The organism is Microcoleus sp. AT3-D2, from assembly GCF_036705715.1.
Taxonomy (GTDB): domain Bacteria; phylum Cyanobacteriota; class Cyanobacteriia; order Cyanobacteriales; family Microcoleaceae; genus Microcoleus.
Map to the genome: position 1 here is coordinate 1 of NZ_JAUBVE010000036.1, position 57671 is coordinate 57671.

Sequence of the window (57671 nt, forward strand, 5' to 3'; positions counted from 1 at the left end):
TTTTAAAAGTTTTTTTAGTTATTTAGTAATGCACAAATTTAGGTGTTTGTCAAATTAATTTAGATGCGTTTACCCTGACAATACTCCCTGGGTTTCCCTAGCAGAAATTGAAAGCCTAAGTCCCGAAACAGCTAAAGTTATTCAGAAGGTTTGCAAGCAGAAAAAACTCTCTTGTCCGCGTTTAGGAATTATCGACGACCAAAACCCTACTGCTTTTACTTACGGTTCATTTCCCAACAGCGCTCGCTTAGTCGTCAGTCAAGGTCTTTTCACCTATTTAGACGACGAAGAAATTGCCACTGTTTACGCCCACGAACTCGGTCACATCGTCCACTGGGACTTTGCAGTAATGACTTTAGCTTCAACTTTGGTGCAGATTACTTATTTAATTTACACAACAGCTCAAAGAATGGGCCGAAGTGGTGGCGACAAAGCTAAAGATGCGGCCGGTACTGTAGCTGGTGTTGCTTATTTGTTTTACATCGCAGGCACTTATTTATTGCTGTATTTGTCGCGGACGCGAGAATATTTTGCCGACCATTTTGCTGCCGAAACTACTGGCAACCCCAATGCTTTGTCTCGCGCTTTGGTAAAAATTGCTTACGGTATTTTGGAAGAAGGACAAAGGGCAACAGAACCCAGCCGCTTATTAGAAGGAACTCGCGCTTTAGGCATTTACGATGCCAAAGCTGCCACATCTACTGGCACTGCTTACAGGATTTCTTCGGAACCAGAAAAGATTGGGCGAGTGTTTTTGTGGGATATGTTTAATCCGTGGGGTTGGTGGATGGAACTGAACTCTACTCACCCGCTGACTGGTAAACGAGTTCGCGCTTTGAGCACTTATGCCGAACAATTAGGCTTGGATGTTGAGTTTGACATGGGCCGCATTGTCGGCGAAGGCAACGATTTGAGCAAGCGGAAATTGTACGGCAATTTTGTGTTCGATTTACTGCTGTACAGTGCAGAAACTCTGGGCTTAGCGGTGGGTTTTGCGATCGGCATTTCCCTGTATGCTGTAAACCCGATGATGATGGTTGCTTGTCCTTTAATCGGTTTGGGCGTGGGAATTTTGCTCAAGACTTTGGTAATGTTCCCCAATTACGAAGAAGCAGAACACTTAGATGTTTTAACCTTAATGTCTGACCCTCATGCAAGTCCTTTGCGGGGTCAACCGGCGCAACTACATGGCGAATTAATTGGTCGCGGCGATGCGGGTTATGCGTTTGGTTCTGATTTGAAATTGCAAGACAGAACGGGAATGATTTATCTGCGCTATGCTTCTCGTTTTGGGCCAATTGGTAATTTTCTGTTTGGCATGAAACGGGTTGAAAGTTTGATTGGGATGGATGTTAGGACTTTAGGTTGGTTCCGCCGGGGCGTTGCACCTTGGATGGATTTGATTCAGCTTGAAAGCGATAGCGGTACGGTGGTTAGTAGCTATCACCGCTTCTGGTCTTTTGTAATGAGTATCGGTGCCATCGTTATTGGTATTGCGGCGCTATTTGTTTCATTTCCAGCTTGAAAGTTGAACGGAATAAAGTCTTTACTATAGCAATCCTAAATCATTTGTGAATTTCTTACTCCCTCCCCTTCGTAAGGGGAGGGTTGGGGTGGGGTAAAAAATTTACGACTCCTGCAAGGATTGCTATATAAAGAGGTTCATAGTGAAGACTTTATTTGTCTTAAGTCAGTTAAAAACTAAAGCATTCGTGCCAACTTAAGCAATTGAGGGATTAACATCTTCCTGATTAGAATCCCTGAGAGTTAAACTAGGGGCTTAACTGATGACTGAGGATTATTAGGTGGTTTAGCTGATTTGAATTCCGGTGTGGAGGACAATTGCTTCAGATCGATGAATACCGAAAATTGGCTGGTATCCAACAACCCCGAATTAGGCTGTTTTTTATTCTGCCATTTTTGACCGATCGCACAAAGTTTGCACATGATTTTAGCTCTTTTTGAGGATATAATAGTCGTTCTGGAAATCATGGGCTAGTTGCTTGATTTCAACGCTGCTAAACCCAGCTTCACTCAACAGTTGCAGCGCTTTTTCTTGACCCCACATCGCTCCCAGTCCCATGCCACCATAGGCTAAAGAAACTGTCATACAGTGCATACAAGAAATTGTGTAGAGCAACGGCGCAATGGGATGCTCTAGATTACCGCCTACATCCGTTGTGGCGCGGATATCTTGCATTAAGTAAACACCATCGGGACGCAACGCTTTGTAGATGTTTTGCAGTACAATATCGGGTCTGGCTTGATCGTGAATTGCATCAAATGTGGTGATCCAATGGTAGCGATCGCACTCATCGAATGTGGCGGCATCCTTCACCTCAAACTGGATATTATTCAACTTCCGCAGTTGGGCTTCCGTGTTGGCATTGGCGATGGCTTCTCCCGAAAAATCGTAGCCTGTGAATCGGCTATTCGGAAAGGCGACCGCCAGCTTGTTGAGTGCTCGCCCGCTTCCACAGCCGACATCTAGCACCTCAATACCCCGCTGCAACGCTTCGGTAAGTCCGGGAATTAGTGGCAGAATATGGTCAAATAGAGCAGATACCACGGTTTGACCGCTATCTTCTGCCATCACGGCATGAAAACGTTTGAACTCTGAGTAGGGTACACCGCCGCCTTTGTAGAAACAATCAATAATCCGGTCTTCCACCGATGCCAACACCGGAATGAATTGAGCAAAAGGAGCAATGTTGTTAGAAGCCGCAGCCCGTGTCAGGAATGCTGCATTTTCTGTCGGCAAAGTGTAGGTTTTGTCGATCGAATTATAATCCACTAAGCGACCCGTTACCATTGCACCGAGCCATTCCCTCACGTAACGTTCGTTCAATCCGGCAGCATCGGCAATTTGTTGACTGGTAGAGGGTGGCAATTCTGCCATTGTGTCAAACAGTTCGGTGCGATGCCCGATCGAAATCATGACTGAGAGTGCGCCGCTGTTAAGAATGTCCAGCATCCGTTCGGCGAATGCTTCTGCTTTGGTTTGATCGAATGTTTGTGTCATCATAATTTAATGGTGGTGGTATTCAAAAGTCATCAGTCATCAGTCATTAGTCATTAGTCATTGGTGATTGGTTATTAGAACAAACAAATAACAAATAACCAACAGTCAACAGGCAACCGTCAACCGTCAACAGTCAACCGTCAACAATCATTCCGGTGTTACCGGAATAGATTTCACGCATCTGTTCTTGCACCCAAAATTCAAACAATTCGCGGAGCAAACGTTGACGCATTGCTAAATCAAACTGAGCCGGAATCAATGTTTCTAATCTAACAATCGCCAGCCATTCTTCTACAGGGATAGGATGCCAAAGCTGACCGGGCCGGCTTATCGCCAACAGATGCGCCAAATTGGGGTGGATTGTGCCGAGTTCCGCCGGGCCAAGAATCCCATTGACTTGAGCTTCTGGGCCTTGGGAATACTCGCGCGCCAGTTCGGCAAAGGATTGCTCTTTTTCTTGAATCCGAAAATACAGTTCTCGCGCAATTGCTGCCTCTTTAACCCGAATCAAAGAATAGATGGCTCGATCTAGCGATCGCTTGCTTTGCAGAAAATATGACTCTAGTTTGTGATGCCAAGTTTGGTATTTGAATTTCTCAATTTTGAGCAGCCGCGGAATGAAAACCGTCTCTAAAAATTCCAGACTCATCCCGTGCTTTTTTAGCCAAAGCTGCTGTGTGGTTTCGTCGATCAGTTGATTTTCTTCGTAGAACTGCTGGCTGGCATTCACGATTTCTTCAGCGGTGCAATCGATGGGGGCGATCGCTTCATCAATGATGCTCTCGCGGTATAATTGGGGCAGCATTTGGTAGCTGGCAAGTCGAGGAACTATCTCCTCCCCAGAGATGGTGCGATTGCGGATTTGTAATAAAACTGCGGTCATAGCTGTCTGGCTTCAATTAAAGCCATTTGAACGAACAATTGATAGGGTAAGGTGCACGGTGTGCACCCTACAGATAGAGTTTTTACATCCAGGACTTTCTAGTTGGGAATCGGAGTCAAAGTAACAGAGTAATTAGTGTTACCTGTGAATTGAGAGGCTTGAAGATAGTAGTTAGTTGCAGGAGCCAAGTTTTGGACAAATCCTTCGGAAATAGTGCCTCGCTTAACCACACTTCCAATTACCTCACCTGCATCGACGGCGCGATTGTTGTTTTTGTCTTGAATCAATCGGAGATCGGCATCAGCGCTGAGATTATTGAGACCAAAGTGATAAAATCCCTGGGTATTGACAGCGAGATGGATAGTATCGGTGGTGTCGGTGTTACCCACAGAACCTTGACGAGTTCTTGGTTTGTCGTTGGAAAAGACGGCACCGAAATCATCTTCTACGGCGAGGACTTTGCTGGGTGTTCCGATCGCGTCAGCCGATACTCTCAAATTGTAGGGAGTATCGTTGAACGCACGGTTCCGATTGACTTGCACCACGTAATTGCCTGCATCAACGTCAGCAAATGCTGAGGACAAGTTGATTACTTCATCCAAACGCAATCGATCGGAAATAGCAATTTGCTTATCGTTACCATCAACTAAGCCATTGCCATTGAAATCGCGAAATAGTTGAACATTCAGATCGTCGGTCATACCAACCAGCCCAAGGTTGATATTTTTATCGCTATCCAGACGGAAACTGTAGGTGTCTTTGCTGTTGAGATTACTGATAGTGCGGCGCGGAACTACTACGGCACTATTAGATGGCAAGGTACCAAGGTCAAATTCAGCCATTTTATTTCGCCTTAAATTGTAAAGGGATGAGTTAATTTGCTGGTTGTTTGATTAACTTGATATCAATCTAACGAGGCGATCGTTCCGAAAGCGTTCCGAAACCGTTCTCGAAGCGTTCCCAAAGCATCCAAGCCCGATCGTCCGCGCGAATTCAAGGTTTGAGAACTTCCGCACACCAAACGCGATCGAAGGGAATTCCAGCTTTACCGTGGGCTTCTTGAATCACCTCGGCATCGGGTGCATTCAGTTCACTAACCACGCGAGTTTTATCCAGCGACGCATAGGAACGCACCCATTCAATACCCCGTTCCTGATACCGCGGTAAAATTGATCGCTGGGCTTCGTTCCACTCTTCATCGGTAAAGCCATTCGGATAGCTTCCCTCCAACACCTTGAGAATTGGTTCGTTCCATACAGGTGGCACACCTTCAGGTTCAATAACTTGGGCTGTCCAAACCTTGCTAAACCCAACATCGGCTTGGCGATAAGCTTGTCGCACAGACTCTGCATCTGGTGCCTCAAAGGTGCAAATCATGCGATGGCGATCGGCTGATAGTAAAGAGTAGCGCCACTTGGCATTTCTTACCTCAAGACAATCCAAAACTCGCGTATCAGCTAACATTTCTGCGGTTATTGGTTTATCGGTCGTTGTTTCAACAATTACAATAGACATAATTACCTCACAAAATGTAAAATGCGATCGCTGTTAGATACCCGACTTTTTTAATCAGTCAAGGATCTGGGTATTCTATTTTAATTCAAGCACCTCGCGGATATAAGCTGGAGCAGGATGGCGTCCTGTAATCCCTTCGTGGTCGTAAAAGTTTTCGCTGACAAACTTCGGGTCTAGAATTGCCTGGGCTAAGTCCTTAGAGAACAGGATGCACTCTGTATGCAGCCCAGCCCCGTTGCAATAGTTGCCAGATAGATAAAAAGTGCTAGGTCGGGAAACATCGTACAACTCACCCTTGTCTTGTGGCGGGTTCCAGTTACCAATCTGCTTGAGTTGGATGTAGCGTTGCGCCTCTAGTGCTTCCGGTGTAAACTTGCAGTGTAAGAACGTCGCCCGCGCCACTTCGCCGTTAGTTTGGGACAGTATGTGGTCTCGAAACTCTTTGCTGCTCATATTTAGCGGGTTCACAGTAACGTAAAAATCTTCTTTGGGATTTTCTTCACTGGACTGTGGTTGATGTTTGTTAGCCGAATAGGTCATATGATAAGGCTTGAACATACCATCAAATTTGCCCCCATCTGGCCGTGGCACTCGATCCGAGTTCAAAGCATAGTTGTAATCATATATACGCACGTTGTAGGCGCAGATGAAATCCGATATGGGCGGAACCTGGCTGGGGTCATCGTTTGCATAAACTACGCAAGGTACATAGCGAAATTCTTTGGTTCTTTGCAGGAGTTTGTTTGAGGTGAAGGTTAGTGAGTCTGTAATGCGTTCTACCTGATAAGCTGGAGTGCAAAATACTACTTTATCGTAATAGCTAGACTCTCCATAATTGTAGTAGACATAGGCTCCTTGCCCGTGGCTGCATACTTTGATACCATCAATGCCTAACTGTACATTTACTTTACAGTCTTTGGTGAGCTTTTCTTTGAGAAATTCCAGCCAATTCTGACAGCCTTGGTTGAAAAACTTGCGTTCATTGTCTTTGCCTGGGCGATCGTCCGGCAAACCCAAACCCTCCTGAAGTACGTAGTAGTGCGACACCAACCACATCGGCATATCCAGTACCGGAGGTCGCCCCATCGGACTTTCTTCATAGGTAAAGAACATGGCGTTGATACGGGGCAGCAAAGCTAGCTCAACGAACTGCTTGTATTTGATATCTGTAAAATATTTATGGATAAACTGCTCAACAGTGATTTTAAATGCGGAGGGCTTGTTTTCGTTTTCTTTGTACCATTCCTTCAGGAAAATCACAAAATTCTCAAACCCCTGTTTGATTTTTTTTAGCGTTTCATCGTCTAGATTATGGCCGTAAATATCGCCATTATTATAAACTTTGAAGCCATAAGTTTCTTCTGGGGTTGCACCGTAATAGAAAAAGGATGCTTCATTCACCAGTGTCCCTACATACTGATCTTGGGGTAGCTCAATTTCTTCCCAAAGCTCCAGCATGGCTTTATAGGTGTTGATATTAAAGTCATTAACTCCCATGTCTACCCATGTATTGGGGCGACCAAGTGGTGAAAGATCGAGTTTTTGAGTTAGGGCGTTTCCCCCAACGCGATCGGCTTGTTCGTAAACAACAATCTCTATGTTTCCCTTACTATATTTGTGCAGGTAATAAGCAAGGGAAAGACCAGATACACCTGCACCAACGATCGCAATTTTCATACTGAACTTCTAGATGGATGATTTTTAATTTACCATTAAAAGTTCAATTTTTTCTAATTTCTGCCGAATATCCTGCACGGGATCGGCGGTGAGAAAAGTTTGTTTGATTTGTTCGGATTGCAATCGCGATCGTGTATGTTCAATGAGTTGCAAAGCTTGGCGATAAGCTGTCACTGCTTTCTCAGTTTGTCCGCATTGAGAGTGTAAATCTCCCATAGCTGTATAAGTTTTCCAGAGTTGGGGAGGATTGCCGAGTTCTTCGGCAAGCGCGATCGCTTTTTCTAAGCATTCCTGCGATCGTTCAATATTACCTTGAGCGAGGAAGGCTTGACCCATTAACCGCCACCCTTTGACGATATTTTTGCGGGTTTTTGTCGGTTCGGCTAGCTGTAGGCACTCCTGGGCTAACCTCAGCGCTGATTCTGCATCTCCCTGTATCAATCGCAATTCGCCCAAGCTGTGACAGCAGTGCTGCAAGTAGCGCCACTTCATCCATTCTTCGCCCCACTTCCCGGATTGTTGGGAATCGCGATAAACCATCAGTAACAAAGATTCGGCTGTAATTAAATCTTCTTTCAGCAGATAGCAATCCCCCAAATTTATCGCGGCATTGCGAATAATTTCTGGGTCGCCTATTTTCCAAGCAGACTGCAATCCATCTTGATTGTATGGGATAGCTGTTTCTATGTTGTAAAGTTCGCTGTACAGCCAACCTAAAGTATTGAGGATGCGACTTTTCCAAACTTTGTCACCGAGGCGATCGCTTAATTTTAATGCCGTTTCCAAGTCAGAAAACGATCCTTCATATTCACCCTTACCGCAGCGAGTAATTCCTCTTTCCCACAAGTTCATCATCCAGACAAGGAGGATATTGTCATCTCTGCCAATTGCGACTCCGCGATCGCCTAATTGGTGTGCGGGTTCGTATTCTCCTTTCCAGTTATAAACTAGACCCAGCATAAAAGTATTCAGACCTTCCTGAATTTTATCACCAGTCTCCTGACTCCAATTTATTCCTTGAGAAAAACAACCAAAAGATTCATCTAGCTTTGCCGTCACGCCATAAATGTAGCCCATGACAAATTGGCTGGCGGCTAGCATACTTTTGTAGTCGATTTCTAATGCCAAGTTATAAGCTTGTTGGGCATATTCGAGGGCTGGCTCGAAGTCATGGGCCCAGAACAAACCATACCCGATGTTGTAAAGCGCTTCTGCTTCCTTCTGTCTGTCACCTCGACGGCGACAGACTTCCAACATATTTTGATACGCAGCAATTGAAGGCTGGAATTCACTCAGGAGAAAATGAACTTGTCCCACTCCTGCATAAATCGAAATTAAAGTATTGTCATCTACAGAATTTCCCAGTTGTTCGCAAACCGTTAAGGCTCGCTTGTAATGAGATAGCGCTTCGGGATTAACATAAGCTTGCTGTGCTTTTTGTCCGGCTTTAACCAAATAATCCAGTGCTTTGTCCCAGATTTCTGCCTGCTCGTAATGATAGGCGAGAATCTCATAATATTCTGGCATATCGTTACCATAATGTTGCTCGTACCAATCAGCCACTCGTTGATGTAACGATCGCCGTTGGGAAAACAACATCAGGTTGTAAGATACTTCTTGAGTGATGATATGTTTGAAAATGTAAGCTAATTCTGGCTCTGGTGTCATCAGCGGTGTCAGATCGAAGACTGCCAGTTGTGTGAGATACTCTGTTAATTGTTTTTTATCTGCTTCGATGGGGTGAACTTCTTGCAATATTTGTAAGCCAAATGTGCGCCCGATCGCACTCGCTACTTTTAAGGTAAGCTGCATGGAAGGAGAAAGGCGATCAATGCGACTGGTAATCACCCCCTGAACCGTATTTGGCAAGTTCAAACTGTCTAAATCAGAGACTCCGGGTGGGAGGCTACACTTACCGTCTCGAATCACAATTAAACCGGCATCGCGCAGCGCATAAGCGATTTCTTCGCTGAAAAAAGGATTTCCCTGGGCTTTTTGAGCAATTAAATTGGTGACTGATGGCGGTAGGGTGTTTACTCCCAAACGCTGACACACGAGTTGCAATGTATCTGACTCATCTAGTACCTGCAATTTTAAATGCTGGGTGTGCGGAGATTGGAGTAATTGCAGGTAGTCATCGGGTGGTTTTTCTGTCAGAGGGCGCGTGGATATCGTTAATAGTAAGTGTTGAATTTGTTGGCTGACTTGCAATGCGAGTGTCCAAGAAGCAGAATCCAGCCAGTGTGCGTCCTCTAATACCAATAGTTTGGGCGATTTACGAGCAGCAATTTGTAAAACTTCAACTAAAAAATTGTGCGTTTTATCTGCCCGTTCTTTGCCGCAGAGAGATGCGGTCATCTCAGTTTCTGGGAAATCGAAAGGTAGCACGATATTAAGCAATGGTGCCAACTCTAAAATCTCCGGTTTTTCTGCCAAAATTCCTAAAACTTTTTGGTGGTGATTGCTTGAGTATTTTTGGTTAGCTGTTTCCTGTTCTCGATCGCTTGTTGGTTGTTGAATTTCTAGATGGTTTTTGTCTTCTAAGTCTAAATTGAACACCTGACTGAAGACTTTGCGCCAAACATAGTAAGGGGTAGATTTTTCAATTGCATCCGCATTTCCGAATAAAATCCCTAGTTCCTGCCCCCGCGCTGCTGCGATAAAATCTTCTACTAACCGAGATTTACCGATACCCGGTTCGCCGGAGATAATTAAAACTCCACTAATATTGTTTTCTAAAAAAGCTTGTAGTTGAAATGCCAGTTGCGATCGCTCTTTAGCGCGACCGACCATCTGACTCTGGTATTCTAAAGTTGTATGACTGGATTTAGCTGCGATCGACTGACCCGTGGGACGATAAATTTTAATTGGCTGGGCTTTGCCTTTAACTCGAATTGGTTCTAAAGATTCAAACTGCCAACTCTTTTGGGCTTCCCGATAAGTCATCTCATCGCATAAAATCTCGTTAGTTGCAGCTTGCATCAATCGTGCCGAGAGGTTCACCACATCTCCCAATACAGTATATTCCCGTCGGCATTCGTTACCCACAGTCCCGCAGTAAACTCGACCTGTGGTGACACCAATCTTGGAATCAAAACCCAGACTCCGCAATCTCACTTGTATCGCTTGTGCTGCCTGGACACCTCGTACAGCATCATTTTCATGAGAGATTGGCGGCAAACCAAAAGCTGCGATCGCTACCAAACCCTTATCATCCATCATCACTTTTCGCAGAGTCCCTTCATACTGAAACAAGACACTCTGGATAGTCTGGGTACAGGACTGAATCTGTTTTAAAGCTGCTGGAGTCAAGTCTTTTACTGGCGGTAGTCCGATAAACAATACCGTCACTCGTCGGAGTTCCGACAGCCACTGGCTTTGTCCGGCATCCAGTCGCGCTAGAATATCTGGGGATATATATCCCCGCAAAGCTTGTACCATTTCTGGCATTAAGATTGGGGAATTGGGATTGGAGAATTGGGATTGGAAAACTGGAAATTGGGAAGAGGAATTGTCCGGTTTTCCTGGTGTTACTAAATTCTCTTCCTCTACTCCGAAATCACTCCCAAATTGTGCTTCTGCCTCCTTTTTCAAATCATTCAATCTCACAACTCCCGACTCTAGGAGAGTCCCTTCGTAGTAATGTTGAATCAGCGTCCAACCTTCAGGAGAAATACAGGCTTCGCCAGATTTTGCTTGGACTTCAGCTAGCGCCATTTGACCCAGAGGTTGACCAGCGACTAAATATTCCCAAGATCCGTTTACCCCACCAACGTGCAGACTCATTAAATCTCCTGCAGCAACACCGATATGCAGGGTAAGACTAACGTCTCCAGCAACGTAATGGCTGAGTTTTTTGAGAATTGCCAAGCTACACTCAGCAGCGCGGTAAGTTGCTGTCACCAGTGACTCGTCCGTGGCGGGCCAAATCGCCAACATGGCATCTCCAGCAAACTGAATGATATCGCCACCGCGATCGGTAATCAGTTCAATCAGTTGTCCAAAATAGGCGTTCAGATGCTTGGTTAGTTCTTCTGCACCATCAGGCCCGCTTTGCGCTAGGCGTTCGGTGAGGGCTGTGAATCCAGAAATATCGGTAAACAAAACTGCCGCTTTTAAGTGTTCTTGCAGCGGTGTTGGTAAGATTTCTGAGTGGACTGCGATGCGTTGCAGTAGACTCTTGGGCGCATAGCTGGCCAAAATTTCTTGGAGTCCAAGCATATAGAGTGTTTTAACTGATGTTCTAGTTTTGAATTGCTTTTAGATGTACCCTTAATATCTATTTTCACCGTCTATGGTGATTGTAGCAGACCTGAATCTTACTAGAATCCATTACAGATAGTCCCGTACATTGTCCGAAACAATTGTGAGTGTATAGAAAAATTTGCTAGGCAAGATTTTGAGTTGAGTGACCTCAATAAAGATGCTGGCGGGCGATCGTAAATTTTGAAAATGTCCACAGTCAACAGTCCACAGTCAACAATCATTGGGGTGCAACCGGAATTGATATCACATCGCATCGATCGCCCGATCGACCTCGGTGCAAGCGCGGAAACTCAGCGCGGTGCGATCGATGCGATCGCGCAGCGATTCAAACCGCGCGATCGCCCCTTCTCGATCGCTCAAAGCTAAAGCACCCTCAATCAAAATCGCCCAAGCCAGAGCAATCTCGCTGGGATGATCGACCGTTTGAGCAGCTTCTAAAGCAGCTTCGGCGCGGGCTGTTGCCAAAACAGGTCGATCGCACTCTAAATCCACTTGAGCCGCCCCAATCAGCACATAAGACAGCATCCGTTTGGCATCTACCTGTTGCAAAGTCGCGATCGCGCGATCCAAAGCAGCATCGGCTCCAGTTTGCTGAAGCTGATAGTTTGCTAAAACTAAAAGTGCCTGGGCGATCGCACTTTCACTACCTTCGCCTTGGATTTTGGCTGCGACGATCGCCATTTCCTGACAATAAGGCAATGCCGCCGGATCGCCCGCTTCCAGTTCCGTCATCGCCAAATAGCTGAGGTTATAACACTCGCACCAGCGATCCTGCTGGGCCGCGGCCAATCGCCACGCCTGTTGCAACAGAGTGCGCGCTTGGGCATAGTTCCCGTGATGGCGGTGTACGGCACCCAGCCCTTGGGGAATTCCGATGTTTGTAGCGCCAACTCTCCCCGCCAGGGACTGTGCCTCCAGCAACAAAGCTTCTGCCCGCGTCATCCTCACAACTCGGCAGCAAATCACCGCCATAAAGCGCGATCGCTTGCTCCCATGCTGTTCTGGCACCGTTAACATCTGCGGCTCGTTCCGCTGCTTCTGCTGTGGCGAATGCCCGTTCAAACTCAGCCACATCCAGCACGAAAGGCGCATGGGGATTCCATTGCAGGGTTTTGGCATCGGTCAGGAGGTAGCGATCGGCATCGGGGAGTCCATGACGCAGGTGATGCAATTCCCGGCGCAAGTTGGTGCGAGCTTGGGTCTCCGTTGAATCTGCCCAGAATTGAAAGGCAAGCCGCTGACGGGTTTGTGGCATATCGCGATGCAGTACCAGGTAAGCAAACAAAGCTTGCGGGCGCTCTGTGGTGACACCGACAACGGGCTTGTCTGCACAGGAAAGGCAGAATCCGCCTAGTAGTTTGATATCTAAGGTGGAAAGCATATAGCTAGATATTATTTGTGATTTTAATCCATTCTCCGGTGTGTTAACTTCAGGAATGTCAGCAGGTGCGATCGCAAATTTAAAAGACATTACTATACTATGTTATCCGTGCGGCAATCTGTTTGAACTAGGCCCACTTTTGTCTTTTTAATATAAATGTAATATAGATGCGGTATGATCGCTTTCACTCCCAATCTCACTCAATGCAATTAACAAGGCCAACATGATCGCCAAAATTGCTACCCTCAGCCTCTTGTTTATAGTTTTGACTCTAGCATTCAGCAACACGCTCTTCAAAAATCATCTGTTAAAACCTTTCAAGGACAGCAATTTGTCCAACCAATTAACATCTGATTTGACAATCTTGACCGCCCAAACGGAAAACAGGGACAAAAATACCATGCAAAGTATTCTTGATGACAGCGCCAAAATAGAAAAACTAGCTAGCGATTTCCAATTTATAGAAGGCCCGATTTGGCATCCAGACGGCTTTTTGCTGTTCAGCGATATTCCCGCCAATATTATCTATAAATTCGCCTCAAATCAGCAAGTTGAGGTATTTCGCCGCCCTTCGGGAAAAGCCAACGGGAATACTTTAGACAAAGAAAATCGGTTACTTACTGCCGAACACGAAAATCGCCGCGTATCCCGCACAGAAAAGGACGGCAAAGTTATCACCTTGGCGGATAGATACGAGGGCAAGCGGCTCAACAGCCCGAACGATTTGGTGGTTAAATCCGACGGTAGTATTTATTTTACCGATCCGTCCTACGGCGTTAGTAAAGAGCAGGAAGAATTGGGTTTTTACGGTGTTTACAGGCTGGCACCCGACGGAAAATTAACTCTGCTGGTTAAGGATTTGGTGCTGCCCAATGGCATCGCCTTTTCACCAGACGAGCAAAAACTTTATGTCAACAATTCGGAAGCGGGATACATTGCCGTTTTCGATGTAAAACCAGACGGAACTGTTACCAAACATCGGCTTTTTGCGGAGTTAAAAGATGCCAGTCAAAGCGGAGTACCCGACGGTTTAAAAGTTGATGTAGAGGGGAATGTTTACAGCACCGGGCCGGGGGGAGTGTGGATTTTCTCGCCGGATGGTAAGCTTTTGGGCAAGATTTCTGTACCTGAGACGGCGACTAATTTGGCTTGGGGAGAAAGCGATCGCAAAACGCTTTATATTACGGGAAGTACAAGTCTTTATCGAATTCGCCTTAAAATTGCGGGCGTGCGGCCTGGAAAATAATCTAAAATAGGGCGCTGTTGAAAATAAAGCGGTTTGTCGTGAGCACTAAAGTCTTCACGACAAACACTTTTTATTTGGGGTAATTGACCGGGCATGATATAATCCTAGTTTTGAGAATCAGTCCTTCCCAATTCTTTAATCTAAAATCTAAAATCTCCAATGGTATTAATAGCTCCGTTGCACAAATTTCTGACTGCTACAGTCGATCGCAAATCTCGATCGCACACAATATTTTGGTTGACTCTCAGCCTGACATTTGCCACAGTTTATGCTATTTTAGGACTCAAGCAAGTCTTTAGCGCCGAGTATATGGTGCAAGACGATGCGAGGCAGCACGTTTTCTGGATGATGCGGTTTGTCGATCGACAATTATTCCCCAACGATTTCATTGCTAACTACTATCAATCTGTCGCCCCCGCAGGATACAGCACGCTCTACAAATTAGCAGCAACAATTGGCATTCACCCGCTATTTTTTCACAAAATATTGCCACTATTTCTCGGCTTAATCTCCACTTATTTCTGTTTTGGGCTTTGCCTAGAAATGCTGCCAGTGCCGCTAACTGGATTTATCGCATCTTTGCTGTTAAATCAGCATATGTGGATGACTGACGATTTGGCTTCCACAACGCCCAGAGCTTTTATCTACCCGATATTTCTCGGTTTTTTATATTATTTATCCCGGAATTCGTTGCTGCCGTGTTTGGGGGCGATCGCCCTGATCGGACTATTCTATCCTCCTTACGCCTTGGTTGCTGCTGGAATTTTAGTTTTGCGGCTGCTATGCTGGAAAAATGGCGGTTTGCGCTTGTCGGGCGATCGAACTAATTACCTATTTTGCAGTACAGGTTTGGGAGTAATCTTTTTAGTAATGCTGCCCTATGCCTTAGATAACTCTGAATTTGGCCCAACTTACACCGCAGCAGAAGCCAAGCAAATGCGCGAATTTGCAGCAGGCGGCAGAAATGCTTTTTTTCGTCCAAACCCGGTAGATTATTGGTTGACAGGGCGGGGCAGCGGGATGTTTCCCAAGTCGCTGTTTACGCCTGTAACTCACTGTGTCGGGCTGTTATTTCCGCTGCTGCTGTTTTTGCGATCGGCTTTTCCCTTAGCAAATCAGATTCAACGCCAAATCTGGCTTTTGCTTCAGCTATTTTTAGCATCCTCGGCGATGTTTTTTGCGGCTCACGCAACCATTTTTAAGCTATATCAACCCGGTCGCTATACAGCCTACAGCTTGCGATTTATTGTTGTTTTAATAACTGCGATCGCCCTCACTTTAATTATTGATGGAGTCGGTCATTGGGCATCAAAAACCGCAACAACATTTGATGTAAAAAATCTAGTAGCACTAATTACGACAGCGACAATCGCTATCGCCGTTGTTCTTTATCCATGCTTGGTAGAAAAATTCCCCACAGTCGGGTATGTAGAGGGTAAAATGCCGGGTTTGTACAATTTTTTTGAGCAACAACCTAAAGATATCTTGATTGCTTCGATCGCCACCGATACGGATCATTTGCCAACATTTAGCCAGCGTTCTGTTTTGGTGGCAAAGGAATATGCAGTGCCTTATCAGAAAGGCTACTACAGCAGATATCGGCAGCGACTTAACGATTTAATTCGCGCTCAATACACTCCAGATCGAGCTGTATTGCAAAGTTTCATTAATAGCTATGGAGTTGATTTTTGGATGCTCGATCGCAATGCTTTGACTCTTCAGTATATAAAGGATGATGGCTGGCTAAATCAATTTGATTCTACACCGGAGGCGAGCCTTTCTCTGGAACAAGGGAAAATTCCCGCCTTAGCTTCAGCAATGACAAGTTGTGCTGTTTTTCAGAATGAAATTGTAGTGGTGTTGGATGCGTCTTGTATTGTGAAATAGGCTGGGAATTAAGGCGAGGCAGAGCCAAAGCATCTGCGTTACCAGGAAGAGCATGGGAACTCAAAAAAAGTCAATTAGGGATGGGGAAGATATCAAACATGAATTAGAATATTTAGAAAATCCTAATTATTCTGTTAGTGCAAATGTTACTGTCTGTTGGGGGGGATGAAACAGGAAGCGATTCGGTTGTGTGGGGCTGGTTAAGCTGTTGTGCCTTTAAATAGGGTATAATAAAAAATGAGTTTAGTCAATCCATACAAAAATGCCAGCTAAAAACCATCTCAATCCCCAACAAATAGAGAAACTACAAAAAGCCTTAAGAGAGGAAGAAAAGGCAAATATTAGAGAAATAATTCTAATTTTATTATTGCTCAATGACGGCAAAACACAATCTAAAATTGCTAATTTTTTGGGTTGTTCAGTAAACAAAGTATCTTATTGGTGTATAAAGGGAGACCCCGACAATCTAGAAAGTCTAATAGATGAAAGGATGAAGGGAAATCACAAAAAAGCCACAGATAAATATATAGAGATATTATTAGAAAATATAGAAAAAGAGCCTCAAGAATTAGGATATGATTTTGGACGATGGACAGCGCAGAGATTAGCAACATACTTAGAGTAATCCACAGGAATAAAATTAAGTGGAGGACAAGTGCGGAGGATATAAAAAAAAAAGTATGTTTACATCTGGGCTAAGTATAGCCTAGAGTCGAAGAAAAATCTTGAAAAAAGAACAGCGTTTAAAATAAAGATAGCCAAATATTTAAAAGTAGAAAAAAAACGCCAGAAGGATTACAGGTATGGTTTTGGGACGAGAGTAGATTTAGTTTAAAAGCCACCAGAAGAAAGAACTGGTGTAAAAAAGACAGGCGAAAAAAGGTTCGATGAGACAGAAGAAAAGGCAGAGTTAATGTAATGAGAGGAGTGAGAAAATCCGATAAAAAAAGGTGGGCAGAGTTCCTCAAAAAAGGCAATTCATATAATTTTGGATCGAGTGCTAAAACTCTTTTATGAAGAGCTAATCAATGAATGGGTATCAGCAGGAAATAAAGCCTCAGAATTTCCTGAAAAAAGAGCGAAAATAGTGATTATTCTGGATAATGCTAGTTTTCACAAGAAAGAAGAATACCTGAAAATAATTGAAACAGAAATGCCTAACCTTCATTTAGAAGTCCTCCCCGAATATAGCCCCGACTATAACTTAATTGAATTAGTATGGCATTCGGCAAAAGAATATATTGCCAATCGACTTTTTACATCTATTGAAGAGCTAGAGTATTTATTGCACCGCCTCTTAAATGAAGGGCAATTAATAATTAAATGGGGTCGCAAAATCAAAAAGAAGGGTAATGCTTGTAAGCTGTTGTGCATCTAAATCGTATTTTTTGTGCGGGCGAGACGCCCAACCCCTACTCCCCACAAGAACTTTATCAAATTTTAGTTCACAGTTTAAATGTGCAACAGGTTATCACAGTTTAAATGTGCAACAGCTTAATCGAATTAAATTAATTATGCGACAAGGATATGGCTTCTCAAACTTTGATAATTTTCGAGAACGCGTATTAGCTTGCTTTTCTAATTAGATAAAAATATCACCGCAAGTTCAGGAGAGCCGAATTAATGAGTAAAACTCAAACTTTTAGTTAACTCGTTGGTAATCCGAAGACTTCAGAGCATGAGCCAAAAATCGTTCTGTGTAGTACAAAGCCAGTTGATTGCTCGGCCCATTAAAAACTGCATCAAAGGCGTGTTCAGCCCAAGGGATTTCGAGCAAAATAGCCCGTGAAGCGAAGCTATCCCGTAGGGAATCGCCCGTGGCTCGCAATCGTTGGTAGAGCGATCGACCAAACTTAGGCTGAACGATATGGTCGCGACCTGCATAAACCAGTAAAGAAGGGGGAAGATTCGGTTTAATATAATTGATGGGAGAAGCCCGACGGTAAAGCTCGTTGAGTTCGTCTGGCGTTCCTCCCAAAAAGGCACGCAAGACGGCTCGAACATTTATGGCATCAGGAAAAGGTGGGTCATTGTATCCCCGAATCAGGTCATTTGGCCCGTAATAGTTCACCACTGCTCGAACTGGAAGCACACTAGAATTATAAGCAGTTAGCATTGCTAAATGGGCACCTGCAGACCTTCCCATCAGAGCAATTCGATCGAGATCGATTTCCCAATCAGCAGCATGAGTTTTGATATAGGAAAGAGCGGCTTGTACGTCGTCAAGCTGAGCAGGAAATCGATATTTGGGAGCGTGGCGGTAATCAATTGCAACCACACAATAGCCTTGGGCGGCCATATAGCGGCTGAATTCCTCATTGGAATCGGCATTGCCTCTCTGCCAAGCTCCCCCGTAGAGTGTGATAATCGCCGGATATTTGCCAATTTGCATCGGCCGATAAAGGTTTAGTTGCAGTGAAACTCCGTCAGGGTTGGCAAATACAATAGCCCGATCGATCCTAACGTCTCTAATCGGAATTCCTCGGAACGCATCTGCGAGGATAAACGGTTGAGGGCGTAGCTGGGCGCGATCGGCTTGAGGAAGGGCTGCTAAATAGTTTTCCCCTAGAACAGCTTGCATTTGGGTAGCTATGGCTGCATTGGCTGCTGGGAACTGAATCAGGGGAAGCAGGCTCAGGATTAGGGCAAACAGGTTACAAATCAGTAAAATAATGTAGACTTTGCCTTGATGCCGTCTGAGCAGGTTCAGCAGAAGGGCGATCGTATTGATACCGACCAACCAAGGACTGATTTCTGGTGCTCCCACTGCCAAAGGGTACAGGAACATCGTGGGTGCTGGTACGATGACCCAGAGACTGAGAAATAGCGCGATCGCACTCAGGAACCAAGAAATAAATGGCGAGACTAAGAACGCTGCTAATAAAGGTAACTTTTTGCGGTTCTTCTTGTGGAGCATCGGATTTTCGCAGCCTAATTTTTAATCAGTTTAAATTAATCTGGCGGTTTTTATTGGTAAGTCGATCGCCTCTGGCATTTTACCAAACCAGCAGCTTCATTGACTCCGACATCCTGCGGCGATCGAAAATGCTTTGCATCGTTGTATTTTCATCTTTGACGTTGTTCGCTGTTTGTGGGAATCTTAAGCTGAGGTTGTCTGGCTAAACTAGGTGTATGGGCTGTTACTCATCAAAAGTTTGGCTATTATTCCGATTTTGGTAGTTAGACAGAGACAGCACTTAGGCACGGGTGTGGAGAAATCGGGTTTTTTTACAGATTATTAAAATTTAGGGAAACCTCAAATCGGAACGCAATTAAATTGTAGAGCAAGTGTATTTCTCAGGTAAAATCGAGTCTAATCCTTTAATTGCTGAGGAATAGTCTCATGCCCATTCCCAAACTCACTAAAGCAACGATCGAGCTTCACACCTCTGCCCAATCCCTCAAGCGGGGTGAAGCTTACTATTTAGCGGGCAATGTTACTAGGGCAGTCCGGCGTGGCAAGATGGTGCAAGCAGTCGTGGAGGGTTCCCAAGTAGAACCCTACCGTGTTACCCTGCCCTTTGATGATGCCGGATTAGCATCTACATTATTCTGCACTTGTGCTTACGAGAACGGTGGGTGGTGTAAACACATTGTGGCGACGTTGTTATTGTGTCTGCGGCAACCAGAAATAATTGAGCAGGGCCAGACATTGGAACAATTGCTCGATCGTCTCAACGATGTACAAACCCAGCAATTAATACAGCATTTAGTAAAAAAAGAACCATCACTCATTGATGCGATCGAACGATACATTAACTTAAGTGCTATTCCTGCACCTTCAAACCAACCTACCAAAGCACCCCGCCACACCTCCATCGATCCTGCTCCTTTTCGACACCAAGTACGACGAATTTTGCGAGAGGCTGTGAGGTATTTGGAGGATGGGGACGAAGAAGACCCGATTACAGAAGAACTTTTAGATGTAATTCAGCGAGCCCAGGAATTCAGCACACAGGGGGATGGGAACAACGCTTTAGTAATTTTAGAAGCCATCACCACAGCCTGCGTTGAAGATTGGAATGATGTAGAAGAGTTTGGCGCTGACAATTCTGAGATAGCTAACGGTTTGAATGAAGCTTGGACAGAAGCCATTTTGACGGCTCAACTAACTGCTGAAGAAGAGATCGATCTCCAGGTGATGTTAGAAGCTTGGCAAGATGAATGGGATTGTGATTTCAGCATGAGTTTGGAAGCTTTACGCCAAGGTTGGGACGACCCCCTACTCCAACAGGTACTTGAAGGAAACATTACTGGGTCAGGAGTTTGGGCTGGTGACGCACCAGACTGTGCTCATGACTTAACTTTGATTCGCTTGCAAATCCTCGATCGCCAGGAACGCGATCGAGAATACTTATACTTAGCCCAAGCAGAAGGTTGTACTCAACAATACTTGACGATGTTAACTCGTTTGGGGAGAGTAGAAGAAGCAGTGGAAGCTGCTGCTACCCAGATGCAATCAGCGGAAGATGCTTTTGCTCTCGTTCAAACTTTAAAACAACAGGGAGCCTTAGAACAAGCTCTGAAAATTTGTCAAGCTGGGTTAAATTTGTCAGGTCATTGCCATTACCAACTGGCAACATCAATGAGTGAGTTGGCTGTTGAGTTGGGCGAAGACGAAGTTGCGTTAAATGCTAGAATCCAAATATTTAAAATTCAACCGTCTTTTAGCGATTATAGTTTAGTGAAGGAGTTAGCAAGAGATAGTTGGTCAACTTTGAAAGCAGATTTGTTAGCAACTCTGAAAACTAATGAAAGTTGGAAGTTTACTGACGCGAAGGTTTATATTTTTCTGGATGAGGGAATGATTGAAGATGCGATCGCCCTTGCTGATGGCTTGAGTTATTACCACTCAGCACTGATTCACCGAGTAATGGGGGCTGCTATCAGCCACAGCCCCGATTGGGTAATCACTAATGCTTGTGGGCGTGCTGCATCGATTATGGATCAGGGGAAATCAAACGAGTACAATCTGGCGATTAAGTGGTTGGAAAAAGCCCGCGCTGCCTATTTACACACTGGGCAAAATCTTCAGTGGTCTGCTTATCGTTCTCAACTGATGCAAGTACACAGCCGGAAGCGGAAGTTGATGGAAATGCTCAAAAGTCCCGATTTAGATTGAGCCTTAAGTTTACCGTAAGCCCAAGTTAAAGCGACCCAATAAAATCAAATAAACCTTACTTAATTTTTGCTTTCACGGCCCTAGATTCCACTGTGAATCCTGGAATATCTTGCAGTTCTGTTTCGCTCAAACTGTACTGTTCACAAACCAAACTCAAACGAGTTCCGGTACTTTTAACAGCGTTGACAGAGTGAGTCAAATCTCCTTGAAAATAGATCAGCGAGTTGGCTTGCGGCTTAATCTGCCCGACTTGCTGTTTGTTGCGCCGCAGTATCAATTCTCCCCCTTGCAAGTTCGGCGGTACTTGCACGTACAAAACGCTGACGGCTGCGGGAGGTTCAACAGTTTTGCAATACGATCGCAAAGATCGATCGATATGCGGATCGACGCGGGAACCTTCACCCAGCAACAAAGGGTTGAGGTAAAAAGCATTGCATTCAGGCTGTAATGCTTGGTCTAGATAGGGTTTGAACAAAGGGAACCGCCGTTCTACTTCGGCGATTTCCGAACGTTGAAACACCACGGAAAACCCTTTTGTGCCAATGAAATCGCGGTTGAGGTTGTTGATTGCTAGATAAGGGGAGGCTAGAATTGCTCCTCGCAAGTCGTTGAGGTAGTCGATCGAGAAAGCGTTAGGATGTTGGCTATAGTATTTCAAGGTACTCAAAAATCATCAAAGTTTAAGGAAACAGCAGATAGAAATGTAGCAATCGCTCAGACTGGGGATTGCTTCGTTTCTCGCGGAGGACATAATAATCTTGATTTCAGTCCGCGTACTTAAGTCAAAGGTTTTTCTTAACTGCGGGCGATCGCCCGGAAGTCTCGCAACCAATTAGCAACTGCCAAATATTACTATACAGGCGATCGTTGTGGTGATTCGATTATATTTGGCAATTCGATTATACATGATGCCGCTGGGCAGTCGATCGCCCATTTATTTTAACTTGTGCAATTGCAGAGGCGAGTCTAATTTCCGCGATCGCATCCGGCCTCTGTTTTATCACCGATTTCTTGAGTTTGCTAGCTGGAAAACTGATGGGTGTGCTGTGTAGGAAACGTCTTGCTAAAAAAAGCAATCCGTGGATTAGGTCAAACTGCTGGGAGGGCGATCGACAATATCTAAGTGGCGATCGAACGTTAATAAAGTTTACAAATAGAGGGTGGTCTAAAAAATACCAGCAGTCACAACAGTTACTAAGTAATTATTTCAGATTAAATTAATATTTCACGGGTGGAGAACAGCAAAAGTGCCAGCTATAATTAACCAGAGTAAGTAAAAAAACAACAACTCGCTGAAACGATAGGCCAACAACATTGTACGAAAAAATGGTTGGATAACCAGCCATTAAAGAGATAGTGGATGATTTTTACCGCGATGTTTTGGCTGACGAGATACAGCACTTTGCTTAACGATTAGGTAAAAGAGTAGAGTGCAATGTTATTTTGCTCATTGCTGTTAATGTACCTCTTAGTCAGGCAAAGTGCTGTATCACGGTGTAATTAGAGCAAATCGCCAACAATACTCTGGAGTAAAGTATGAATCCCCATCAAATTTCAGAAACCTTAGATCCATACATTCAGTTATTAGCACAAACCTCCACAGCCCGCAATGCACTACTCACTCACTCAATTTATCAGCAAGTCAATGACTTGAAATCTCTACAAGTGTTTATGAAATCTCATGTTTTTGCTGTCTGGGATTTTATGACACTTCTCAAAACGCTGCAACGTCGATTGACTTGTATCGAATTACCTTGGGTTCCTCCAATAGATATCCATTCGGCGCGATTAGTTAATGAAATAGTTTTGGCAGAAGAAACAGATGAAATTTCTCCAGGTTATTACTCAAGTCACTTTCATCTCTACCTAGATGCGATGGAAGAAGTTGGTGCAGATAGCAAACCAATTCGGAGTTTTATTGCTGCAATTCAACAAGGTTTTTCTGCTAATGAAGCTTTGGCAAATCTGCCTATCCCCGAAGCCACTAAAACTTTTGTAATGACCACATTAAAAGCAGCAAGCGGATTGAATCACGAAGTTGCCGCCGTTTTTCTATTAGGTAGAGAGGATGTGATTCCCAAGATGTTTCAACAAATCCTTACCCAACTAGAAGATGCTCAAGGTATTCCCTGCAATTCGTTTCGTCTTTACCTGGAACGACACACCCATCTTGATGAAGAGCAACACGCACCAATGGGACAGAAACTATTAAGAAACATTTGTGAAAATGACTCTATAAAATGGATGCAAGCTGTAAATGCTGCTAACAATGCTCTGCAAGCACGCTATTGTTTGTGGGATGGCACCACTCAGTCGATTCAACAATAATTGAATCGGAAATGAGCGCGTTCGCCCTTCCTTTTAATTGATTGAAAGAGCGATCGCATTTAACCTCATCTAGCAATCCCAGGCAATCTTACAGCACTTTGCTTAACGATTAGCTACAATAGTAGAGGTGGCAAGAAGGACAAAAAATGAAACCCTACTCCTAGATATGTGCAAATATTTAGGAAATTGGTATTAGTCACGCAAAGTGCTGTAGTGAGCCATTTCTTCGATCATACAGATATGGAAAAGCAGCGCCGCCATCAAACTGCTTTTATCTCTTATGCCCTCGGCGGCACCAAGCAATACTCAGGTCGTTCAATGGAGAAAGCACACGCAGGTTTGAATTTACAGCCCGAACACTTTGATGCGATTGTGAAGCATTTGACCGATGCCATAATTGCCCACGGCGCGTCCCAAGAGGATCTCGATGCAGCGCTAGCTAAGATCGCGACTTTGAAAGAGGCTGTTTTGTACAAGTAAGCTCTAGTGAATGCAACAGGGTTTTTGCAGCCTCTAGAATAATGATAAAAGTGGAGATTTCGTAATTGTGCAGCGAAAGCTCCACTTCGTTTTTTCCCGGATCTAATGAACCCCGAAGAGGTGAAGGAAGAGAAGAAAAAACTTCACAATTGAGGCGAAGATGGCTAGATTTATTTAACCGCTACTCGTAGCATTTGTGGGAAGCAATCGCGCTCGATATTAGAGGGCATTTAAGTTATTTTCTACTTGGTTTATGGATACCTGTTTCATTTTTTATAGTAGCTTATTCGGCTAGCCACGGTATGGCTGAAGTATATTTCACCGCATTTGTTAATTTACTTGGAATGCTGAGAAGTTATATTCATCCTTTAGCTAGATGACGGCAGTTAACTGCGGATTGCACGATCGGTTTACCAATTGCCAATTACCAATTACCAAATCGTATATGCCGCAATACTTCGGAAAACTCCAAACTACTGAACAGCCTTGGTCAACAATCGGCTCGGTAGAATCCATAAATAAAACCGATTCCCTACGGGATAGCTGCGCTTCACGCACAATTCACTTCAATTGCGGCGAAACTTCCCTAAACATCAGCATCCTCGCACCGAATTTAATCCGAGTGCGAATGTCGCCCACAGGTGAATTCAAAAGCCGATCGCACTCAATAACTCTCGCTGACGAAGAGTGGGAAATTACACCATTTGAAGTGCGAGAAACAGACGAAAAAATAGAAATTGAAACATCACAAATAACGATTTCAGTCAAGCGCGATCGCACTGCCATCGAATGCTTTGACAAATCGGGAAAACCCTTTGCTAGCGACTGCGATCCGAGTATGGGATGGCGCACCGGCGCCACCGCAGGCTGGAAACGCATCGAAGCAGACGAACACTTCTACGGTTTCGGGGAACGCACCGGCTTTCTCGACAAACTCTCCGAAGTCAAGACAAACTGGACAACCGACTCCCTCGACTACAATTCCCTCACCGATGAAATGTACCAGGCGATCGCATTTTACATAGCCCTGAATCCCGATCGCGCTTACGGCATCTTTTTCAACACTACATTTTGGAGTCAATTCGACATCGGCGCCCAACAACCGGGGGTTTTGCGGATGGAAACCAGAGGCCCGGAACTCGACTACTACATCATTTACGGCCCGGAACCCGCCCAAATTATCGCCACCTACACGCAGTTAACCGGCCGGATGCCGCTTCCGCCAAAATGGGCGCTGGGATACCACCAATGCCGCTGGAGCTACGAATCCGAGGACGTTGTGCGGGAGTTAGCGCAGGAATTTCGCGATCGGGCGATTCCCTGCGATGTCATCCACCTCGACATCGACTATATGCGCGGCTACCGCGTTTTTACCTGGAGCCCGAAGCGTTTCCCCGATCCGGCTAAACTGATCGCAGACTTGAAAGCAGCCGGTTTCAAAGTTGTCACCATTGTCGATCCCGGTGTCAAGTACGAACCGGAAGCAGATTATGAAATATTCGATCGGGGTGTGGAGAATGACTATTTCGTCCGCACCGCAGAGGGAAAGCTATTCCACGGTTACGTTTGGCCGGACAAAGCGGTGTTTCCCGACTTCCTGCGGCCGGAGGTGCGCCAGTGGTGGGGCGAATTGCACAAAACTCTGACAGATATTGGGATTGCGGGGATTTGGAACGACATGAACGAACCTGCGATCGCAGAACGGCCTTTTGGTGACGGCGGCGAACACATCAGCTTTCCCCTGGATGCACCGCAAGGCCCGGAATCCGATCGCGCTACCCACACGGAAACCCACAATTTGTATGGGTTGATGATGGCGAAAGCTTGTGCACAGGGGTTGCAAAAATTGCGATCGGGCGATCGATCTTTTGTGCTGACGCGATCGGGTTTTGCGGGCGTTCAGCGTTACTCGTCGGTGTGGATGGGCGACAATCAATCGCAGTGGGAACACTTAGAAATGTCGCTACCAATGCTTTGCAATATGGGGCTTTCCGGCGTGGCGTTTGTCGGTTGCGACATCGGCGGTTTTGCGGGGAATGCAACGGCTGAATTGTTCGCGCGGTGGATGCAGGTGGGGATGCTGTATCCCTTGATGCGCGGTCATTCGGCGATGAGTACGGCGCAGCACGAACCGTGGGTTTTTGGCGATCGTACTGAGAAGATTTGCCGCGAATACATCAATTTGCGCTATCAGTTGTTGCCTTATATTTACACGTTGTTTTGGGAAGCAGCGACGGCGGGAACGCCGATTTTGCGACCGCTACTATATCACTTTCCGCGCGATCGGGCAACTTATCACCTTTACGATCAAGTATTACTCGGCCTGTCGCTGATGGCTGCACCTGTTTACCGCCCGGGAGTTGAGCATCGCGCCGTGTATTTGCCGGAGGGGACTTGGTACGATTGGTGGACGGGCGAATGCTATCACGGTCCCACGCACATTTTAGCCCATGCACCTTTGGAGAGAATGCCGCTTTACGTGCGGGGTGGGGGCATAATTGCGTTAGCGAAGCCCTCGAAGAGGATCGCACCTGTGAGGCAATTTGTCAGCGAAGAACCGCTTGAGTCATTAAAAATGCGAATTTGGCCCGGAAGCGGTGAATGGACGCTTTATGAGGACGATGGACACAGTTTTGAACACCAAAAAGGTGTCTGGGCAACGACTAATTACAAGGTGTATTTGGAAGGGGAAAAAATCCTCGTTGAAATTGCCGCGCGGGAGGGTCAATTTTTGATATCAGAACGCGAAGTTATTGTGGAAGTTGTTGGCGTTGGCGAACAACGATTTACAGATGATGGTACGGTGCGGCGTTTGACATTTGGATAGTTTGGCATAAAGCGGTTTATGCTATGGTGGGATTGATTCTGGGCGATCGCTCGATCTGGTAGAGTTTGAGATGGAAAGGGCGATCGTATCCTGAAAATCTGTTCAGCCTGTGATTCCGGTGTGGTGCGATCGAATTCATCAGCAATGGGCAGGTAGTTTGAATGGGTAGGTGCGCTCTCCAAGAGTGTGCTTTCTGCAGGGTGCACCTAGATACAGAGATTAATATCATCAGCTTTTTCAGCTTGATGGTGAAAAATGTTCGTTATGTTACAGATTTGGCGGTGGTGGGTTACGGCAGGGCAAATTAATTATTTGTTTTGACGATATCCGTTATTGCCCGTGCCTAACCACCCCAGTTAGATGAGATTTTATGAGCACCACATTTACGGGAAAACCCTATCACCTAGCTAATGTGTTGCTTGTGGCTGCCCAAAAGACCAGAAAGTTAATGATTGGGAGAGAAATAGAATGTCTACAACAATTGAAGAAGTTAAGAAGCAGTTATCTAGTCAAAGTGAGCAAGAAAGACTTGCTGCTTTATCAGAGACTCTCAATTATGGTCAACAAGGTTTAGAACTATTGATTGAACAGTCTATCAAAGATCCATCAGACAGAGTTAAACAATTTGCCTACAGAGTTTTTCGTGGTGATAATTCTTGGTTGATGGAAAATACACCAGAAAACTTAATTACTTGCCCAACAGATATTATTACTTGTCTAGCAATAAGTCCAGATAATACTATTTTAGTAGGAGGGAGTTGGAAAAAGATTTGGGTATGGAATTTGCAAACGGGGGAAATAATTCGTAGTATAGAATGTAGTATTGAAGGACATTCGCACTGGGTTTTGTCTGTGGCTATTAGTCCTAATGGAAATAAATTAGTTAGCGGAGGTGCAGATAAAAATATTAAGGTATGGAATTTAAAAAGTGGGAAGCTTATTCATACATTAATTGATCTAAGTTGGTATTCTAATTGGATTACTGCTGTTGCTATCACTCCTGATGGAAAAACCATTGTGAGCGGTAGCACCACCAAAACCATCAAAACCTGGGACTTAAATACGGGGAATTTAAAGGACACTCTACAAGATCCAAAGGAACTATCTTCCGTTTTGAGCTTATGTATTAGCCATGATGGAAAAGTGATCGCTTGTGGAAGCACTAATAATAAAATCACCTTATGGAATTTAGATAGCGGTCAACTCATACGCAGTATTGAAGGACATTCAGCTTGGATTCAATCTTTAAATATTACTTCAGACGACACTACATTAATTAGTGGAAGTCGTGATGGGGTTATGAAATTTTGGCAATCCAAAACTGAAGAAGTCTCTTCAAATCAATCAGGTTCAGTTTTGGGTAAAGGTTTAGTAGATGTAGCAGCTACTATAGCGGGATTTTCATTAGGAGGGCCTATAGCTGTAGGGGGTTGGCTTTTAGGTAGAATTATTGTTGCCGCAGGAGACAATAAAGATGTTCCTGTACTACCTCTTCAAACTCTTCAAAATTTAGAATGTACCAAGACTTACCCAAATAATCAATCAATTAATTCTCTAGCTTGTCATGTCAACCAAAATATACTTGTAGTAGGTTTTTCCAAAAACATTAAAGTCTTTGACTTACAAAATAATAGAATTATCTACACTGAACCCGAACAGCCTGGTTTTATTAGCTCTGTAGCAATTAATTATGACGGAAAAACTCTTGCTGTTGCAGGTAAAGATTGGGTAACATTATTGGATACAAAAACAGGAAAACCACTCCATGCTATTAAAGGATGTTCTTATCCAAAACTAAGCAATATTGTTATTTCTGAAATTTTCCAAGCACTCTTTTGTGGTCAAGCCCAGCATTTTACTGTTAAAGGTTTAGACCAGAATAATAGAGAGATGAGCCTTAACAATACAGATGTTAAATGGGAAACTACCGGAGGGAAAATCGAACAAGGTTTATTTACAGCAGGTCAACGGGAAGGAAGATTTCAAGTTAAAGCAAAGATAGGCATTTTTGAGGCTTCTGTCACAATTATTATTATTCAGCCTCCTAGACTCACAGAAATTTCTGTTAATCCCACTAGCATTACTTTAGAGTTTGGTAAAACGCAACAATTTACAGCACAAGTTTTAGATCAACGCAGAAATCCCATGCCACAAACTGTATTATGGGAAGTAAGCGGAGGCGGAACGATAGACCAAAATGGCAATTTTGTAGCTGGAAGCGATCGAGGTAAATTTGAAATCATCGCTTCAGTCAGTTCAATTCGTCGAGTTATCCCAATTACGATTATTGAACCTCCGAAGCTAACAGAACTAATTATTATATCGTCAACATCTCAATTAGAGTTTGGGCAGAGTTTTCAGTTTCAAGTTAAAGGAGTAGATCAGTATGGTGACAGCATACAAACTGGGAGAATTACTTGGTCAACAAGTAGCGGCGGTGGAATAATTGACCAAACTGGCTATTTTATAGCTGTCAACAAGCAAGGAAACTTTGAAGTTATCGCTTCAGTTAGTTCAATTCGTCGAGTTATCCCAATTACGATTATTGAACCTCCGAGGCTAGCAGAACTAATTATTACATCCTCAATACCTCAATTAGAGTTTGACCAGAGCTTTCAGTTTGAAGTTAAGGGAGTAGATCAGTATGGTAACAACATACAAACTGGAAAAGTTACTTGGTTGGCAATTAGTGGAAATATTGATAAGCGGGGTATATTTTATGCGGGCGATCGAGAAGACACTGTTATTATTAAAGCAAGTGTAGGGACAATTAACACTTGCACAGAAGTTAAAGTTTACGAACCTTCTCGGTTAACATTTATAGAGATTTTACCTTCATCTGTTACTTTAGAGCCAGGACAAAGCCAAAGATTTAATCTGGTTGCCTTAAATCAACGAGGTGAAGAAATATCTGTCAGCGATATAGAATGGAATGCCACAGAGGGCTTAATCGATCGACATGGCAATTTTTGCAGTGGAGAACAGCAAAAAGGTGATTGTCAAGTAACCGTCAATGTAGGACATTTAAGCGCCAACGCTGAAGTTACTATTACTCCTGTTCTGAGAGGGCTAAAAATATCTCCTGAACAGGTAGAACTTAAACCAGAAGAAGAATTTACTTTTACTGTAACTGGAGTAGATCAGGTTGGCGATCCTTTAGAAATAACGAATGTTAGATGGATCACTACAAGTGGTGGATTAATTACCGATAAAGGAGCTTTTAAAGGCAATTCTAAAAAGCGCGAAGTTACTGTTGCCGCAAAATTAGGAAAACTTAGCGATACAGCTAAAGTTATCCTCCTGCCTGTTTTAAGACGTTTAGAAGTTCAACCTGGTTTTGTTTATCTTAAATCAAGCGAAGATCAAACATTTGTTGTTAAAGGATTCGATCAATTCGGCTCTCCAATCGCGCCCAGTGAGGTTTATTGGGAAACAACAGGAGGGAAAATTGCTCAAGATGGTACATTAACTTTTACTCAGAATGAGCAAGGTTATTTTCAAGTAACTGCAACATCTCAATTAGCTCCCAAGTATACACAAGAGATAAGAAAAATATTTTTATATACGGGAATTTCTAGCAGAATAATATCTTACTTGATTTCTTATCAAACGCTGCTCCAAGAAATATTTGCTTTAGATTCAGGTTCAACAGATACTGATAAAAATTTAGATAATTCAATAGTTTATGAGACACAAGAATTAGATATAAGTACAGAGGAATTCGAGGCAATTCAAGAGCCGGATACGATAGTAGAAGCTGACGAACAACTAGATATAGAGGTAGATCAAACAACAGATATTGATACAATTGTAGAACCAAATGTATTAGATTTTTATACGGCTTTAGAAGGGTGGTTTTGGAAAAAGCTGCAAAAGCTAGTAGCTAAGGTTTTTCTGTCTATCAGCCGCTTTTGCTTGAGTGAAGCAAGTGCAGGCTTAAGCGCTTCTGCTGATGTCTTTGTTTTGGCTGTTGAATACAATCCCTATAAATATTTTAAATGTTTTAATATCATTAATGCTTATGCTGAATCTGTTACTTCTTTGGCTATTACACCAGATGGACAGAGACTTATTAGTAGTAGTTTTGGGGACGATCCTATTATAAAAATCTGGTATTTAAACACGGGAGAGTTACTAAGTAAGCTAGAAGATAATACACACTTTGTTAAGTGTGTTGCTATTAATCCAGACAGGCCAACACTTGTTAGTACAGGTTGGGATAGCACCATTGGTGCAGTTATAGATAACGACATTAGTGGGGATTTGAATAGCCTTATAGATAGCGGTATTAAATTTGTTAAGTATGTTGCTATTAATCCAGACGGGCAAAAACTTGTTAGTACAGGTTGGGATAGCACTATTGGTGTAGTTATATATGATGATATTAGTTTGGATTCGGATAGCTACGACTTTGATGATAATGGTTGGGATGGGAAAATGCGATACTCTGACTATGATGATATTGGCATTAATGGAGATTTGAATGACTTTATAGATAGCAGCATTAACATTTGGGATTTAAAGACTAATGAGTCCCGACACTCTTTATATTGTTCAAATACACTTGATTTAAACACAGGCAAATTGCAAACGATTATAAGATGGAGTATAGGATGGGTTTCCGCTTTAGCTATTACACCAGATGGTAAAACACTCGTCAGTAGCAATTATGAAACGATAAAAATCTGGGATTTAACGGCGAAGAAATATCCAGATGTTCGGCTAACTTTAAAGAGTTCTGCTGAAACAATCAAGGATTTTACACTTACACCAGATGGTCAAAGAATTGTATCGGCTGGTTGTAGAATAATAAATGACGATTATGATTTGTTTGATAACGATTATGATTATGATTATGAGTCGTTTATTGAGATATGGGACTTAAATACTGGAGAACAACTTCACTCTATAAAAGAGTATTCTACAAGCGATAGTTGCGTTTATTGCCTTGCCATTACGCCAGATGGAAAACAAATTATCAGTGGTCATGGTGATGGAACTATTCGTATATGGGGAATACCAGAGTTGAGTCTGTAAGAATAGATCGTGAAAAGCACCTTTGTTATAATATACCGTCCGGGGATGAGTAGACCCGACACCTACCCACAAACTATGCAACCCATCCAAATTACCACCTTCCAAGCTTTGTGGCGCAGCCTCGGCCTGATAATCAAAGCCGCACCAATTGAACTCCGCAATTTAATAATACTCAACATCATCAGCGGTGCTGCCCCATCTGCCGTGCTTTTTTTAGATAAATTAATCATTGATGAAGTATCTCGGTTGCTGTCGCAAACCCAAACAGCACAGCCCTTTGCTTTGATGCTTTCCCGGCCAATCTTGCTGTGGAGTATTGGTGGAGTCTTAAGTCTCAAGTTAGTCGGTGATGCCCTAGACACAATGAACTCTTTTGTCGCGACATCTTTGCGCGATCGCGTTCAAGGCTTTGTCGAAGGAAAAGTCCTCGAAAAAGTAGCCAATTTCGACGATATTGCCCTCTTTGAAAACCCCGAACTATTAAATATAGTAGAACTAGCCAAAACCGGAGTATCCAAAATACAGCAACTAGCCTTTACCATCAGCATGACCATCACGGGAATTTTTATATTTATTCCATCGATAGGTCTTGCTGCTGCGATAGCTTGGTGGGTGCCAGTGCTGATGTTAATCTCATCATCTCCCTCGATTTATACCCAAAGAAAATATAGCAGAATCATCTGGAGAGTTCAAAGAAAGCAAGCTAAAATCAGCCGCGAGATGAACTTATCCGCTAGAGTCTTGACGGACGAAGAATATGCTAAAGAATTGCGTTTGTTTGGCTTGCAGGAACTTTGGCTCAAACGCTGGCAGGATCAGTTTTTGCAATTTTTTAGCGAGATGCAGCAAATCCGAAAAAAAGGAGCTTTTGTTGTACTTTTCTGGTCGATGTTTAGTAGAATAGGAGTGGCTTTGCCATTTATTTATGTAGTAATGGGAGCTTTGGGGGGCCGCTATACTTTGGGCGATTTAGCACTCTATTCTGGTTTGATTGTCCAAGTAAAGCAAAGTTTGCATATGCTGATTAGCACTTCTACTAATTTGTACGATATCTCTCTCAGCGTTAGTCCGATTTTTCAACTTTTGGAACTCAAACCAGAATTGCAGTCTCCGCTTGTGGATGTGGCATCTCGCCTGCCTAGTGTACCAGAAGACGGGCAAGATTCCCGCCCCACAAAAGATAAAATTGGCATTGAGATTAAGCATCTATCTTTTTGCTATCCCGGTAGCAATAAAAGCACGGTTGAAGATATCAACTTAACTATTCAACCGGGGGAAATGCTAGTGCTTGTTGGTGAAAATGGCGCGGGTAAAACAACCCTTGGCAAACTCCTCGGCCGCCTGTACGACCCGACAAGTGGTACGATCGACTGGAACGGCAAAGATTTGCGATCGTACTCTCTAGCATACGTGCGATCGCGCATCGCCGTAGTCATGCAAGATTACGCCCGTTTCCCCTCCACAGTCCGAGAAAACGTCGGTTTCGGCGACTTGCTTTCCCTGTCAGATGACACCGCAATTAATGAAGCTATTTCCGAAGCAGGAATTAGCGCCAAAGTCAATAGTCTTTCCGCAGGTTTAGAGACACCGTTGGGAAAACAATTAGAAGACGGCATAGACTTATCCGGGGGACAGTGGCAAAGAATTGCGATCGCCCGCGCCTTAATGCGGCTTTCTACAGCCGAAGTGCTAATTTTTGACGAACCAACCGCCGCCCTCGACCCCAAGACAGAACACGAAATTTACAGCATCTTCCGCCAAATAGCCGCCGGGAAAACAACAATAGTCATCAGTCACAGATTGGGATTAGCAAAAATTGCCGATCGCATCGCCGTGATGGAAAACGGTAAAATAGCAGAAATAGGAACTCACGACGAATTGATAGCATCAAACGGAATTTACTGCTCAATGTTCACCCGTCAAGCTAGCAGCTATATTTAGTCATTAGTCATTAGTCAGCAGTCATTAGTCAGCAGTCAACAGTCAACAGTCAACAGTCAACAGTCAACTGTTGACTATCTGCCCGTCAACGTATCCGCATAAGGATCGGGCAAAGCTTGCTGCACTTCCAAAAGCGGCAAAGGATCTCCAGTCAACGGTTGACTAATCAAATTTTTTTTTACCCCATCCCCCCGGCGATCGCGCTCTTGCAGCTTCAGCAATTCCTCTTGATAAACAGCAACAATTCGCCCTAAACTCAGCACCAAATCATCCCAATTATCATCTCCCACCAACTTCTCAGAAATTCCCTCAAATAACTCTCCCGCTTGCCTTTTTTGGACATAAGCTTTCAACAGCTTTCCCGACTTTTGCAAAACGGCCTGATAAATATCCCCATCAGACCACCACAGCCCCTGTTGACTCAGCAGCCAAGTCAAAATATACTCGCGAGCGTGTTGCTCCTTCACCCAGGCCGCGAGATACTGCAAATCTTCCATAATTACAACAGTCTCCTAAGTTGTCCTTAAAATGTCCGCTTGTTTGTATCTACCGTTACCGCGATCGACATAATACCTGCCTTATCATCACCTGCCCGCGTCATTAATATCCCTTAAATCTTAAAAAAACCCTACTGATTTACCAAACAGCAATTCTGAGAATATAAAAATAAACCTGAACCTCCTAGGTCTATTGTCCAATACTTTTAGTCCACCGGAAAGCGCTACACCCCGCCTCGCTTTCCTCTCTCGCAAATCTATCCTCAAGCGGGAACAACCAGCGGGTTATTAGCATGACAAAGCAAAATTTTGGTTTAATCGGTCTAGCAGTGATGGGCGAGAACCTCGCGCTCAACGTCGAAAGCAGAGGCTTCTCCGTGGCTGTATACAACCGCACAGCAGCTAAAACCGACGAATTCATGGCCAAACGCGCCCCCGGCAAGAACATTGTAGCCGCCAAGACTCTGACAGAATTCGTCGATGTCCTAGAAACCCCGCGCAGAATCTTAGTCATGGTGCAAGCTGGGAAACCCGTAGATGCAGTCATCGACCAGCTCAAACCCATGCTGTCACCGGGCGACATGATTATTGACGGCGGCAACTCGCTCTACGACGACACCGAACGCCGCACCAAAGATTTAGAATCGATGGGACTGGGATTTGTTGGCATGGGCATCAGCGGCGGTGAAGAAGGCGCGCTCAACGGTGCTAGCATGATGCCCGGTGGCACCCGCACTGCTTACGGCCTACTAGAGCCAATTCTCGTCAAAATTGCGGCTCAAGTAGATGACGGCCCCTGCGTTACTTTCATCGGCCCCGGTGGTGCCGGCCACTACGTGAAGATGGTTCACAACGGCATTGAGTACGGGGATATGCAGCTCATTGCTGAAGCCTACGATTTGCTCAAAAACGTTGGTGGATTGGACGGCAAGCAGTTGCAGGAAGTTTTTGCCGAATGGAACACCACAGACGAACTCAACTCGTTTTTGATTGAAATTACGGCTAACATTTTCAAGTATATTGACCCGGAAACTAAGCAACCCTTAGTTGAGGTAATTATGGACGCAGCCGGTCAAAAAGGCACCGGCCGCTGGACTGTAATGAGTGCTTTAGAATTGGGCGTGAGCATTCCCACAATTATCGCTGCTGTGAATGCGAGAATCATGTCTTCTTACAAAGACGAGCGCGTCAACGCTGCCCAAGAACTGACGGGGCCTAGCGCCAAGTACGAAGGCGATACTAAAGAGTTTGTGAACAAAGTCCGGGATGCGCTTTACTGCTCGAAGATTTGCTCCTACGCGCAAGGTATGGCGCTGTTGAGCGCGGCCTCGAAGTCGTACAACTATGACTTGAGTTTGAGCGAAATTTCCCGAATTTGGAAGGGTGGCTGTATCATTCGGGCTGGATTTTTGGACAAGATTAAAACAGCTTTCAATGACGATCCCGATCTGCCAAATTTGCTGTTAGCGCCGGAGTTCAAACAGAGCATTCTCGATCGCCAATCAGCTTGGCGGGATGTTTTGGCTACTGCTAGCACACTGGGGATTGCAGTACCAGCATTTAGCGCATCGCTGGACTATTTCGACAGCTACCGGCGCGCTAGATTGCCACAAAACCTCACGCAAGCTCAGCGTGATTATTTTGGGGCTCACACCTACGAACGCATCGACAAACCGCGCGGCGAATACTTCCACTCAGAGTGGACGCAAGTTGCTGAAGAGTCGCTGCAAACCGGTACTACCGACTAATTAATTTTTGTAGGGTGCGTTTCGGCGCACCTTACAGATAGACAATGAGATTACTGCCAACAGATCTTATTCCTGAACCCACACGGATACTGAACCGCCTTGACAGCGAAACTCGCCCCAACCCCACTCGTTAGTAGAAACAGGTTCCTTAATATGCCCTGTTAAATCCACAAAATTAGCATGAGGTTTACTAACTTCCATCCACTTGGAACCCTCCGGGCCGTCACTCATAATTACTGCCATTGCCTGTGGATTTTTCCCATTGCCCAATCTCGTCCAGCCAATGGTATTCCAATGATCGAAATAGTCATATTGAGGGCCGTAAGCGAAGTGTTTGCGAGCATGGAGAAATTTGTCAATTAGCGATCGATGAGAGGGCATAACAATCTTATACCGATTGCCATCACGCCCCCAATCTTCATATTCTGCACCGTAATAATCGCCGTAGAAAACGCAGGGATAACCTTCTCTTCGCAATAGAATAATCGCATAAGCAAGAGGTTTAAACCAGGGTTCTACAACAGATTCAAGTGCTTGCAGCGGTTGGGAGTCGTGGTTTTCGACAAACGTTACTGCATGAGCCGGTTGCTGCTGCATCATTGTACCGTCTAAGATGCGCCGCATATCGTAGTTACCGCCCTGTTGGCTGGCGTAATGAAAGTTGTAATGCAGCGGCACATCAAAAACTGACATTTTGCCCTTAACTGAACCGACATACCAGTGCAGGATATCGATATTGGGTGCCCAATACTCACCGACAACAAACAAATCTTTGCCGACATATCGCTCCATTTCATCCAACCATTGCGGAAAAAACCAAGACGATATGTGTTTGATTGCATCTAAACGAAAACCGTCGGCACCTGTTGTGTCGAGATACCACTTACCCCAGCGTGTAATTTCATCTCGTACCCATCGATCCTGGAAATCCAGATCGCACCCCATTAAATAGGCAAAATTGCCATTTTCTAGGGCAACATAGTCATCAAAAATTCTCCCTTCTACCAAATAGACTGTATCGCGATCGTCTGAATTGTATTCGTTGTAGTCTACTGCGTCAAAATGCCACCAGTGCCATTCAAATTGGGAATATTTACCTTTGCGTCCGGGAAAGTTAAAATTGGTGTAGCTTTTGATTTCTTGCAACCCACCTTTGGGATTTAGCCGATTGTTTTGAGGATAAGGAGTTGCCTTAAATATCTCTGCTGCATCTGCACCAATTTTGTGGTTGATAACTACATCGGCATAGACTTGGATCTGAGATTTGTGCAGGGCTGCGATCGCATCCAAATATTGCTGCTTAGTACCATATTTGGTGCGAATTGAACCTTGTTGGTTGAATTCTCCCAAATCAAATAAGTCGTAAACCCCATATCCAACGTCGCTTTTCCCGCCAATTCCTTTGTAAGCTGGGGGCAGCCACAGTGCGGTAAAACCCGCATCAGCCAATTCTTTCGCTTGATTTTTCACCTCATCCCACAGGGTTCCTTGAGCGGAAGTGTACCAGTGGAAATATTGCATCATCGTGCCGTTAATATCTGCCATTTTGCACCCTTGCCTTGAGATGATACTGACAATTTAAGGCGATCTTAGGCTACAGCATTGCCCATTGTCACGGTATCCGCATTAATTTTTTCTAAAACTCCGGTTTGGGTGTGATTAAAGTTTTGTTACAGTTCTCAACTATAAAATCTTTTGACTTTAGCCTGACTTTTTGAACCATACTTGAACTTGAGTGCAGACAAAAAGCCCAAGTCCAAGGTCGGGAATATAAAAGAATTAGTAAGTAAGATCACAATGTGCTTGTGATCTTACTTGCGGTCTTAGTAGATAACTATACTGAGCAAATCTGCTACCATCATAACTACTCCTTTTAAAAAAATGTAATTTTATGAAATCTTTTATTGTAAGAGCCGCTGCCGTTGTGGGTGTGATTGCGACATCGGTATTGGATACATTGAAAGAAGAAGAGGAAAAAAAGCGTTTATTAGAAAGTGGTATTCGGGAAGTGGATGAAATGACGGGAAAAGAGTTTGAAAAATTTCTAGATGTCCATTTTAGAAATTTGGGTTATAGTGTTACTTTAACTCAAGATAGTCAAGATTATGGGGCGGATTTAATTTTATACAAGGATGGCTCAAAAACTGTGGTTCAAGCGAAAAGAAGCAAAAATCCAGTGGGGATTAAAGCAGTTCAAGAAGTAGCAGGAGCCGTCAGACATTACAAAGGAAATAAAGGAAGAGTCATCACCAACAACCGATTTACAGAAAACGCTTACAATCTTGCTAAATCTAACGACATAGAGTTATGGGATAGAAAAAGACTCATCGAATTCATCCTGACAGCTAAGAAGTGTAAATAATTGCTCGACCAAAGTAAGTTATATATAAAAGATGCACTGCTTTCCCAGTATCTTTAATCTCACTGATCAATCATGCTACAAATTTCTAATACAGTCTTCCTGGACGATCGCGAAATCGAGATTAGTGCGATTCGCTCTCAAGGCGCGGGGGGGCAAAATGTAAATAAGGTGGCGAGTGCGATTCACTTGCGCTTTGATATCCCAGCTTCCTCATTGCCCGATCGCTACAAGGAGCGTTTGCTGCAAATCAACGACCAGCGCATCACCTCCGAAGGTGTGATTGTCATCAAAGCGCAGGAACACCGCAGCCAGGAACAAAACCGGGAGGAGGCTTTGAGACGGCTGCAAGAACTGATTAAAAGTGCGATCGTCATACCGAAAAGGCGCAAACCCAGCAAAGCGACTCGTAGTTCCCAGCGCAAGCGTCTTGACAGCAAAACCAAGCGAGGGCAGATTAAAGCTCTGAGAGGGAAAGTCACGGAGTGATTGATAATCTCAATTCCTCTTGAAATTAGGATATCATTGTAGATGATGATTGTTAGTTTTAGGAAACGGCAATGACAACTACTGCACCTAACGAGCCGACGCTAGCCGATGTTATTGAAAAGCTAGACAAGCTATCGGCTGAAGTTGAAAAAACTAATGACAAAACCGACAGATTCAATGACAAATTCGATAACTACCAGAAAGCTACCCAATGGGTTGTGCAACTTGCTTTCACTTTGATTGCAAGCGCCACTATCACGGTGATTATCACTTCTGTTCTCCGTAAGTAATACCAAATCCTACTTTAATATCCTCTTTATAACTTGTTTGTTAGATGCCCGACTTCTTCAATAAGTCGGGCATCTAATCTGCTTTTTTAGGTTTGTCTAATTAGAACTAATCAACAAAAGTTGTCAGTCGGGATTTGGTGGGCCTAAGTCGTCCGGTAAATCGTTAAGCGTTTTTCCCAAAGCTTTGCAAAGAGCTTTCATTTGAGCAATGGTCAGTTCGGGTTCGTCTAGTCCTCGTTCCCAGTTACTGATTGCTTGTTGACTTAGGGTTTTTGCGCCGGTTTTGTCGGGAATTTGTTTTGCTAAAGCTGCTTGCGATAAACCAACAGCCTCCCGCAAGATTTGCAGTGCCGGTATATCTTTGGACTCTTGAGTTTGTTTCTTTCGGGGCATATCATGGGAAATTTACAAGCAAACTTGTTGACAGCCGGGAGGTTTACAAGTATCCTTGTTAAAGATAGAGACAACAGAAAGGCGGCTGCTTTAGCCGGACGGTGGAAACGCTTTGGTTTAGCAAGCTGCCCTCTTTGTAGTTTCTACCCATTATGCCTGCATAGCCAAGCCTATTTTCCGAGCTTGGGTGCATGATTCAAACCCGTTTCCCTAGACTTTTCCGAACCCCTGCGGGTTAGTTGTCGTTCGATGAGGGCTCACGACTTGGTAAGTCATCGGGAATTTTGGTTACGTCTAATCCTAAAAGCTCAAACATAGTTTTTAGAGAAACCTGGTACAGGTTAGCCATAGCAAGTATGTTTTCAGCATTAGGTAGAGCCTTGCCTAATTCCCAGTCAGCTTGTCTTCGCTCGGAAATTCCAATTTTTTCTTTGACTTGAGGGCGTGTTAGTCCAGCTTGTTCTCTGAGTAGTCTCAAAGGAGACTTCTCCTTTTCTTGTAAATCTTCTTCTATCATAGGACGAAATATTCATGATGCAAACGTCTTGACAAAGGCTTGAATAAGACGTAAACTTCATGTTGGTAGGCAAAACAAAGGCCGCTCAACGAGCCTCCAAGGTCAAAATGCAGGTTTGAAGAACCGCCTTATTTGTTGTGTCTATCAATTATGCCTGCATACCCAAGCGTATTTTCGGGGGTTGGGCACAGACCTCAAGCCCCTTTTTTCTCAACGCCGAGGAGGTGATGCCATGTAAAAGGTCGATCGACCTGACAGCCTGACTCAAAATTGTATCAAATGTCAACACCATGATTTAGCTGTGCTTGTTAGTTGTCCTTCGATGAGGGCTCACGACTTGGTAAGTCATCGGGAATTTTGGTTACATCTAATCCTAAAAGCTCAAACATAGTTTTTAGAGAAACCTGGTACAGGTTAGCCAGTGCAGCTACGTTTTCAACAGTTGGCATGGACTTTCCTGATTCCCAGTCAGCTTGCATCCGCTCAGAAACGCCGATATGTTGTTTGACTTGAGGGCGGGTTAGGCCAGCTTGTTCTCTGAGAAGCCTTAATGGAGACTTCTCCTTTTCTTGCGAATTTTCTGCCCCAATACATGAAGCTTGTTTCACCAGTTCTAGGTTCTTGACCTCCGCCGAAAGATGAAGTACACTTAATGCTTGTAGGTCATCGGGAATTTTGGCTACGTCTAATCCCATACATCTAGCAAGTGTTTTTAGAGGTACGCCTAGCTCGCGCGCCAGAGCAATGACGCGATCGAAGCGAGGAATGGATTCTCCTCGTTCCCAATCGCCAATAATGCGAATTCCTACCCCCATTCGACGACTAAGTTCAGGTTGGGTCAAATTTGCACTTTCTCTAAGGTTTTTCAAGGTTATGGTTTCTTGATCTTTAGCTTCCATCAATTATAGCAGTTAGTTGCTAGCAAAATAGTGCTTGACAAAATTTGAATCTGGCACTAAACTGCTAGTAGATAGGCAAAACAAAGGCAACCGGGCGAGCCTCCAAGGTCAAAATGCAGGTTTGAAGAACCGCCTTACTTGTAGTGTCTATCAATTGTGCTTGCATACCCAAGCGTATTTTCGGGGGTTGGGCGCATACCTCAAGCCCCTTTTTTCTCAACGCCGAGGAGGTGATGCTATGTAAAAGGTTGATCGACCTCACAGGACAACACAACTCAAAATTGTATCAAAGATCCAGACCAAAACTTCTCCTTTGCGATCGCACAACTTCCGTGCTATCGTGCCATTTCTCGAACCATTCCCGATCATGCCCACATCCATTGACAACTTCTACCTAGGCGATGTCGCCTCCAACTTTCACTTTGCAGGCCCGCTGCTAGACTTTGAAGAAGAAATCCAGAATCAATCTCCCTTTCACGATTTAGACTACCTGACAGGCGAAATTAAAAGGGGATTTCTCGACTACGTGCGTCAAGGAATCATGCTGGACGCGATCCGAAAACTGCGATTGTACAAAGACAAGTTCAAAACTTTTAAAAGTTACTGCGAACAAGCATTAGGCAGGCAGTATTTTTACTGCACGCAGATTATCAAATCTGCGAGTATTTGCCTGCGCTTAATTAAAGCAGGATTTGAGATTTTGCCTAGCTGCGTTGCTCAAGTTGTTCCTTTGTTCAAACACGCAATCACCGACCAATACGGCGACAGTCCTTTACAGGAAAAGTGGCAAGAAGTTGTTGATGTCATACCCAAAGAAAGGATTACGGCAGTAACTATTGCCGAAACTGTTGACAACAATCCCAACCTCCGGCTCAAGCAAATTCGGATAAAAACCGACACTTACGCCCTTTTAACGAAAAAAGCAGCCGCAGCCGGGCTGTCAATTTCGGAATTTTTGGCAAGGTTGGTTGACGAATACAATCCCAGAAATTTAGAGCAGCCAGCGGAACATACTCCCGAACAAGAGGAGATTTTAGACCAATTAGACGCGGAGTTTAAGAAGCCGGCAAGGGGACAGGCTTCAACTTCGGCCCCAGGAAAAGTTAAGTCTAAAGGTTTTGGAGTCAAAATTGAGCCTAAAGGTGGTAAAACGGAAGTGAAGGCGAAAACTTCGGAAAGGGAAGTTAAGGCGAAAACTTCGGAAGGTGAAGTTAAGTTAAAAAATCGGCAAACTGAAATCAAAGCCGAGAAACAGTCGAATTCATTTAATGAGAAAAATCATGAAGTCATCTGCCCAAAATCCTATCATGCGTCAACTGAAATTAATGGAGGCTCAACTGAACGAAATTCAGTGCCACCTTATTAAAGCCACTGTGTTGAATTGGTGGCAAATAGTTTTGCCTGACGGACAGAAAATTGCGATCGAGCACGCGGGCGGCGGACACTGGATTTTTCGGGCTAACGGGCTGGAGAAATCTCATCCAGAAGTGCGGCTAGCGGTGTTAAGGGCGATCGCCGAAGGCTGTCGCAGGTAAGTTACGGTTAAGGACACGGCGCGGTGCCGTGTCCCTACTGGGCGAGGGGATTTGAGATGATTTGGGGATGCTGGGGGCGATCGACATTGCTTAAGGTTGCGATCGGAATTTCCCAACTGTGGGGCAAAGTTTAAGGTTCCGGCGTTGTGGGCCCAGGGCTGGTGTCAACGATGTTTTATGGAGTTTGGGGAGCAATGCCTTAGCAGAGCCTATCATACATCTAAGCCAAGCAGCATTAGGCTAGCCCTCAATTCGTGACATCTTCTTCCCAGACTATACTCAAAAAACATCTCCAATAATCAACTTGAAATCCTTGTAGCGAGGTAGCTGAATCTTAATTTCCACAGATGTCTAATACTCTGCCTTACTCGATTTGATGAAGCAATTGCTCAATTGTCTCCACTAACGTTTCAGGCTTAACAGGCTTGGGAAGATGCCTTTGAAATCCGGCTGCTAGTGCTTGCTGTTGATTTGTCTCACCTGCATACGCTGTCAGGGCGATCGCGGGAATCTGTCCTCCCTGCTCTGTGGATAGTTGTCTGACTTGACGAATCAGCATATAGCCATCAATTTGTGGCATTCCAATATCAGCAATCAAAACATCTGGCTTAGATTCATTGAGTTGTTGTAGCGCCTCTGTTGCTGAAGATACAGAGATCACGGTGGCTCCCGCTTGCTCCAAAATACATTGAACTAACTCTAAATTGTCTATTTCGTCATCGACGGCCAGGATACATAATCTAGCCAAGGGTGAAGTGTGAGCTTTGATTGATAGATTGTCCTTCTGCTCAATGTTTACCTCATTGCTTCTGGCTAATAAGGGAAGTGTGACAGTAAATGTTGCTCCCTGTCCTTCTCCAAAACTTTCGGCTTTGACAGTTCCACCATGTAGCTCAACGACGTGACGCACGATCGCTAATCCCAGCCCTAACCCACCAAATGTTCTCGTAATACTGCTATCGGCTTGTCGAAATGTGTCAAAGACATAGGGAATAAATTCTGGATTAATCCCTTTCCCTGTATCCCTGACTTGAATTTGAGCATAGGAATCAATCGTTTTTAACTCAATTTCAACTCTACCTCCAGTTGGGGTGAACTTAATGGAATTGGTGAGCAAATTCCAGACAACCTGTTGCAATCGGGTAGCATCTCCTAACACATCGCTTACATTGGGTTCTACCTGAATTTGAATTTGAATGTTCTTCGCTTCGGCGGCTAAACGAACTGTTTCGATCGCAGCTTTAAGAGTTGTTTTTAAATTAATAGGAGTAGAGTTCAAACTCAGCTTGCCTTGCAGAATGCGAGAAATATCCAGCAAGTCCTCAATCAGTTGAACTTGCAACTGGGTATTGCGTTCAATCGTTTCAAGAGCTACCGCCGTCTTGTCAGAATCCAGGGTTCCCCTTCGCAGCAGCCGAGTCCAACCCAGAATCGGATTCAACGGAGTTCGCAATTCGTGTGACAAGACAGCTAAGAACTCATCTTTAATTCGGTTAGCCGCTTCTGCTTGTGCCCGTGCTTGCGATTCTGACTCGTAGAGTCGTGCTCGGTCGATCGACTGCGCCGATTGCTGTGCCAGTGCCAAAACAAAAGCCTGATCGCTCTCGGAAAGTCGGGGAACGGTCGAAAAACCGAGCGATAGCCCACCAACGGCTTGTCCTTCAATCAACAATGGCACTGAAATCCAGGCTTCTGAACCAACCTTGGCATAAGCTTGGGCTAAATCAGGATAACGGGCAATTCGGTTTTCGATAGTTTCTAGCCAAACAGGTTGCCCAGTTCGCACGGCTTCTGCGAGAGGATAGGGTGCATGAATCGAAAAACTGCGCTGAAATTCTCCTACGTGCTCAAAGCCGATCAATTGAATAATCTCCAGTTCGCTTGTATCCTGGTTTAATACGGTAACCAAACCAGAACTCGCTCCCAGTGCGGACATTCCCTGTTCAATAATGACCTGAGCCACTTGAGCCGAGGTTAGTGATTCAGACACAGCCGTCATCACTGCCAGCAGTCGAGCCGTGCGGTTAGCAGCGAGTTCGGCGGCTAATTTCGCTTGTTGTGTTTCATTATAGAGACGAGCGTTATCAATAGCGATCGCTGCTCGCTGAGCCAAATCTTCAGCCAGGGCAATGTCTTCTAGGCGATAGCGGCGATCGGATTCAGTAAACACAAAGGTAATGCTACCCAACACGCGCCCGCGTGCCTGTAGCGGTGCCATGATGCAGGACTTTAACCCAACTCCACGTAAGATTTGCAGGTATTCAGCATTCGGCACGGCGGCAACTAACTGTTCATCTTTAATCTCAATCGCAATTTCAACCTGTCCTGTTTGTATGACTTTAGCAATGCCATACCCATCATCGAGATGTCTGGGAAAGCGTTCAGCCAACTCCCAGCCAAACTTCACTTTTTCGGGATCTGAATGAGCAACTGCAACACGACCAATTGTGCGATCGTCATTCAGCAGATCAACACTACACCAATCTGCAAAATAAGGAACTGCCAGCTTTGCAACGCTTTGGAGAGTTTGTTCATACTCTAGTGAAGAGGAAAGGACAGCACTCACTTGGGCTAAAAATGCTGATTGTTGTTGACAATTCTCTGCTAAAGCACGGGCTGCCTGTTGTTGAACAAGCTGTACTCGTTCGTCTTCGGTTTGCTTGCGTTCAGTAATGTCGCTGAAAGCAGCAATGATATTGATAATTTGTCCCTCTGCGTCTAACAAAGGGGAAGCATTGATCGAGAGAATCCTGCGAGTTCCATCGGCATGAGTAATGCTATGTTCAATACCATAAACAGGCTCACCTGTTTGCATCACCCTCGCAAACGGCAGTTCCTCTTCTGGGAAAGGATGACCCTCCACGGTTGTAATCAACCAGGATGGATCGTTATAGCCTCGCTCCACAATGTCGCTGCGAGTCAATCTTAAAATCCTCTCTGCTGCCCTATTTGCGGCTATAATCTTTCCGGTAGAATCTAGAATAGTGATGCCATCAGGAATAGTTTGGAAGATGCTGGATAATTGCGCTTCACCCTCACGCAGAGCAGTTTCTGCCTGCTTGCGTTGTGTAATTTCGTGCATCACGACAACAGCACCCTGTTTTTCGCCGTTTGCGGCAATAATCGCCTGTCCAGTTGCTAACAGCATTCGCGCAGTTCCCTGCTGGGGAACAATCATCATTTCCACATCACGAACGTTTTGTCCTTGCAATGCCTGAAACAGGGGAATATCCTCTGTATTCATGGGTGTTTTGCCGTCGGGCAAATACAAGTTATAATACTGGGCCCATTGAGTCGGTGGAACTGGCTGCTGAGGTAATCCATGAAAATCTTTAGCTGCTTGGTTAAATACAGTCAATATGCCATCTGCATCACAAGCCACAATACCAGCTTGAACGTTGTGTAGAATTGCCTTCAAAAAGTCCTGTTCTTTCTGAAGAGTGGCTTCCACCTCCTGGCACTTGGCGATTTCGGCTTTTAATTGTCGATCAAGTTGAGATGTTTGAGTCGTGTCTTGGAAGTAAATAAGTAAGCCATCTTCACTCTTGATGAGGCGAATTCTCAACCACTTGTTGAGTGAGGGGTAGTGTTCTTCAAACTCGATCGCCGTTGGCGTTGCGATCGCTCGATGACAATACTTATATAGCTCAGAGGTAAGATCGACCGCAAATACAGTCCATATATTTTTGCCTATCAGGTGTTGCCGCTCCCTGTTTAAAAGCTGCTCTGCTTTATGGTTGACATAGGTGCAGTGCCCCTCTGAATTAATAGAAATAAAAGCCTCAGCCATGTGATCGACTATCACCGCAAATCGTGCTTCAACTGCTTGGCAATCTGTACATAGCTCTGGAGAAAAATTTATAGTAAGCTCTTCTCGATGATTCAAGGAGTGTGTACGTTCTACATTCATTGCGGTTAGTCCTGCCTATTGACCTATTATGCCAGTTATTGTTAGGGAATCAAGATATAATATGCCCAAAACCTCAGTCATTCAGTGTTTAAGCACACGGGCGATCGCAAATCATGGGACAGCACCGCTAAAAAGTCGTCTTTAATCCGGTTAGCGGCTTCTGCTTGGAACCGTGCAAGGCGATCGGCTTCTAACAGTTGTTCTCTTTCTTGTTCTGCTTGCTTGCGCTTTGTTCACGGGGGGATGGTGCCTACGAGAATCAAGCTAGCGTTTCTTTAACAGCGAACTCATGCAAACTACGCAACTGCCCAGCAACAGCCTCGACAAAACGTGCCGACTGTACTAAATCTCTGGCTAGACATATTCTGTCATTCCTAATTGAGAATGCCAAATCTACCAGTGTGGTTGTAGAAACAACAAAACCCGCTTTGTGGGCAAGTTTTAGGTATGGACAAAACTGGACTCGAACCAGTGACCTCTACAATGGCATTGTAGTGCTATAACCAACTGAGCTATGCGATCGCCGATCGCTTATCCACCGTTAAAAATTTGCTTAGCGGTCAAATTCAACTCGGGAAACACCGCTGATTCAATTCTTTCATCTCCCCGAAACAGCTTAATTTGATACTCACCATCTACTAACTGATAAACCGATAAAGTAGGCTGTTTCGGATAACCAATATAACGGCTACCCCCTAAACCCAAATAATCTACAATCCAATATTCAGGAATGCCTAATGCTTCATAATCAATCATTTTATGTGCATAATCATCGCGCCAATTTATGCTGACAACTTCAATAACTAATTTAACCGAATTTCCCTGACTAATAACTGATTCTCTTTCCCATCGAGACTCATTGGCTTCTACGGCTTGTTTATCTAATACAATCACATCGGGGTCGTAGTCAGAGTTATCGCTAAATTTAATTGTACATTCCTTGGGAATAAAGTAAGGAAGTTGTAATCGCCTGATTTCTAAACCCAATTCTATCGCTTGAAAACCCGCGCTGGCTGAATGTTTACCAGTTGGATTTGGCATTTCAACCATAACTCCGTTATGTAATTCATAGCGTCCGTTTTCTGGTTTCCATTTCAGAAATTCATCAAAACTCATTAACTTGGATATTGCTTGAGTCATGGTAAAGTCTCCAATGCTCTAATATCATTTGATTCTGATTCAGTAGGGTGCGTCAGATTTTTCAGTTCATTATCTAACTAATAGGTTAATAGTCCAGCGAAAGACCACACTCTCGCTAGGACGGCAAACCTAAAACCCCGGATTTATAAATGGTGGAAATTCATGGACACAACTGGACTCGAACCAGTGACCCCTACGATGTCAACGTAGTGCTCTAACCAACTGAGCTATGCGTCCTCACGAATTCCTAATGTAGCAGAACATTCGATCGCCTGTCAAGCATAAATATGATATTTTTTAAGTGGGGACTCTTGACATCGCCCTTAATGCCCAATCCCCCGCCAAATCTTCACAGTTCGATCGCCCGCACCGCTAGCCAAACTCCCCCCATCAGCACTAAACGCCACCGACAAAACCTCCCCCCCGTGGCCCGTCAGAATTTCCAGCAAACCCCCCGTACCCGCATCCCACAAATAAATCGTGCCATCCCGACTCCCCGTCGCCAAAACCCGACCATCGGGACTCAACGCCACACACAAAACATCCCCAGAATTGTCCCTCATACTCCGCAACAGCGTCCCTCGCCCCTGTGCATCCACCCGCCACAGCTTCGCCGTACCATCCCGACTCCCCGTCGCCAAAACAGATCCCCCCCCAGCCCCACCTTGAGAAGGGGGGGAGATAGAAGAAATCGGAGCAAAAACGATCGCCCGCACCCAATCCCCGTGCTCCGCTAGAGTACAAATCGATCGATTATTTTGCCAATCCCACAACTGCACAGTCTTGTCTCGACTCCCACTGGCCAAAAACTCCCCGCCAGCACTAAAAGCCACCGCCTCCACCCCGCCAGCGTGACCAGTTAAAGCCGACATCCGCCTTCCCTTATTCAAATTCCACAACAGCACAGTTTTGTCCCGACTGCCGCTAGCCAAAACTTGACCATCCCGACTAAACGCCACAGCAGAAACCCTGTCAGAATGACCCGTAAGAGTGTACCACCGCTTACCCTTATTCAAATCCCAAATATGAATCATTTTGTCCCGGCCGCCACTAGCCAAAGTCGCGCCATCAGGACTAAACGCCACACAAGTCACCCAGTCAGAATGACCCGTGAGAGTGTACCACCGCTTACCCGCATCCAACTTCCACATCTCAATCGTCTTGTCCTCACTGGCGCTAGCTAAAATCGCGCCATCAGGACTGAAAGCTACCGACGTGACAGCATTAGAATGCCCTACCAGAGTATGAACACACCTCCAAGTAGGCGCGCGTGCGGGCACAACCCGCTGCATCCGGGGCACGGGTATAATTGTGCCTGCAACCGTTGGCGGCACTGCATTCTGCACCACAGGCGTCCTCTGCGGCACGGGAATTTTAGGCGCTGGTAGGGGCGGTGCCCCCGTGCCTGCCCCCGCCGACTGCTGCGGCTGCAAATCTTTCAATACCTCAGCTACAGATTTGTAGCGCCGACTGAGACTCGATTCGATCATTTTGTCGAGGATGCGACTTAATTTCGGATCAATTTGAACCTTCAAAAAGTCTCGCCAAACCCAAGCATCTCGATTGATATCGAACAAATCAAAAGGAGATATTTGAGTCAGCAAATAAATGCAAGTTACTCCCAAACTGTACAAATCGCTGGCATAAACCGCTTGACCTCTAATTTGTTCCGGCGCGACGAATTCGGGAGAACCGATGACTGTACCGGTTTCTCTCAAACCCTCCACAACTTTTGCAGCGCCAAAATCAACTAAAACTAATTCCCCGGTTAATGTTGGGTAAGTATAAATTATGGGAGTTTGAGAAATGCGGCGGCGGATAATATTGGGGGGTTTAATATCTCGGTGAATTACACTGCGATCGTGCACGAACTGCAATACTGGCAATAAATCCTTCAGCAGACTGAGAATCTGACTTTCGCTGAAAGGCCCAGTCCGCCCCAACTCTTCCTGTAAATTCTGACCTTCTATAAATTCCTGTACCAAATACTGATAGCGTTCCTGCTGAAAGTGCGCCAGCAGTTCGGGAATTTGCGGGTGTTTCCCCAATTCGTCCAGCCGCACCGCTTCTCGGTTGAATAATTCTGCTGCTTTCTCGCTGCTGCTAGTACCTTGGGATAGCGGGAAAAACTGTTTAATTGCACAGCGCGGTTTTGAGGGTTTGTCTTGGTCTATTGCTAAAAAAGTGCGGCCGAAACCGCCGCGCCCAAGGGGTTTAATGGCGCGGTAACGCTCTCTGAGCAACAGTTTGGAGCCGCAATTCAGGCAGAATTGGGTACGATCGGCATTTTGCGGTTTTTGACAGGCGGGGTTTAGGCAGTAACTCATAACTGAACCGAGAAGGAATCAGCAGCACATCTCTATGATACTGAGGCCGGGGGGCGATCGACTCTCGCGTTACAATTAAAAACCACAGGACTTTAGTCCTCAGAATTTAAGATGTCGCTTTTACTTTCAGAGCATACTCTTTAAACCTTTCCAAGTCAGCCTGAATTGTCGATTCAACCACGCGGCCGAGAAATAGGTTATCCATCAATTTTCCCAGCCAGCCGGGAATTCCGTAAGCCACTGTCAGCTTGACGATACTGCTGTCTTTGCGATCGTAAAATCTTACGGCACCTCGATTTGGTAAGCCGTCTACCGATTCCCACTGAATTATCTGATTCGGCACTAATTTGAGAATCCGAGAAAGCCAGCTAAATTCTAACCCGCCAGTTGCGAGTTTCCAGCGAGACAACTCTGGATCTTCTTCGAGAACATGAACAGATTCTATCCACTTCATCCAGCGCGGCATTTGCTCTAAATCTGACCAGAGTTGCCATGCTAATTCGATAGGAATTGCCACTTCTACTTGGACGCTGTGTTCTAACCAATCAGTCATGGGATTTTAGATTTTAGATTTTAGATTTTAGATTGTGGATTTCTCGTTTCTGGTTCCCAGGCAGAGCCTGGGAACGCATTTCTAGAGGCTCTGCCTCGCGTTTTCTGTCTAAATACTGGAGGCGGAGCCTCCTGATAGGCATTCCCAGGCTATGCCTGGGAACGAGAGAAAACGAGAGATAACTAATGACTAATGACTGTAAGCTTCGAGAATTGCCTTAGCCGCTTGATGGCCTGAAAGTGTCGCTCCTTCCATACTATCAATGTAGTCTTGCTGAGTGTAACTTCCTGCTAGAAAGAAATTGGCGATCGGCGTTTTTTGAGCAGGGCGGAAAACATCCATTCCCGGTGCTTCGCGATACAAAGATTGAGCGAGCTTAACTACACTGTACCAAGTCATGTTTAATTCTCGCGCTGACGGGAATAAATCCTGAACTTGCTTAAGTACGTGTTGGGCGATCGCCTCATTGCTTTGTTTAATAAACGGATCTCCTGGTGTCAGCACCAACTGCAACAGCGAACCTTTTCCTTCTTGATAATAATCCTTGGGACTTGTCAGTGCCAAATCTGCAAAACAAGAAAAATCTGCATCTGCTGAATATAGCAAATTATCGATTCCTACAGCGTGGCTCAACTGTTTGCGCTTAGCTTCGTCTTCCAGTTCCGTTACCCAACCGTCGAACCGCAATTGTACTGTAGCAACCGGCACCGCATCTAATTTATAAATGTTGTCAAATTCTGACCATTTGCGCCAAGCTGGGGGCAATATTTTCTGAATTCCGGGTACGTCGCAGGCGAAAACGTAAGCGTCTGCGGTAATATTTTCTTCTGTTTCGCCGTTAGCTACTACCAAGCCTGTCACGCGGGTTTCTTCGCCTTCTTCAAACTTAATTTCTCGGACTCTGCGCCGCGTGTAAATTTTTGCTCCTTTCTTTTCCAAATATTCCACAATTGGTTTGTGCAAATATTCGTTGGGAGAACCAGCTAGCATCCGCATGACAGAGGCTTCGGTTTTTGATGCAAAGAATTGAAAGATTGTCAACATACACCGGGCAGAAATATTTTCAGTGTCGATAAAACCCAGTGCGTAGGCGATCGGATTCCACATTCTTTTGAGCGAGTTTTGGTTGCCACCTTGACTGCGGAACCACTCAGCAAAGCTAACTTTATCCAAATCGCGGATAGTTTTCATTGCCCCGTCAAAGTCTATCAAACCTCGGACGATGGGGCTAGTTCCCAGGGCGATCGCATTTTGAATTTTGTCTTGTACCGATAGCTGGGATGTAGTAAAAAATGCCTTCAATCCGTGCAAAGGAGCACCCACTGGAAAGCGAAAATCCAAAGAACCAGTTTCGCCGCCTCGATTGATAAAAGTGTGGACGTGTTCTTTGAGGAGCAAATCGTCAAAAGCCCCCACTTTTTTCATCAGGGCAAATAAGTTATAATAGCAGCCGAAGAAGACGTGCAAACCCATTTCAACATGATTGCCGTCGGGATCTACCCAACTGCCAACTTTGCCGCCAACAAAGGGGCGGGATTCAAAAATTTCTACTTCGTGGCCGGCCTCCACTAAATCGACTGCTGTCGTCATTCCAGCCAGTCCCGCACCTGCGATCGCAACCCGCATTGTACCTATCCTTTACAGTATTTTTACCAATTGTAACAAAAATTATAATTTCCGAAACATTCAAAGTTCATAAATGCCGATCGACACTTGTACAGCCCTCTGAATTCTTGCTAGGACATCGGCACTAAGTTGACCGTAAGGGCCTTGTTCGAGGAATGTCTGCCGCAAAGCAGAAACGTTTTCACATACAGCTAGAGAATCAGCTTGCAATCCTCCCTCACCTGCCGGAATCAAGACACGAGTAGAATTTTCTACTCCTTGCCGGTTACTTGTGAAAGGAACAACAATTACAGAATCAGTAAACTCGTTGCGGATATCGGGAGAAACCACAACTACAGGTCTTTTTTTGGTATCTCCTAACTGACGTAAAGCCCTAGAAATATAAATCTCACCTTGGCGGGGATAAGTTTTTGCTGTTGAGTTAGAGTCCATCGCTGATCCATGTTTCTTCTATCTGTTCCTCTACAAAATTAAACCACTCTTTTTCCTCCTCAATATCCTCGGGGCTGCGGTTTTGATAAAACTTCCGCAACTTATCTTCTATTTGCTTAGCGTACCAGAGACGGAGAGCTTGTTCGATCGCCTCCGTCCAATCATCAGTAAGTTGGTCTATTTTATCAGCGAATTCAGCATCAAGGGCGACTAACACTTCTCGCTTTTGAGTAGAATTTGACATAATCATTCTCCTTAATAATTTAAAAACTATGGTGCGCTGGGGCGCACCTTACAAATTATTTTTACATCTTCCTTCTTCCTTCTTCCTTCTTCCTTCTTCCTTCCTTCTTCCTTTAAAACATTGGCATCAACTGAAGTGGCCCGATTCCCAACTCTTTAGCAGACACCCAACGCACCTCAAGCAAAGCGATCATATCCTTAAACTGAGGCTGACCGCGAGAAGCACCCATCAATCCTTTAGCAATAATCAAACCGCACCAACCGTTGGTTAATTTACAGCGGCGATCCCACTTCTTGCGAGCTTCCTGATGCACCGGATCGTCTTCATTAAACTCCCCAAACAAATACAGATCCCCATTTTTAGTTTGCAAAATACCCAAGTCGTATTGCTCATCCTGAAAAGGATTTTCGCCCGGATTAAAACCAATCCCTTTGACGCCTCCAGCTTCTTTCAAATCCTGAATCATAGTTTTTGCCTTCGGATGAGAAGTTTGGATCATCACCACTGGCAAACCATCTCCGGCGGCATTAATATCAATTTCTGCACCTTGGTGAAACTGGACACTTTGGCGCAGGAAATCTACCGTTTCCCAAGGTACGGCGCCGAGACTCAAAAATGAATTTTGCGGCACCAAATCGTCCCGCAGCAGTGGCTTGTCAAATTCATCATCATCATCATCATCGTCATCATCGTCATCACCGAGCATCTGTAATAATTCGTCTGACACATCGGGCATCGTGGAAACTTTAACGGATACCTGTTGAATTTCTCCGTCGGGCTGCGGCACAGGGATGCGGTAGCGACTGCTAAGAGTGGGAAAAGTGTCTGATCCCAATTTCCGGCGACCGTTGCGGAAAAAACGGTGAAATGCTTCGAGAGCAACTAACATCGTGAGGGCTTCTTCTTCGTAAAGAATCGATCGCAATCCTTCTAAAGGATGTAGGTTGCCGAAATTTGGTTCAATTTCCGATGGAGGCAAATCGGCTAAATCAATGTCTTCCTCGTCGTCCTCATCAATATCGGTGGCACTTTCAAAGGTAACAAACAAACAGTCTTGCCCTAAAAAAGCCTGTTCTAAATCTTCAAAAGATTCATCGTTGTTGACGACTCGTTCTCGAAACCGCTTCAAGGATTCTAGAGAACGGTACAGTAAAACTCCGTAATCCATTCTGCCTTGCCCCAATACGGACACGTAGAGGCTGGCGACATCCCACTGATTGATTTCAATAGATATAATTTGGTGTTCGCTCAAAGTCCGCCACGGAGCATCTTGCCAAATTTGAGCAGCTTTTTCCATTAAAACTTCAGCATACTGAGGGGGCAACTCAGGAGGTCTGTTGATCGCGACCTCTTCCATGCCGCGAAATATTTCGTCAATTAGGGGCAATTCCGGCACGTAGTCAATGGAAATGCCTAAATCTTGAAGTACGCCCCGCAGATAAAATTGAATTTCTCGGTTTTTGACTACTATTTTTTGGGGGCGGACTGCGGGAGCCGGACTTTGGGGATGTTCCATTGCCCGTAGCAATGCCCGGACGAGCGCCTCTGGGCCGGCATCTGGACCTACCATGTCCATAGCCCTCACGACTCCTTCAGAGCCATCGACCCAGAGAATGCACTCGCCACCAGCTTCTAGAACGTCATCGTCATCTAGCATCATGTGTGAGTCAGCATTAGATAAGGGTCGGCGATCGCCCTCCCACACGCTGGGAATTTGAGGTAAGTTTTGTAGCCGACGAAGAGTAGTGCGATTCAGCGCTGCCATAGAGTAAGCCCGTTGGGTGAAGCATTGTTGCGGTGCCGATAGCCGGTCAACCGCTGCTTATCAATCATAAACCCTATAGGGGGAGAGGACATCAAGCTGGGGAACGAGGCCCCACGGGAATTAAAAATTAGAAGGTAAAAATTCAGCCTTCAGCATCTAACTCAAGGCCTTCTGGCGAATGCCTGTACAATGGAGGCATAAGATTAACTCTTTTGGCGTAAGTCCCGCGCTGTAATTGTACTCAATTGGGCGTCGGGATATAAGCCAAGCAAGGCTTGTGAAAAAGAGCGACAAGTTCCTAATTTCTCTAGCAAAAAACGTGTAAAATATAAGTGGTTGCAACCCACCCACTCGACTGCAAACAACAGGCTACAGTAGCACTAAGATGCTTGGCAAGGACAACAGACCGCGAGAAAGGGGGAAAGAACAGACCGCTGGTTGACAGGGTACGCCCTGTTGTGAAATATAATCCATGTTTGTTGTACGAAAGAGTTTTTTGCCTTGGGAAACAGGGTTTCTGCGTGGGTTCCCTAGGAAGGGATAAAGGGTGTAAAAGCCCAGAGATGCTGTGTCAGACTCGGATCGTCTTCAGTGACGAATACCCACCAATGGGATACCCAACAGAGCAACGGCAAACGAGACACGAAGCGCGAACTATAACGGTATTCCGTTTAGTTTGGGTATTTCACACTCTTAGCATTAGACAATCTCAGGAGTTCGGCAAATTATGACTCAAGCCATTTCTGAAAAGCGCGGCATTCAAATGACGGACTCTGCTGTCCGTCAAGTTTTAGCTCTCAGAGAGAAACAAGGTAAAGACCTCTGCTTGCGGGTAGGGGTGCGCCAGGGCGGATGCTCTGGAATGTCCTACGTGATGGATTTCGCAGATCCCAGCACTGTCAAATCCGACGATGAAGTGTTCGACTACGACGGTTTTCAGGTCGTTTGCGATCGCAAGAGCATTCTTTATCTCTACGGTTTGGTTCTCGACTTCAGCGATGCTATGATCGGGGGCGGCTTTCAGTTTACTAACCCCAACGCAACTCAAACTTGCGGTTGTGGCAGTTCATTTTCTACATAAATGGGAAAATAGGGCGTGGGGCAGAAAGTTGTTAACTGCCCCACGCCCTTTTCCATGCAACATCCCAAATCTAAAATCTAAAATCGAATGACCCCTGAAGAATTGTTTAAAGACGGTTTCGATCGCTACCAAGCTGGCGAAGCCCCGGCTAATCTGATCCCCGTGTTTAAAGAAGTGTGCGAAAAAGCTCCCAAAAATGGCAATGCCTGGGCTAGCCTCGCGTGGCTCTACCTGTTGGAAAATAAACCTGCACCGGCTCAAAAGGCAGCGAAAACAGCCGTTAAATTAAACCCTCATGACCCCCAAGCTCGCATCAACCTAGCAGTAGCGATCCTTGATCTCAAAGAAAAAGGAGTGCGCCCCCACGTAGAAGTGGCTCAGCAACTCCTGATGGCTTCCGAAGAGTTACTCGACGAAGTTAAAAAAAATTTTGAAGAAGGATTAAAGAGAAAACCCGACTGGAAGAGTCTAGCCCGCGTTAAACAGTGGCTTCTGGAGGCGTAACCGCGCAAACAAGTCGATTTTTGGGCGGGGATCGAAGAAATCGGGTTTGTGGTTTATTACGAGATCGTAATAAATCAATAAATAACTTTATGGAAAACTCAGAAAGTCAGTGCTAGTATTTGAAAACTTAGACGATTGACAAACCCGCTCAGCGGTTTTCAGATTTTACTACGACAATACTAGGAGTTGTAAAAACATGAGCAATGAGAGCCACGTTAACATCAAACCAGCAACCCGCAACCATAAAGGTTTCTTTATTCAGCCCGCTTCTTACAAATTGATGAGCATAGATAAATCTGGCTGGGCATTGATTTGCATGGACAAAGCAGTTTGTCACTATGTAGATCCTGATGATTTGCAATTGCCCAATAAGTCGGGAATGTCTGAAGGTTAATTCTGAAGTTTTGAGAGACTTTAAGATGCTTTATTTGAGTAGCTGCCCTCCCTAGAGAGGCAGCAACTTTTTTAGTAAGAAAAAAGTCCGGCAACAAAGCAGTGTACCGGATTTAAGGGATAAAAGGATAAAAGGAAGAATTATTAATTCCCGATTCCCGATTCCCTAATGGGTAGATTTCAAAGCAAAAAGCATCTCCAACTGAGCAGTTGTCGGTTGTGTAGAAGCTGTGGCTACGCTAACTCCTCGGAGAGAATTGAGCATTTCAGCGACGGGCGGCGAAACTAAATTTGGCTGTACTGCGAGCAAATATTGGTTAGCCCAAGACATGGTTTTTTCCATATCTATGTAAAAGTAACCTTGGTTGGCCCGCGGTAAAGAAGTAGCGATCGCCTGAAAACTCGGACTGCTGCTTAGCGGCTGGGGTGGCGTCGAAGTAATCACATCAACTAAAGGCCCGCCGAAAGCTACAAACACAGAATTTTCATTCAGCCAACCGTGCCCGAATAAAGTGCCTTGCTGGGGTATTTTCCATTCCGTAACTTCCTTTCCTTGAACTTGTCTGGGGGCGACGCTGACTGTAGGATTGCTTTTGGCGATCGCATCGAGTTTTTTCAGGGTTGCTTCTGCAGCAGGGCGATCGCTCGTTTCAAAAATCATCGCCGCCCCCATTCCCAACTGAGACAAAATCCCTTGATTGGAACCGATCGCCCCGATCGCAAATTCCCCATTCATCCAACCAAAAACATCACGATCCGCATCTAAATCCAACCGCTTAAAACTATTCCTCACCTGCTGAACCCCCCTGTCAACTTCCGGGCTATCTTGTGCCTGGGCGGTTACTTGTGACCAAATTTTATCGATTCCCTTGCCGCCGACTAAAGCAATAGTTTCATCCGGAAATCTGGGCAACAATTTCGATGCGAATTGTGGATTTTTCTGCACGAGTTGAGGGTCTAACTGAGCAATAGTTTTTACCCTCAATCCCTCACTATCCGCTCCAATTCCCGCTACAAAAGACTTGACTTGTTTGAACTGCGAAAACACTGTCCAAGGCAACTGGATATCTGCGGGCAAATTAGCTTTCAATTGCTCAATTGCAGCAGGATAGTCAGCAATATAAACAGTTGCGATCGGATTCTGGACACCAGCACTCTCTGCAAAAAACTTAGTTGTGCTCGGCTGCGTAGCGAGAGAGGGTTCTCCTTTAAAAGTATCGATCGCCAATTCCACAGGCTTTTTCAAAGGAGCCATCACTAATTGGTCGTTCAGCAAAGCCAAACTGTAGCGCTTGCCAGTTGGCTCTGCAATTTCAAAAATTTTAACTCCTTTATACTCGGTTTCTTGAGTAGTTGC

General features: G+C 44.9%; 43 protein-coding genes, 2 tRNA genes and 1 pseudogene (1 of these 46 running past the window's edge). 20 read left to right on the plus strand and 26 right to left on the minus strand.

Annotation, left to right across the window (positions count from 1 at the left end):
• The first annotated feature begins 139 nt into the window (after window positions 1-139).
• Window positions 140-1525, plus strand: coding sequence for a M48 family metalloprotease (locus QUB44_RS16335; RefSeq protein ID WP_333369367.1), 1386 nt, complete (start codon window positions 140-142; stop codon window positions 1523-1525).
• Window positions 1526-1951: 426 nt separating this feature from the next.
• Here QUB44_RS16335 and QUB44_RS16340 read toward each other — a convergent pair whose 3' ends face one another.
• The 8 genes from QUB44_RS16340 to QUB44_RS16375 form a co-directional block, all read right to left on the minus strand.
• Window positions 1952-3025 carry a class I SAM-dependent methyltransferase gene (locus QUB44_RS16340; RefSeq protein ID WP_333369293.1) on the minus strand — a complete coding sequence of 358 codons (1074 nt, stop codon included), beginning with the start codon at window positions 3023-3025 and terminating at the stop codon, window positions 1952-1954.
• Window positions 3026-3155: 130 nt separating this feature from the next.
• On the minus strand, window positions 3156-3905 hold the full coding sequence (locus QUB44_RS16345; RefSeq protein WP_333369294.1) for a peptidylprolyl isomerase: 750 nt from the start codon (window positions 3903-3905) through the stop codon (window positions 3156-3158).
• 98 nt (window positions 3906-4003) lie between these two features.
• A complete protein-coding gene (locus QUB44_RS16350; RefSeq protein ID WP_333369296.1) occupies window positions 4004-4747 on the minus strand; it encodes a hypothetical protein in 744 nt (247 codons plus the stop codon).
• A 151-nt stretch (window positions 4748-4898) separates the two neighbouring features.
• The gene (locus QUB44_RS16355; protein WP_333369298.1) at window positions 4899-5420 is read right to left on the minus strand and encodes a DUF4242 domain-containing protein; all 522 of its coding nucleotides are present in this window, start codon (window positions 5418-5420) and stop codon (window positions 4899-4901) included.
• Window positions 5421-5495: 75 nt separating this feature from the next.
• On the minus strand, window positions 5496-7097 hold the full coding sequence (locus tag QUB44_RS16360; RefSeq protein WP_333369300.1) for an FAD-dependent oxidoreductase: 1602 nt from the start codon (window positions 7095-7097) through the stop codon (window positions 5496-5498).
• A 24-nt stretch (window positions 7098-7121) separates the two neighbouring features.
• Complete coding sequence (locus QUB44_RS16365; RefSeq protein WP_333369302.1) at window positions 7122-11318, minus strand: tetratricopeptide repeat protein; 4197 nt, start codon at window positions 11316-11318, stop codon at window positions 7122-7124.
• Between the two features lie 288 nt (window positions 11319-11606).
• Entirely contained in the window at window positions 11607-12152 is a 546-nt protein-coding gene (locus QUB44_RS16370) for a hypothetical protein (protein ID WP_333369304.1), read from the minus strand.
• Complete coding sequence (locus QUB44_RS16375) at window positions 12112-12834, minus strand: hypothetical protein (RefSeq protein ID WP_333369306.1); 723 nt, start codon at window positions 12832-12834, stop codon at window positions 12112-12114. Before QUB44_RS16375 ends, QUB44_RS16370 begins: the two co-directional genes overlap by 41 nt.
• A 310-nt stretch (window positions 12835-13144) precedes the next feature.
• Between QUB44_RS16375 and QUB44_RS16380 the strand changes: the two genes are divergently transcribed.
• The 3 genes and pseudogenes from QUB44_RS16380 (at window position 13145) to QUB44_RS16390 (ending at window position 17255) form a co-directional block, all read left to right on the plus strand.
• Window positions 13145-13990, plus strand: a complete 846-nt coding sequence (locus QUB44_RS16380) for an SMP-30/gluconolactonase/LRE family protein (RefSeq protein ID WP_333369308.1) — start codon at window positions 13145-13147, stop codon at window positions 13988-13990.
• A 159-nt stretch (window positions 13991-14149) separates the two neighbouring features.
• Entirely contained in the window at window positions 14150-15877 is a 1728-nt protein-coding gene (locus tag QUB44_RS16385; protein ID WP_333369310.1) for a hypothetical protein, read from the plus strand.
• Window positions 15878-16139: 262 nt separating this feature from the next.
• A pseudogene (locus QUB44_RS16390) lies at window positions 16140-17255 on the plus strand (IS630 family transposase).
• 264 nt (window positions 17256-17519) lie between these two features.
• Here the strand turns inward: QUB44_RS16390 and QUB44_RS16395 are convergent.
• A complete protein-coding gene (locus QUB44_RS16395; RefSeq protein ID WP_333369312.1) occupies window positions 17520-18794 on the minus strand; it encodes an alpha/beta hydrolase in 1275 nt (424 codons plus the stop codon).
• Window positions 18795-19220: 426 nt separating this feature from the next.
• Between QUB44_RS16395 and QUB44_RS16400 the strand changes: the two genes are divergently transcribed.
• Complete coding sequence (locus tag QUB44_RS16400) at window positions 19221-20999, plus strand: SWIM zinc finger family protein (protein ID WP_333369314.1); 1779 nt, start codon at window positions 19221-19223, stop codon at window positions 20997-20999.
• A gap of 55 nt (window positions 21000-21054) precedes the next feature.
• Here the strand turns inward: QUB44_RS16400 and QUB44_RS16405 are convergent, their stop codons facing one another.
• Window positions 21055-21657 carry a 2OG-Fe(II) oxygenase gene (locus QUB44_RS16405; RefSeq protein WP_041622513.1) on the minus strand — a complete coding sequence of 201 codons (603 nt, stop codon included), beginning with the start codon at window positions 21655-21657 and terminating at the stop codon, window positions 21055-21057.
• A 211-nt stretch (window positions 21658-21868) separates the two neighbouring features.
• Here QUB44_RS16405 and QUB44_RS16410 point away from each other — a divergent pair, with 211 nt between their 5' ends.
• From QUB44_RS16410 to QUB44_RS16435, 6 genes are all read left to right on the plus strand, one after another.
• The gene (locus tag QUB44_RS16410) at window positions 21869-22051 is read left to right on the plus strand and encodes a hypothetical protein (RefSeq protein ID WP_333369316.1); all 183 of its coding nucleotides are present in this window, start codon (window positions 21869-21871) and stop codon (window positions 22049-22051) included.
• A gap of 484 nt (window positions 22052-22535) precedes the next feature.
• Window positions 22536-23327 (plus strand): DUF3050 domain-containing protein, encoded by a 792-nt coding sequence (locus tag QUB44_RS16415; RefSeq protein WP_333369319.1) that lies wholly within the window; start codon window positions 22536-22538, stop codon window positions 23325-23327.
• A 168-nt stretch (window positions 23328-23495) separates the two neighbouring features.
• Window positions 23496-23807, plus strand: a complete 312-nt coding sequence (locus QUB44_RS16420; RefSeq protein ID WP_333369321.1) for a group 1 truncated hemoglobin — start codon at window positions 23496-23498, stop codon at window positions 23805-23807.
• A 445-nt stretch (window positions 23808-24252) separates the two neighbouring features.
• Window positions 24253-26634 (plus strand): glycoside hydrolase family 31 protein, encoded by a 2382-nt coding sequence (locus QUB44_RS16425; RefSeq protein WP_333369323.1) that lies wholly within the window; start codon window positions 24253-24255, stop codon window positions 26632-26634.
• A gap of 468 nt (window positions 26635-27102) precedes the next feature.
• The gene (locus tag QUB44_RS16430) at window positions 27103-31671 is read left to right on the plus strand and encodes an Ig-like domain-containing protein (protein ID WP_333369325.1); all 4569 of its coding nucleotides are present in this window, start codon (window positions 27103-27105) and stop codon (window positions 31669-31671) included.
• Between the two features lie 75 nt (window positions 31672-31746).
• On the plus strand, window positions 31747-33612 hold the full coding sequence (locus QUB44_RS16435) for an ABC transporter ATP-binding protein (RefSeq protein ID WP_333369327.1): 1866 nt from the start codon (window positions 31747-31749) through the stop codon (window positions 33610-33612).
• Window positions 33613-33686: 74 nt separating this feature from the next.
• Here QUB44_RS16435 and QUB44_RS16440 read toward each other — a convergent pair whose 3' ends face one another.
• Window positions 33687-34109, minus strand: coding sequence for a hypothetical protein (locus QUB44_RS16440; protein WP_333369329.1), 423 nt, complete (start codon window positions 34107-34109; stop codon window positions 33687-33689).
• Window positions 34110-34402: 293 nt separating this feature from the next.
• On the opposite strand from QUB44_RS16440, the gene gnd reads away from it, so the two are divergent.
• On the plus strand, window positions 34403-35857 hold the full coding sequence (gene gnd, locus QUB44_RS16445; protein ID WP_333369331.1) for a decarboxylating NADP(+)-dependent phosphogluconate dehydrogenase: 1455 nt from the start codon (window positions 34403-34405) through the stop codon (window positions 35855-35857).
• Between the two features lie 66 nt (window positions 35858-35923).
• On the opposite strand, the gene QUB44_RS16450 is transcribed toward gnd, so the two are convergent.
• Window positions 35924-37402: an alpha-amylase gene (locus tag QUB44_RS16450; protein ID WP_333369333.1), complete on the minus strand. Its 1479-nt coding sequence runs from the start codon at window positions 37400-37402 to the stop codon at window positions 35924-35926.
• A 346-nt stretch (window positions 37403-37748) separates the two neighbouring features.
• Here QUB44_RS16450 and QUB44_RS16455 point away from each other — a divergent pair, with 346 nt between their 5' ends.
• From QUB44_RS16455 to QUB44_RS16465, 3 genes are all read left to right on the plus strand, one after another.
• Entirely contained in the window at window positions 37749-38219 is a 471-nt protein-coding gene (locus QUB44_RS16455) for a restriction endonuclease (RefSeq protein WP_333369335.1), read from the plus strand.
• A gap of 72 nt (window positions 38220-38291) precedes the next feature.
• Window positions 38292-38705, plus strand: a complete 414-nt coding sequence (gene arfB / locus QUB44_RS16460; RefSeq protein ID WP_333369337.1) for an alternative ribosome rescue aminoacyl-tRNA hydrolase ArfB — start codon at window positions 38292-38294, stop codon at window positions 38703-38705.
• Between the two features lie 71 nt (window positions 38706-38776).
• Window positions 38777-38995, plus strand: coding sequence for a hypothetical protein (locus QUB44_RS16465; protein WP_333369339.1), 219 nt, complete (start codon window positions 38777-38779; stop codon window positions 38993-38995).
• Window positions 38996-39118: 123 nt separating this feature from the next.
• Here QUB44_RS16465 and QUB44_RS16470 read toward each other — a convergent pair whose 3' ends face one another.
• From QUB44_RS16470 to QUB44_RS16480, 3 genes are all read right to left on the minus strand, one after another.
• Window positions 39119-39388 carry a helix-turn-helix transcriptional regulator gene (locus QUB44_RS16470; RefSeq protein WP_333160550.1) on the minus strand — a complete coding sequence of 90 codons (270 nt, stop codon included), beginning with the start codon at window positions 39386-39388 and terminating at the stop codon, window positions 39119-39121.
• Between the two features lie 235 nt (window positions 39389-39623).
• The gene (locus tag QUB44_RS16475; protein WP_333237690.1) at window positions 39624-39905 is read right to left on the minus strand and encodes a helix-turn-helix transcriptional regulator; all 282 of its coding nucleotides are present in this window, start codon (window positions 39903-39905) and stop codon (window positions 39624-39626) included.
• A 308-nt stretch (window positions 39906-40213) separates the two neighbouring features.
• The gene (locus tag QUB44_RS16480; protein ID WP_333369341.1) at window positions 40214-40804 is read right to left on the minus strand and encodes a helix-turn-helix transcriptional regulator; all 591 of its coding nucleotides are present in this window, start codon (window positions 40802-40804) and stop codon (window positions 40214-40216) included.
• A gap of 367 nt (window positions 40805-41171) precedes the next feature.
• Here QUB44_RS16480 and QUB44_RS16485 point away from each other — a divergent pair, with 367 nt between their 5' ends.
• Window positions 41172-42170 carry a hypothetical protein gene (locus tag QUB44_RS16485; protein WP_333369343.1) on the plus strand — a complete coding sequence of 333 codons (999 nt, stop codon included), beginning with the start codon at window positions 41172-41174 and terminating at the stop codon, window positions 42168-42170.
• Complete coding sequence (locus QUB44_RS16490; RefSeq protein WP_333119698.1) at window positions 42112-42339, plus strand: hypothetical protein; 228 nt, start codon at window positions 42112-42114, stop codon at window positions 42337-42339. The genes QUB44_RS16485 and QUB44_RS16490 overlap by 59 nt, the downstream gene beginning before the upstream one ends.
• 364 nt (window positions 42340-42703) lie before the next feature.
• Here the strand turns inward: QUB44_RS16490 and QUB44_RS16495 are convergent, their stop codons facing one another.
• From QUB44_RS16495 to QUB44_RS16540, 10 genes are all read right to left on the minus strand, one after another.
• Entirely contained in the window at window positions 42704-46249 is a 3546-nt protein-coding gene (locus QUB44_RS16495; protein ID WP_333369345.1) for a PAS domain S-box protein, read from the minus strand.
• 448 nt (window positions 46250-46697) lie between these two features.
• Window positions 46698-46765: transfer RNA gene (locus QUB44_RS16500), tRNA-Gly, on the minus strand.
• Window positions 46766-46780: 15 nt separating this feature from the next.
• Entirely contained in the window at window positions 46781-47389 is a 609-nt protein-coding gene (locus QUB44_RS16505; RefSeq protein ID WP_333369347.1) for a Uma2 family endonuclease, read from the minus strand.
• Window positions 47390-47552: 163 nt separating this feature from the next.
• Window positions 47553-47626, minus strand: a tRNA-Val gene (locus QUB44_RS16510).
• 86 nt (window positions 47627-47712) lie between these two features.
• Window positions 47713-49716, minus strand: a complete 2004-nt coding sequence (locus QUB44_RS16515; RefSeq protein WP_333369349.1) for a serine/threonine-protein kinase — start codon at window positions 49714-49716, stop codon at window positions 47713-47715.
• A gap of 106 nt (window positions 49717-49822) precedes the next feature.
• Window positions 49823-50269 carry an SRPBCC family protein gene (locus QUB44_RS16520; RefSeq protein WP_015175311.1) on the minus strand — a complete coding sequence of 149 codons (447 nt, stop codon included), beginning with the start codon at window positions 50267-50269 and terminating at the stop codon, window positions 49823-49825.
• A gap of 189 nt (window positions 50270-50458) precedes the next feature.
• Window positions 50459-51895 (minus strand): 9,9'-di-cis-zeta-carotene desaturase, encoded by a 1437-nt coding sequence (gene zds / locus QUB44_RS16525; protein WP_333369351.1) that lies wholly within the window; start codon window positions 51893-51895, stop codon window positions 50459-50461.
• 60 nt (window positions 51896-51955) lie between these two features.
• Window positions 51956-52327 carry a type II toxin-antitoxin system PemK/MazF family toxin gene (locus tag QUB44_RS16530; RefSeq protein WP_333369353.1) on the minus strand — a complete coding sequence of 124 codons (372 nt, stop codon included), beginning with the start codon at window positions 52325-52327 and terminating at the stop codon, window positions 51956-51958.
• The gene (locus tag QUB44_RS16535; protein WP_333369355.1) at window positions 52317-52571 is read right to left on the minus strand and encodes a hypothetical protein; all 255 of its coding nucleotides are present in this window, start codon (window positions 52569-52571) and stop codon (window positions 52317-52319) included. Before QUB44_RS16535 ends, QUB44_RS16530 begins: the two co-directional genes overlap by 11 nt.
• A 112-nt stretch (window positions 52572-52683) precedes the next feature.
• The gene (locus tag QUB44_RS16540) at window positions 52684-54336 is read right to left on the minus strand and encodes a DUF6930 domain-containing protein (protein ID WP_333369357.1); all 1653 of its coding nucleotides are present in this window, start codon (window positions 54334-54336) and stop codon (window positions 52684-52686) included.
• A 727-nt stretch (window positions 54337-55063) separates the two neighbouring features.
• On the opposite strand from QUB44_RS16540, the gene QUB44_RS16545 reads away from it, so the two are divergent.
• The 3 genes from QUB44_RS16545 (at window position 55064) to QUB44_RS16555 (ending at window position 56315) form a co-directional block, all read left to right on the plus strand.
• Window positions 55064-55417: a HesB/IscA family protein gene (locus QUB44_RS16545; protein ID WP_006632680.1), complete on the plus strand. Its 354-nt coding sequence runs from the start codon at window positions 55064-55066 to the stop codon at window positions 55415-55417.
• A gap of 87 nt (window positions 55418-55504) precedes the next feature.
• Window positions 55505-55921 (plus strand): tetratricopeptide repeat protein, encoded by a 417-nt coding sequence (locus tag QUB44_RS16550; RefSeq protein ID WP_333369359.1) that lies wholly within the window; start codon window positions 55505-55507, stop codon window positions 55919-55921.
• A gap of 196 nt (window positions 55922-56117) precedes the next feature.
• On the plus strand, window positions 56118-56315 hold the full coding sequence (locus tag QUB44_RS16555; RefSeq protein ID WP_190743630.1) for a hypothetical protein: 198 nt from the start codon (window positions 56118-56120) through the stop codon (window positions 56313-56315).
• Window positions 56316-56480: 165 nt separating this feature from the next.
• On the opposite strand, the gene QUB44_RS16560 is transcribed toward QUB44_RS16555, so the two are convergent.
• Window positions 56481-57671, minus strand: partial view of a DUF3352 domain-containing protein gene (locus QUB44_RS16560; protein ID WP_333369361.1) — the 3' portion only. Its footprint extends 441 nt past the window's final position; the window shows 1191 of its 1632 coding nt (coding positions 442-1632); the start codon falls outside the window, past its right edge; the stop codon is at window positions 56481-56483.

Coding starts and splice junctions, on each gene's coding strand:
- QUB44_RS16415 (WP_333369319.1), top strand. CDS start 22,536: ATGAATCCCCATCAAATTTCAGAAACCTTAGATCCATACATTCAGTTA.
- QUB44_RS16425 (WP_333369323.1), top strand. CDS start 24,253: ATGCCGCAATACTTCGGAAAACTCCAAACTACTGAACAGCCTTGGTCA.
- QUB44_RS16535 (WP_333369355.1), bottom strand. CDS start 52,571: ATGTCAAATTCTACTCAAAAGCGAGAAGTGTTAGTCGCCCTTGATGCT.
- QUB44_RS16350 (WP_333369296.1), bottom strand. CDS start 4,747: ATGGCTGAATTTGACCTTGGTACCTTGCCATCTAATAGTGCCGTAGTA.
- QUB44_RS16360 (WP_333369300.1), bottom strand. CDS start 7,097: ATGAAAATTGCGATCGTTGGTGCAGGTGTATCTGGTCTTTCCCTTGCT.
- QUB44_RS16530 (WP_333369353.1), bottom strand. CDS start 52,327: ATGGACTCTAACTCAACAGCAAAAACTTATCCCCGCCAAGGTGAGATT.
- QUB44_RS16355 (WP_333369298.1), bottom strand. CDS start 5,420: ATGTCTATTGTAATTGTTGAAACAACGACCGATAAACCAATAACCGCA.
- QUB44_RS16450 (WP_333369333.1), bottom strand. CDS start 37,402: ATGGCAGATATTAACGGCACGATGATGCAATATTTCCACTGGTACACT.
- QUB44_RS16345 (WP_333369294.1), bottom strand. CDS start 3,905: ATGACCGCAGTTTTATTACAAATCCGCAATCGCACCATCTCTGGGGAG.
- QUB44_RS16380 (WP_333369308.1), top strand. CDS start 13,145: ATGCAAAGTATTCTTGATGACAGCGCCAAAATAGAAAAACTAGCTAGC.
- gnd (WP_333369331.1), top strand. CDS start 34,403: ATGACAAAGCAAAATTTTGGTTTAATCGGTCTAGCAGTGATGGGCGAG.
- QUB44_RS16470 (WP_333160550.1), bottom strand. CDS start 39,388: ATGCCCCGAAAGAAACAAACTCAAGAGTCCAAAGATATACCGGCACTG.
- QUB44_RS16545 (WP_006632680.1), top strand. CDS start 55,064: ATGACTCAAGCCATTTCTGAAAAGCGCGGCATTCAAATGACGGACTCT.
- QUB44_RS16365 (WP_333369302.1), bottom strand. CDS start 11,318: ATGCTTGGACTCCAAGAAATTTTGGCCAGCTATGCGCCCAAGAGTCTA.
- QUB44_RS16485 (WP_333369343.1), top strand. CDS start 41,172: ATGCCCACATCCATTGACAACTTCTACCTAGGCGATGTCGCCTCCAAC.
- arfB (WP_333369337.1), top strand. CDS start 38,292: ATGCTACAAATTTCTAATACAGTCTTCCTGGACGATCGCGAAATCGAG.
- QUB44_RS16435 (WP_333369327.1), top strand. CDS start 31,747: ATGCAACCCATCCAAATTACCACCTTCCAAGCTTTGTGGCGCAGCCTC.
- QUB44_RS16540 (WP_333369357.1), bottom strand. CDS start 54,336: ATGGCAGCGCTGAATCGCACTACTCTTCGTCGGCTACAAAACTTACCT.
- QUB44_RS16515 (WP_333369349.1), bottom strand. CDS start 49,716: ATGAGTTACTGCCTAAACCCCGCCTGTCAAAAACCGCAAAATGCCGAT.
- QUB44_RS16440 (WP_333369329.1), bottom strand. CDS start 34,109: ATGGAAGATTTGCAGTATCTCGCGGCCTGGGTGAAGGAGCAACACGCT.
- QUB44_RS16505 (WP_333369347.1), bottom strand. CDS start 47,389: ATGACTCAAGCAATATCCAAGTTAATGAGTTTTGATGAATTTCTGAAA.
- zds (WP_333369351.1), bottom strand. CDS start 51,895: ATGCGGGTTGCGATCGCAGGTGCGGGACTGGCTGGAATGACGACAGCA.
- QUB44_RS16480 (WP_333369341.1), bottom strand. CDS start 40,804: ATGGAAGCTAAAGATCAAGAAACCATAACCTTGAAAAACCTTAGAGAA.
- QUB44_RS16495 (WP_333369345.1), bottom strand. CDS start 46,249: ATGAATGTAGAACGTACACACTCCTTGAATCATCGAGAAGAGCTTACT.
- QUB44_RS16400 (WP_333369314.1), top strand. CDS start 19,221: ATGCCCATTCCCAAACTCACTAAAGCAACGATCGAGCTTCACACCTCT.
- QUB44_RS16375 (WP_333369306.1), bottom strand. CDS start 12,834: ATGTCTTTTAAATTTGCGATCGCACCTGCTGACATTCCTGAAGTTAAC.
- QUB44_RS16340 (WP_333369293.1), bottom strand. CDS start 3,025: ATGATGACACAAACATTCGATCAAACCAAAGCAGAAGCATTCGCCGAA.
- QUB44_RS16475 (WP_333237690.1), bottom strand. CDS start 39,905: ATGATAGAAGAAGATTTACAAGAAAAGGAGAAGTCTCCTTTGAGACTA.
- QUB44_RS16490 (WP_333119698.1), top strand. CDS start 42,112: ATGCGTCAACTGAAATTAATGGAGGCTCAACTGAACGAAATTCAGTGC.
- QUB44_RS16395 (WP_333369312.1), bottom strand. CDS start 18,794: ATGCTCCACAAGAAGAACCGCAAAAAGTTACCTTTATTAGCAGCGTTC.
- QUB44_RS16430 (WP_333369325.1), top strand. CDS start 27,103: ATGTCTACAACAATTGAAGAAGTTAAGAAGCAGTTATCTAGTCAAAGT.
- QUB44_RS16520 (WP_015175311.1), bottom strand. CDS start 50,269: ATGACTGATTGGTTAGAACACAGCGTCCAAGTAGAAGTGGCAATTCCT.
- QUB44_RS16550 (WP_333369359.1), top strand. CDS start 55,505: ATGACCCCTGAAGAATTGTTTAAAGACGGTTTCGATCGCTACCAAGCT.
- QUB44_RS16465 (WP_333369339.1), top strand. CDS start 38,777: ATGACAACTACTGCACCTAACGAGCCGACGCTAGCCGATGTTATTGAA.
- QUB44_RS16385 (WP_333369310.1), top strand. CDS start 14,150: ATGGTATTAATAGCTCCGTTGCACAAATTTCTGACTGCTACAGTCGAT.
- QUB44_RS16455 (WP_333369335.1), top strand. CDS start 37,749: ATGAAATCTTTTATTGTAAGAGCCGCTGCCGTTGTGGGTGTGATTGCG.
- QUB44_RS16555 (WP_190743630.1), top strand. CDS start 56,118: ATGAGCAATGAGAGCCACGTTAACATCAAACCAGCAACCCGCAACCAT.